This window comes from Enterobacter sp. FB, assembly GCF_000805795.1.
GTDB lineage: Bacteria > Pseudomonadota > Gammaproteobacteria > Enterobacterales > Enterobacteriaceae > Enterobacter > Enterobacter roggenkampii.
On the sequence record NZ_JSZC01000006.1, the window covers coordinates 345101 to 401601 of the forward strand.

Annotated in this window: 56 protein-coding genes, 1 tRNA gene, 1 other RNA gene and 2 pseudogenes (2 of these 60 running past the window's edge); 38 read left to right on the forward strand and 22 right to left on the reverse strand. The window is 55.7% G+C overall.

Going from position 1 to position 56501, the window contains the following annotated elements; translation table 11 throughout:
- The 3 genes from PI91_RS04075 to PI91_RS04085 form a co-directional block, all read left to right on the forward strand.
- A protein-coding gene (locus PI91_RS04075) for a small-conductance mechanosensitive channel MscS (RefSeq protein WP_039265487.1) crosses the window boundary here: on the forward strand, nucleotides 1–545 show its 3' portion. It extends 310 nt beyond the left edge of the window; 545 of the gene's 855 nt are visible here — the last part of the coding sequence; its start codon lies beyond the left edge, outside the window; its stop codon occupies nucleotides 543–545.
- A gap of 145 nt (nucleotides 546–690) precedes the next feature.
- Nucleotides 691–1326, forward strand: a complete 636-nt coding sequence (argO, locus tag PI91_RS04080) for an arginine exporter ArgO (protein ID WP_039265488.1) — start codon at nucleotides 691–693, stop codon at nucleotides 1324–1326.
- 92 nt (nucleotides 1327–1418) lie between these two features.
- Nucleotides 1419–2150, forward strand: coding sequence for an oxidative stress defense protein (locus tag PI91_RS04085; protein ID WP_008499728.1), 732 nt, complete (start codon nucleotides 1419–1421; stop codon nucleotides 2148–2150).
- Between the two features lie 43 nt (nucleotides 2151–2193).
- Here PI91_RS04085 and argP read toward each other — a convergent pair whose 3' ends face one another.
- Nucleotides 2194–3087 carry a DNA-binding transcriptional regulator ArgP gene (gene argP / locus PI91_RS04090; protein WP_008499727.1) on the reverse strand — a complete coding sequence of 298 codons (894 nt, stop codon included), beginning with the start codon at nucleotides 3085–3087 and terminating at the stop codon, nucleotides 2194–2196.
- A gap of 127 nt (nucleotides 3088–3214) precedes the next feature.
- Here argP and rpiA point away from each other — a divergent pair, with 127 nt between their 5' ends.
- Nucleotides 3215–3874, forward strand: a complete 660-nt coding sequence (gene rpiA / locus PI91_RS04095) for a ribose-5-phosphate isomerase RpiA (RefSeq protein ID WP_003860091.1) — start codon at nucleotides 3215–3217, stop codon at nucleotides 3872–3874.
- A gap of 267 nt (nucleotides 3875–4141) precedes the next feature.
- Entirely contained in the window at nucleotides 4142–5374 is a 1233-nt protein-coding gene (gene serA / locus PI91_RS04100) for a phosphoglycerate dehydrogenase (protein ID WP_021242062.1), read from the forward strand.
- Between the two features lie 102 nt (nucleotides 5375–5476).
- Here the strand turns inward: serA and PI91_RS04105 are convergent, their stop codons facing one another.
- The 3 genes from PI91_RS04105 to zapA form a co-directional block, all read right to left on the reverse strand.
- Nucleotides 5477–6073 carry a 5-formyltetrahydrofolate cyclo-ligase gene (locus tag PI91_RS04105; RefSeq protein WP_039265489.1) on the reverse strand — a complete coding sequence of 199 codons (597 nt, stop codon included), beginning with the start codon at nucleotides 6071–6073 and terminating at the stop codon, nucleotides 5477–5479.
- 24 nt (nucleotides 6074–6097) lie between these two features.
- A non-coding RNA gene (ssrS, locus tag PI91_RS24475) (6S RNA) lies at nucleotides 6098–6281 on the reverse strand.
- Between the two features lie 41 nt (nucleotides 6282–6322).
- Nucleotides 6323–6652, reverse strand: a complete 330-nt coding sequence (gene zapA / locus PI91_RS04110) for a cell division protein ZapA (protein WP_006811891.1) — start codon at nucleotides 6650–6652, stop codon at nucleotides 6323–6325.
- Nucleotides 6653–6820: 168 nt separating this feature from the next.
- On the opposite strand from zapA, the gene PI91_RS04115 reads away from it, so the two are divergent.
- The 8 genes from PI91_RS04115 to PI91_RS04150 all read left to right on the forward strand — a co-directional run bounded on the left by PI91_RS04115 (nucleotide 6821) and on the right by PI91_RS04150 (nucleotide 16854).
- Nucleotides 6821–7399, forward strand: coding sequence for a YecA family protein (locus PI91_RS04115; RefSeq protein ID WP_025912457.1), 579 nt, complete (start codon nucleotides 6821–6823; stop codon nucleotides 7397–7399).
- A 31-nt stretch (nucleotides 7400–7430) separates the two neighbouring features.
- Nucleotides 7431–8744: a Xaa-Pro aminopeptidase gene (gene pepP / locus PI91_RS04120; protein ID WP_086538466.1), complete on the forward strand. Its 1314-nt coding sequence runs from the start codon at nucleotides 7431–7433 to the stop codon at nucleotides 8742–8744.
- Nucleotides 8741–9919 (forward strand): 2-octaprenyl-6-methoxyphenyl hydroxylase, encoded by a 1179-nt coding sequence (gene ubiH, locus PI91_RS04125; RefSeq protein ID WP_039265490.1) that lies wholly within the window; start codon nucleotides 8741–8743, stop codon nucleotides 9917–9919. Before pepP ends, ubiH begins: the two co-directional genes overlap by 4 nt.
- A 12-nt stretch (nucleotides 9920–9931) precedes the next feature.
- Nucleotides 9932–11134: an FAD-dependent 2-octaprenylphenol hydroxylase gene (gene ubiI, locus PI91_RS04130; protein ID WP_039265491.1), complete on the forward strand. Its 1203-nt coding sequence runs from the start codon at nucleotides 9932–9934 to the stop codon at nucleotides 11132–11134.
- 397 nt (nucleotides 11135–11531) lie between these two features.
- Entirely contained in the window at nucleotides 11532–12626 is a 1095-nt protein-coding gene (gene gcvT / locus PI91_RS04135; protein ID WP_025757745.1) for a glycine cleavage system aminomethyltransferase GcvT, read from the forward strand.
- Nucleotides 12627–12649: 23 nt separating this feature from the next.
- The gene (gene gcvH, locus PI91_RS04140; RefSeq protein WP_008499718.1) at nucleotides 12650–13039 is read left to right on the forward strand and encodes a glycine cleavage system protein GcvH; all 390 of its coding nucleotides are present in this window, start codon (nucleotides 12650–12652) and stop codon (nucleotides 13037–13039) included.
- 127 nt (nucleotides 13040–13166) lie between these two features.
- Nucleotides 13167–16040: an aminomethyl-transferring glycine dehydrogenase gene (gene gcvP / locus PI91_RS04145; protein ID WP_032664330.1), complete on the forward strand. Its 2874-nt coding sequence runs from the start codon at nucleotides 13167–13169 to the stop codon at nucleotides 16038–16040.
- A 70-nt stretch (nucleotides 16041–16110) separates the two neighbouring features.
- Nucleotides 16111–16854, forward strand: coding sequence for an SDR family oxidoreductase (locus PI91_RS04150; protein ID WP_032675464.1), 744 nt, complete (start codon nucleotides 16111–16113; stop codon nucleotides 16852–16854).
- Nucleotides 16855–16919: 65 nt separating this feature from the next.
- On the opposite strand, the gene PI91_RS04155 is transcribed toward PI91_RS04150, so the two are convergent.
- Complete coding sequence (locus PI91_RS04155; RefSeq protein ID WP_039265492.1) at nucleotides 16920–18353, reverse strand: 6-phospho-beta-glucosidase; 1434 nt, start codon at nucleotides 18351–18353, stop codon at nucleotides 16920–16922.
- A gap of 116 nt (nucleotides 18354–18469) precedes the next feature.
- Nucleotides 18470–19201 (reverse strand): MurR/RpiR family transcriptional regulator, encoded by a 732-nt coding sequence (locus PI91_RS04160; RefSeq protein ID WP_008499714.1) that lies wholly within the window; start codon nucleotides 19199–19201, stop codon nucleotides 18470–18472.
- 265 nt (nucleotides 19202–19466) lie between these two features.
- On the opposite strand from PI91_RS04160, the gene PI91_RS04165 reads away from it, so the two are divergent.
- Complete coding sequence (locus tag PI91_RS04165; protein ID WP_021242052.1) at nucleotides 19467–20126, forward strand: hemolysin III family protein; 660 nt, start codon at nucleotides 19467–19469, stop codon at nucleotides 20124–20126.
- A gap of 84 nt (nucleotides 20127–20210) precedes the next feature.
- On the opposite strand, the gene ygfZ is transcribed toward PI91_RS04165, so the two are convergent.
- The gene (gene ygfZ, locus PI91_RS04170) at nucleotides 20211–21191 is read right to left on the reverse strand and encodes a tRNA-modifying protein YgfZ (protein WP_039265493.1); all 981 of its coding nucleotides are present in this window, start codon (nucleotides 21189–21191) and stop codon (nucleotides 20211–20213) included.
- A 294-nt stretch (nucleotides 21192–21485) separates the two neighbouring features.
- Between ygfZ and sdhE the strand changes: the two genes are divergently transcribed.
- Entirely contained in the window at nucleotides 21486–21752 is a 267-nt protein-coding gene (gene sdhE / locus PI91_RS04175; protein ID WP_006178375.1) for an FAD assembly factor SdhE, read from the forward strand.
- Nucleotides 21733–22143 carry a protein YgfX gene (locus PI91_RS04180; RefSeq protein WP_021242050.1) on the forward strand — a complete coding sequence of 137 codons (411 nt, stop codon included), beginning with the start codon at nucleotides 21733–21735 and terminating at the stop codon, nucleotides 22141–22143. Before sdhE ends, PI91_RS04180 begins: the two co-directional genes overlap by 20 nt.
- A 6-nt stretch (nucleotides 22144–22149) precedes the next feature.
- Here PI91_RS04180 and fldB read toward each other — a convergent pair whose 3' ends face one another.
- Nucleotides 22150–22671 (reverse strand): flavodoxin FldB, encoded by a 522-nt coding sequence (gene fldB / locus PI91_RS04185; protein ID WP_008499710.1) that lies wholly within the window; start codon nucleotides 22669–22671, stop codon nucleotides 22150–22152.
- Between the two features lie 101 nt (nucleotides 22672–22772).
- Here fldB and xerD point away from each other — a divergent pair, with 101 nt between their 5' ends.
- The 5 genes from xerD (at nucleotide 22773) to lysS (ending at nucleotide 28866) form a co-directional block, all read left to right on the forward strand.
- Nucleotides 22773–23669, forward strand: coding sequence for a site-specific tyrosine recombinase XerD (gene xerD / locus PI91_RS04190; protein WP_008499709.1), 897 nt, complete (start codon nucleotides 22773–22775; stop codon nucleotides 23667–23669).
- Between the two features lie 28 nt (nucleotides 23670–23697).
- On the forward strand, nucleotides 23698–24411 hold the full coding sequence (gene dsbC, locus PI91_RS04195) for a bifunctional protein-disulfide isomerase/oxidoreductase DsbC (protein WP_008499708.1): 714 nt from the start codon (nucleotides 23698–23700) through the stop codon (nucleotides 24409–24411).
- Nucleotides 24412–24416: 5 nt separating this feature from the next.
- A complete protein-coding gene (gene recJ, locus PI91_RS04200; RefSeq protein ID WP_039265494.1) occupies nucleotides 24417–26150 on the forward strand; it encodes a single-stranded-DNA-specific exonuclease RecJ in 1734 nt (577 codons plus the stop codon).
- A 90-nt stretch (nucleotides 26151–26240) separates the two neighbouring features.
- Nucleotides 26241–27339, forward strand: a protein-coding gene (gene prfB / locus PI91_RS04210; protein ID WP_095908218.1) for a peptide chain release factor 2 whose coding sequence is annotated in 2 segments (ribosomal slippage) — nucleotides 26241–26315 and nucleotides 26317–27339 — 1098 coding nt in all. Because the reading frame shifts where the segments join, the coding sequence is not laid out codon by codon here.
- A gap of 9 nt (nucleotides 27340–27348) precedes the next feature.
- Complete coding sequence (gene lysS, locus PI91_RS04215) at nucleotides 27349–28866, forward strand: lysine--tRNA ligase (protein ID WP_021242046.1); 1518 nt, start codon at nucleotides 27349–27351, stop codon at nucleotides 28864–28866.
- A gap of 38 nt (nucleotides 28867–28904) precedes the next feature.
- Here lysS and idi read toward each other — a convergent pair whose 3' ends face one another.
- Nucleotides 28905–29447, reverse strand: a complete 543-nt coding sequence (idi, locus tag PI91_RS04220; RefSeq protein WP_039265495.1) for an isopentenyl-diphosphate Delta-isomerase — start codon at nucleotides 29445–29447, stop codon at nucleotides 28905–28907.
- A gap of 163 nt (nucleotides 29448–29610) precedes the next feature.
- Here idi and actS point away from each other — a divergent pair, with 163 nt between their 5' ends.
- The 3 genes and pseudogenes from actS to PI91_RS26365 all read left to right on the forward strand — a co-directional run.
- Nucleotides 29611–30354: an amidase activator ActS gene (gene actS / locus PI91_RS04225; RefSeq protein ID WP_039265496.1), complete on the forward strand. Its 744-nt coding sequence runs from the start codon at nucleotides 29611–29613 to the stop codon at nucleotides 30352–30354.
- An 80-nt stretch (nucleotides 30355–30434) separates the two neighbouring features.
- Nucleotides 30435–30508 (forward strand) — tRNA-Gly (locus PI91_RS04230).
- A gap of 89 nt (nucleotides 30509–30597) precedes the next feature.
- A pseudogene (locus PI91_RS26365) lies at nucleotides 30598–30735 on the forward strand (hypothetical protein); the annotation flags it as partial.
- Between the two features lie 124 nt (nucleotides 30736–30859).
- Here the strand turns inward: PI91_RS26365 and PI91_RS26370 are convergent.
- Nucleotides 30860–31143: pseudogene (locus tag PI91_RS26370) on the reverse strand (NIPSNAP family protein).
- 90 nt (nucleotides 31144–31233) lie between these two features.
- Here PI91_RS26370 and PI91_RS04235 point away from each other — a divergent pair.
- Complete coding sequence (locus tag PI91_RS04235; RefSeq protein ID WP_023344857.1) at nucleotides 31234–31764, forward strand: hypothetical protein; 531 nt, start codon at nucleotides 31234–31236, stop codon at nucleotides 31762–31764.
- 257 nt (nucleotides 31765–32021) lie between these two features.
- Here the strand turns inward: PI91_RS04235 and PI91_RS04240 are convergent, their stop codons facing one another.
- The 3 genes from PI91_RS04240 to PI91_RS04250 form a co-directional block, all read right to left on the reverse strand.
- Nucleotides 32022–32573, reverse strand: a complete 552-nt coding sequence (locus PI91_RS04240) for a DUF4468 domain-containing protein (protein WP_052232707.1) — start codon at nucleotides 32571–32573, stop codon at nucleotides 32022–32024.
- Nucleotides 32574–32675: 102 nt separating this feature from the next.
- A complete protein-coding gene (locus PI91_RS04245; protein ID WP_023344855.1) occupies nucleotides 32676–33248 on the reverse strand; it encodes a hypothetical protein in 573 nt (190 codons plus the stop codon).
- A 78-nt stretch (nucleotides 33249–33326) separates the two neighbouring features.
- Nucleotides 33327–33824 (reverse strand): hypothetical protein, encoded by a 498-nt coding sequence (locus PI91_RS04250; RefSeq protein WP_157841579.1) that lies wholly within the window; start codon nucleotides 33822–33824, stop codon nucleotides 33327–33329.
- Between the two features lie 360 nt (nucleotides 33825–34184).
- Here PI91_RS04250 and PI91_RS04260 point away from each other — a divergent pair.
- From PI91_RS04260 to PI91_RS04275, 3 genes are all read left to right on the forward strand, one after another.
- Nucleotides 34185–35305, forward strand: a protein-coding gene (locus PI91_RS04260) for an IS3-like element ISSen4 family transposase (RefSeq protein ID WP_085950818.1) whose coding sequence is annotated in 2 segments (ribosomal slippage) — nucleotides 34185–34443 and nucleotides 34443–35305 — 1122 coding nt in all. Because the reading frame shifts where the segments join, the coding sequence is not laid out codon by codon here.
- A gap of 909 nt (nucleotides 35306–36214) precedes the next feature.
- Entirely contained in the window at nucleotides 36215–36757 is a 543-nt protein-coding gene (locus PI91_RS04270; protein ID WP_039265499.1) for a type IV secretion protein Rhs, read from the forward strand.
- 2 nt (nucleotides 36758–36759) lie between these two features.
- On the forward strand, nucleotides 36760–37116 hold the full coding sequence (locus PI91_RS04275) for a putative T6SS immunity periplasmic lipoprotein (RefSeq protein WP_025912428.1): 357 nt from the start codon (nucleotides 36760–36762) through the stop codon (nucleotides 37114–37116).
- A gap of 174 nt (nucleotides 37117–37290) precedes the next feature.
- Here the strand turns inward: PI91_RS04275 and PI91_RS04280 are convergent, their stop codons facing one another.
- From PI91_RS04280 to PI91_RS04300, 5 genes are all read right to left on the reverse strand, one after another.
- The gene (locus tag PI91_RS04280; RefSeq protein ID WP_039265500.1) at nucleotides 37291–38361 is read right to left on the reverse strand and encodes an ABC transporter ATP-binding protein; all 1071 of its coding nucleotides are present in this window, start codon (nucleotides 38359–38361) and stop codon (nucleotides 37291–37293) included.
- Nucleotides 38354–40123, reverse strand: coding sequence for an iron ABC transporter permease (locus tag PI91_RS04285; protein WP_039265501.1), 1770 nt, complete (start codon nucleotides 40121–40123; stop codon nucleotides 38354–38356). Before PI91_RS04285 ends, PI91_RS04280 begins: the two co-directional genes overlap by 8 nt.
- A gap of 80 nt (nucleotides 40124–40203) precedes the next feature.
- Nucleotides 40204–41292 carry an ABC transporter substrate-binding protein gene (locus tag PI91_RS04290; protein ID WP_039265502.1) on the reverse strand — a complete coding sequence of 363 codons (1089 nt, stop codon included), beginning with the start codon at nucleotides 41290–41292 and terminating at the stop codon, nucleotides 40204–40206.
- 168 nt (nucleotides 41293–41460) lie between these two features.
- Nucleotides 41461–42156, reverse strand: a complete 696-nt coding sequence (locus PI91_RS04295) for a response regulator (protein ID WP_023326016.1) — start codon at nucleotides 42154–42156, stop codon at nucleotides 41461–41463.
- Nucleotides 42140–43780, reverse strand: coding sequence for a sensor histidine kinase (locus PI91_RS04300; RefSeq protein ID WP_039265503.1), 1641 nt, complete (start codon nucleotides 43778–43780; stop codon nucleotides 42140–42142). The genes PI91_RS04295 and PI91_RS04300 overlap by 17 nt, the downstream gene beginning before the upstream one ends.
- A gap of 176 nt (nucleotides 43781–43956) precedes the next feature.
- Between PI91_RS04300 and yjdI the strand changes: the two genes are divergently transcribed.
- Nucleotides 43957–44187 carry a 4Fe-4S mono-cluster protein YjdI gene (gene yjdI / locus PI91_RS04305; protein WP_008499689.1) on the forward strand — a complete coding sequence of 77 codons (231 nt, stop codon included), beginning with the start codon at nucleotides 43957–43959 and terminating at the stop codon, nucleotides 44185–44187.
- Between the two features lie 10 nt (nucleotides 44188–44197).
- Entirely contained in the window at nucleotides 44198–44470 is a 273-nt protein-coding gene (locus PI91_RS04310) for a GNAT family N-acetyltransferase (RefSeq protein WP_008499687.1), read from the forward strand.
- 169 nt (nucleotides 44471–44639) lie between these two features.
- Here the strand turns inward: PI91_RS04310 and PI91_RS04315 are convergent, their stop codons facing one another.
- Entirely contained in the window at nucleotides 44640–45251 is a 612-nt protein-coding gene (locus PI91_RS04315) for a LysE family translocator (protein ID WP_039265601.1), read from the reverse strand.
- A 116-nt stretch (nucleotides 45252–45367) separates the two neighbouring features.
- Here PI91_RS04315 and PI91_RS04320 point away from each other — a divergent pair, with 116 nt between their 5' ends.
- The gene (locus tag PI91_RS04320) at nucleotides 45368–45820 is read left to right on the forward strand and encodes an Lrp/AsnC family transcriptional regulator (protein ID WP_021242030.1); all 453 of its coding nucleotides are present in this window, start codon (nucleotides 45368–45370) and stop codon (nucleotides 45818–45820) included.
- A 55-nt stretch (nucleotides 45821–45875) separates the two neighbouring features.
- Here PI91_RS04320 and PI91_RS04325 read toward each other — a convergent pair whose 3' ends face one another.
- The gene (locus tag PI91_RS04325; protein ID WP_021242029.1) at nucleotides 45876–47105 is read right to left on the reverse strand and encodes an amino acid permease; all 1230 of its coding nucleotides are present in this window, start codon (nucleotides 47103–47105) and stop codon (nucleotides 45876–45878) included.
- Nucleotides 47106–47224: 119 nt separating this feature from the next.
- On the reverse strand, nucleotides 47225–47686 hold the full coding sequence (locus PI91_RS04330; protein WP_008499683.1) for a multidrug/biocide efflux PACE transporter: 462 nt from the start codon (nucleotides 47684–47686) through the stop codon (nucleotides 47225–47227).
- 105 nt (nucleotides 47687–47791) lie between these two features.
- Here PI91_RS04330 and PI91_RS04335 point away from each other — a divergent pair, with 105 nt between their 5' ends.
- The 6 genes from PI91_RS04335 to PI91_RS04360 all read left to right on the forward strand — a co-directional run bounded on the left by PI91_RS04335 (nucleotide 47792) and on the right by PI91_RS04360 (nucleotide 54385).
- On the forward strand, nucleotides 47792–48658 hold the full coding sequence (locus PI91_RS04335) for a LysR family transcriptional regulator (protein ID WP_021242027.1): 867 nt from the start codon (nucleotides 47792–47794) through the stop codon (nucleotides 48656–48658).
- A gap of 93 nt (nucleotides 48659–48751) precedes the next feature.
- Nucleotides 48752–49930 carry an acetyl-CoA C-acetyltransferase gene (locus tag PI91_RS04340; protein ID WP_008499681.1) on the forward strand — a complete coding sequence of 393 codons (1179 nt, stop codon included), beginning with the start codon at nucleotides 48752–48754 and terminating at the stop codon, nucleotides 49928–49930.
- A gap of 240 nt (nucleotides 49931–50170) precedes the next feature.
- Complete coding sequence (kduI, locus tag PI91_RS04345) at nucleotides 50171–51007, forward strand: 5-dehydro-4-deoxy-D-glucuronate isomerase (protein WP_039265504.1); 837 nt, start codon at nucleotides 50171–50173, stop codon at nucleotides 51005–51007.
- Between the two features lie 63 nt (nucleotides 51008–51070).
- The gene (gene kduD, locus PI91_RS04350; protein WP_039265505.1) at nucleotides 51071–51832 is read left to right on the forward strand and encodes a 2-dehydro-3-deoxy-D-gluconate 5-dehydrogenase KduD; all 762 of its coding nucleotides are present in this window, start codon (nucleotides 51071–51073) and stop codon (nucleotides 51830–51832) included.
- 293 nt (nucleotides 51833–52125) lie between these two features.
- A complete protein-coding gene (locus PI91_RS04355; RefSeq protein WP_255355275.1) occupies nucleotides 52126–53559 on the forward strand; it encodes a sugar porter family MFS transporter in 1434 nt (477 codons plus the stop codon).
- Nucleotides 53560–53692: 133 nt separating this feature from the next.
- Nucleotides 53693–54385 (forward strand): aspartate/glutamate racemase, encoded by a 693-nt coding sequence (locus PI91_RS04360; RefSeq protein WP_039265507.1) that lies wholly within the window; start codon nucleotides 53693–53695, stop codon nucleotides 54383–54385.
- Here PI91_RS04360 and PI91_RS04365 read toward each other — a convergent pair.
- Nucleotides 54380–55306, reverse strand: coding sequence for a LysR family transcriptional regulator (locus PI91_RS04365; protein ID WP_039265508.1), 927 nt, complete (start codon nucleotides 55304–55306; stop codon nucleotides 54380–54382). The genes PI91_RS04360 and PI91_RS04365 overlap by 6 nt on opposite strands.
- Before the next feature lie 121 nt (nucleotides 55307–55427).
- Here PI91_RS04365 and lysA point away from each other — a divergent pair, with 121 nt between their 5' ends.
- Nucleotides 55428–56501 carry the 5' portion of a diaminopimelate decarboxylase gene (lysA, locus tag PI91_RS04370; RefSeq protein ID WP_008499675.1) on the forward strand. 189 nt of this gene lie beyond the right edge of the window, so 1074 of the gene's 1263 nt are visible here — the first part of the coding sequence; the start codon lies at nucleotides 55428–55430; its stop codon lies beyond the right edge, outside the window.

Sequence of the window (56501 nt, forward strand, 5' to 3'; positions counted from 1 at the left end):
GTCTGGCTATTGGTCTGGCGCTGCAGGGCTCGCTTTCAAACCTGGCGGCAGGCGTTCTGCTGGTGACCTTCCGTCCGTTCCGCTCCGGCGAGTACGTTGACCTTGGCGGCATTGCCGGAACCGTGCTGCAGGTACAAATTTTCTCAACGACCATGCGCACCGTCGATGGCCGCATCGTGGTCGTGCCGAACGGGAAAATTATCGCGGGCAACATCATCAACTTCTCCCGTGAGCCGGTGCGTCGTAACGAACTGATTATCAGCGTGGCATACGACTCCGACATCGATCAGGTGAAGTCGCTGATTACCAACATCATTGCTTCTGACGATCGCATTCTGAAAGACAAAGAACAGACGGTTCGCCTGAATGAACTCGGCGCTTCCTCCATTAACTTTGTGGTGCGTATCTGGAGCAAAAGCAGCGATCTGCAAAACGTGTACTGGGACGTGCTGGAACGCATTAAGCGCGACTTCGACGCCAACGGCATCAGCTTCCCGTACCCGCAGATGGACGTGAACGTCAAAAAAGTCAAAGAAGCAGAATAACGTCTCCCGTAGGCCCGGTAAGCGCTAGCGCCACCGGGCTTTACTTTCATAAGCTCCGCTAATACCCAATTAATATTATCCATTTCCTCTTATGTAATTCGCGCAGTATAGTCGGCTTCCAGAACAACACTGCGAGAAAATCGTCATGCTATCTTATTATTTTCAAGGGCTTGCCTTAGGTGCAGCCATGATCCTTCCGCTAGGACCGCAAAATGCGTTCGTGATGAATCAGGGCATTCGCCGCCAGTACCATCTGATGATTGCCCTGCTGTGCGCGGTGAGCGATTTGCTGCTGATCTGTGCCGGGATTTTTGGCGGCAGCGCGCTGCTGATGCAGTCTCCGTGGCTGCTGGCGCTGGTCACCTGGGGCGGCGTGGCGTTTCTGCTCTGGTACGGATTCGGCGCCCTGAAAACGGCGATGAGCAGCAACCTCGAGCTGGCGAGCGCGGAGGTCATGAAGCAGGGCCGCTGGAAGATTATCGTCACCATGCTGGCGGTGACCTGGCTAAACCCTCATGTCTATCTCGACACCTTCGTCGTGCTGGGCAGTCTGGGCGGTCAACTGGACGTTGAACCGAAACGCTGGTTTGCGCTCGGCACGGTCAGCGCCTCGTTCCTCTGGTTCTTCGGTCTCGCCATTCTGGCGGCATGGCTGGCGCCCCGCCTGCGTACGGCCAAAGCCCAGCGCATCATTAATACCCTTGTGGGGCTGGTGATGTGGTCTATTGCCTTTCAGCTGGCAAAAGAGGGGATTCATCATGTCCAGGAATTGTTCAACTAATCCTTGTCTTATGGACAACTGAACAAGACCCGCTAAGCTTGCTGGCATGCGCCCTGTTATTGGGGCACTCTTCGCAACATGGAGGAATGACAGTGAAGTTTAAAGTGATGGCCCTGGCGGCATTAGTAAGTTTCGGTGCGGTGTCGGTGCAGGCAAGCGAATTGCCGGATGGCCCGCACATCGTCACGTCAGGCACCGCAAGCGTGGACGCGGTACCCGATGTTGCAACCCTGGCAATTGAGGTGAATGTGGCGGCGAAAGATGCGGCGACGGCCAAGAAGCAGGCTGACGATCGCGTTGCGCAATACCTCTCTTTCCTCGAGCAGAACGGTGTCGGTAAAAAAGATATCAACTCTGCGAACCTGCGTACTCAACCCGATTACGACTACCAGAATGGCAAAAGCATCCTGAAAGGCTACCGTGCCGTGCGTACCGTTGAAGTGACCGTGCGTCAGCTGGATAAGCTTAACTCGCTGCTGGACGGTGCGCTGAAGGCGGGCCTGAACGAGATCCGTTCCGTGTCGCTGGGCGTTGCGCAACCGGAGAAATACAAAGACGAAGCGCGTAAAGCGGCGATTGATGATGCCATTCACCAGGCGGAACAGCTGGCTTCTGGCTTTAAGAGCAAGCTCGGTCCGGTTTACAGCGTGCGTTACCACGTCTCTAACTACCAGCCAAGCCCGATGGTTCGTATGATGAAGGCTGATGCCGCCCCGGTGTCCGCTCAGGAAACTTACGAGCAGCCAACCATTCAGTTCGACGATCAGGTGGATGTGGTGTTCCAGCTGGAACCTGTTGCAGCACAGCCGAAGCCTGCTCAGTAATCTGTAGGCCGGGTAAGGCGTAGCCGCCACCCGGCTTTTCTTTTTAATCCTGTCTCAATACCTTATGCCCGTACGCCAGCAGCGCGTCAGTGACGTTGCGCATCATGCGGCTTTCCGGCGCAAAACGGTGCCAGTAGAGCATCCGACGCTGATACAGCCCCGGCGTTAAGTCAATCAGCTCACCGCTTTTCAACTCTTTCTCAATCTGCAGGTGCGGGATCATACAGCAGGTCGTGCCCTGGCGTGCAAGCTGCACGAAGGCTTCTGACGAGTTCACGATATGGCACGGCACGCTGCCCGGCGGCAGGTCGAAGTTTTGCTGCAGGAACGCCTGATGCATATCGTCCAGATGGTCGAAGGCCACGGCAGGGGCTTTCAGCAGCGCCGCGCGGGTGACGCCGTTGGGGAAGTAGCGTTCCGCAAAGGCTTTTGAACCCACAAACAGGTAGTCCAGGGCGCCTAACTGATCGACAAGGCAGCTTGGCAGCGCCTGAGGCTGAATACTGACCGCTCCAACCACTTCACCGCGACGCAGGCGCTCCTGGGTGCGGGTTTCGTCTTCAACCTGCAAATTCAGGCGGATAGGGGAGTCCGCGAGGACCGGTGCCAGGGCCGGCAGCAGCCAGGTTGCCAGACTGTCGGCGTTGACCGCCAGAGAGAGCAGCAGCGGCGTAGAGCCCGTTTGTTCGTCACCCAGCCACTCGTCTTCCAGCAGTTCAACCTGACGCAGCAGAGCGAGGAGCTTTTGCCCTTGCTCTGTTGGACGTGGCGGCACGGTACGCACCAGCAGCGGCTGGCCGAACATGTTTTCAAGCTGTTTGATACGCTGAGAGACGGCGGACTGCGTGATGCAAAGCTTTTGCGCCGCGCGCTCAAAGCCTCGTTCACGAATAACTGCATCAAGTGCCTGTAGTGTTCTGTAGTCCGGACGTTTCATTGCTCTGGCTGGCTCCTTAATTTTGCTTATTCTGCACTATGACACAATTTTCCCTTTGTGGCAGACGAATTCCATTCGACGTGTTCTATAATGCGCCCTGAGTTTTCACACCACAGGCAAAACGATCATGACGCAGGATGAACTGAAAAAAGCAGTAGGATGGGCCGCTCTCCAGTACGTACAGCCGGGTACCATTGTCGGTGTCGGTACGGGATCAACCGCGGCACACTTTATCGATGCGCTGGGCACGATGAAGGGGCAGATCGAGGGCGCGGTTTCCAGCTCTGATGCTTCCACGGAAAAGCTGAAAAGCCTCGGCATTACCGTTTTCGATCTTAACGAAGTGGATCGTCTGGGGATTTACGTTGATGGCGCGGATGAAATCAACGGCCACATGCAGATGATCAAAGGCGGCGGCGCGGCGCTGACGCGCGAAAAAATCATCGCCTCCGTTGCGGACAAGTTTATCTGCATCGCCGACGCCTCCAAGCAGGTGGACATTCTGGGTAATTTCCCGCTGCCGGTTGAAGTGATCCCGATGGCCCGCAGCGCGGTTGCCCGTCAGCTGGTCAAGCTGGGCGGTCGTCCGGAATATCGTCAGGGCGTAGTGACCGACAACGGCAACGTGATCCTCGACGTTCACGGTCTGGAAATTCTTGACGCGATTGCGCTGGAAAACGCCATCAACGGCATTCCAGGCGTAGTGACCGTAGGGCTATTCGCCAACCGTGGCGCGGATGTGGCGCTGATCGGCACCGCTGACGGCGTGAAAACCATCGTAAAATGATCTGACGGGGGGGAGTCCTCCCCCCGCTAAAAAATTTTTGAAACGCTAAATTCGGTGACTTGTGTCACGTTTTTATGCCTCTTTTGCCGATCCTTCCGCGTTTGTAAATTTCTATAGCATTTTCCTCTGCCATTTTGCGCTGTATGACTTTCCTTCAGCGTACTGACGCAAACGTTCATATTGCTGCAATAGTTTTTTTTGATATGTTGGCTACAGCGGATTTATATCCAGCACAACATCAGTTCAGACAAAAACAGGGTCGGGTAAATGGCAAAGGTATCACTGGAGAAAGACAAGATTAAATTCCTGCTGGTCGAGGGCGTGCATCAAAAAGCAATCGATAGCCTTCGTGCGGCAGGTTACACCAACATCGAATTTCACAAAGGCGCGCTCGATACCGAAGAGCTGAAAGCGTCCATCCGTGATGCCCACTTCATTGGCCTGCGATCCCGTACTCACCTGACTGAAGATGTGATTGCCGCGGCGGAAAAGCTGGTGGCTATCGGCTGCTTCTGCATCGGTACCAACCAGGTTGACCTGAATGCTGCTGCGAAACGCGGTATTCCTGTCTTCAACGCCCCGTTCTCTAACACCCGTTCCGTGGCGGAGCTGGTGATTGGCGAACTGCTGCTGCTCCTGCGCGGCATTCCGGAGGCTAACGCTAAAGCACACCGCGGCGTCTGGAACAAACTGGCTGCGGGCTCCTACGAAGCCCGTGGGAAAAAACTGGGTATCATCGGCTATGGCCACATCGGTACCCAGCTGGGGATTCTGGCGGAATCTCTCGGTATGCATGTCTATTTTTACGATATCGAAAGCAAGCTGCCGCTGGGCAATGCCACCCAGGTTCAACACCTGTCTGACCTTCTGAACATGAGTGACGTGGTAAGCCTGCACGTGCCGGAAAATGCGTCCACCAAAAACATGATGGGCGCAGAAGAGCTGGCGTTGATGAAGCCGGGCTCACTGCTGATTAACGCCGCGCGCGGTACGGTGGTCGATATCCCTGCGCTGTGCGATGCGCTGAAGCGTAAGCATCTGGCAGGGGCGGCCATCGACGTTTTCCCAACGGAGCCCGCCACCAACAGCGATCCGTTCACCTCTCCGCTGTGCGAGTTCGACAACGTGATCCTGACGCCACACATCGGCGGGTCTACGCAGGAAGCGCAGGAGAATATCGGTCTGGAAGTGGCAGGTAAGCTGAGCAAATACTCCGACAACGGTTCTACGCTCTCTGCGGTGAACTTCCCGGAAGTGTCTCTGCCGCTGCACGGCGGTCGTCGTCTGCTGCACATCCACGAAAACCGTCCAGGCGTGCTCACCGCGATCAACCAGATCTTTGCCGAGCAGGGCGTCAACATTGCCGCGCAGTATCTGCAGACCAACTCGCAGATGGGCTATGTGGTCATTGATATCGAAGCGGATGACGATGTGGCCGAGAAAGCGTTGCTGAGCATGAAGGCCATTCCAGGGACGATTCGCGCGCGTCTGCTTTACTGATGGTGCGGTCTGTGGTGTCGGGTGGCGCTGACGCTTACCCGACCTACAATGTTTGAGGATTTATGTAGGCCGGGTAAGGCGCAGCCGCCACCCGGCTTTATCCTACCAGACCCAGATTTTGCTGGGCGTCACCACCGCCGGTAACGGCACATCCCATTTCTCCACCGGCAACGCCTCCACGCCCTGGCAATCATGCGCGTAGCCTACCGGCTGCAACCCATACTGCTGCCAGTTTTGTAGCGTTCTGTCGTAAAAACCACCGCCCATTCCCAGGCGCTGTCCCTGCTCATCAAACGCCACCAGCGGCGTAATCAGCACATCCAGCTGTGACAGCGGCAGCACGTCGCGCACATCGAGTTTCGGCTCGGTGATTTTCAGACGATTCACCACCAGCTCGCTGTGCGGGTGATAGTGCAAAAAAAGCAGATTGCCTTCGCTGAACGGGTGCAGCACCGGCAGGTATACCTTCTTCCCGGCGCGCCAGAGCTGCTCTATCAGCGGTTGGGTGTCCAGTTCGCCGTCAAACGACAGAAACAGGGCAACCGTGCGCGCCATCACGACAGGGGGATACGCCATCATACGGGCGGCGGCCTGATGGGCAAAATGCGCTTGCTGTTCTGGGGTTAACGCACGACGGCGCTGGCGAATGAGCTGACGAATGTCCTGGCGTGAAGCTGAAACTTCAGGGAATTGAGTCATGGTAGTCGGTAGAAGAAAAGAGAGGGAATCTCCGAGATGCCGCCGCAGGCTGTAACCCTTGAACCCTTGGTTCAAGGTGAATGTGTCGTCATAGTTTTAAGGCTTCTCGGACGGACCGAGCATGCTCACCAACCATGGAGCGCCACATTCTTGTGGTATGAAATATCGGCTCAGGGGACTGGCCCGCTTGCGAACATCTCAGAGAAATTTTGTCTTCACAGTTACTCTACCATAGTCAACTGAGAAGTGTTATTCAAACTTGGGTCCCGGTCTTTCGGGATTGCGACCTTGATCAAGCAATGCTTGTTCTATGGTCTGCTGGAGCATTTTTATGCGCTGCTCCATGCTTGCCGCGTAGTCGCGGGTCTTCGCTTTTTCCTGAGTCAGTTCATAGCTGATGTTCAACGCGGCGATGAAAACCAGCTGCTCAGTATTTGTGACTCTAGTGCGTTCTTTTAGATCTTGCAACCGCTGATTCAAATCGTCCGCAGCCTGATTCAAAGCATCCCTTTGTTCAGGCGGACAATTCACTCGCAGTGAACGGCCAAAAATCTGGAGATCGACGGGTTGTGCAGACATGCCACCTTCCTGCTGATTGACTGCGCTGCCTTCGCTTACTGCCCCGGGGGCTGCGAAGGGGCGACACTATAGCTACCCTGATGTGAAGATACAAGCCCTTTTCTGGTATCACCAGGGTCCAAAGTGGTAGCATATCATGAAACTTCCCCCCAATGATGACGAATGCGCATGTCTATACAGAACGAAATGCCTGGTTACAAGGATTTAAACCAGTTACTGAACCAGCAGGGAGTCGGTTTAACCCCTGCCGAAATGCACGGTCTGATCAGTGGCATGCTGTGCGGCGGAAACAGCGACAGCTCCTGGCAGCCGCTGATCCACGACCTCACGAATGAAGGGCTGGCGTTTGGTCACGAGCTGGCGGAAGCGCTGCGTAAAATGCACGCCGCTATCAGCGATTCGCTGGAAGACGATGGCTTCCTTTTTCAGCTTTATCTGCCTGACGGCGACGACGTCAGCGTGTTCGATCGCGCCGATGCGCTGGCCGGCTGGGTAAACCACTATCTGCTGGGGCTGGGCGTCACGCAGCCTAAACTGGATAAAGTGACCGGCGAAGCGGGTGAAGCGATCGACGACCTGCGCAACATTGCCCAGCTTGGCTACGATGAAGACGAAGACCAGGAAGAGCTGGAAATGTCTCTCGAAGAGATCATCGAGTACGTGCGCGTGGCGGCACTGCTGTGCCACGACAACTTTACGCGCTCACAGCCGACCGCACCGGAAGTTCGTAAGCCAACCTTACATTAAGAAAAATAACGCACAGGAGGGTGTCATGGTTATCTCGAGTCAAGAGTATTCGCGCCGCCGTCAGGCGCTGCTGGCGAAAATGCAGCCGGGCAGCGCCGCGCTGATTTTTGCCGCGCCCGAAGTGACGCGCAGCGCCGACAGCGAATATCCCTATCGCCAGAGCAGCGATTTCTGGTACTTCACCGGCTTTAACGAGCCGGAAGCGGTACTGGTGCTGATTAAAAGCAATGACACCCACAACCACAGCGTGATTTTCAACCGCGTGCGCGACCTGACGGCCGAAATCTGGTTTGGCCGCCGCCTGGGCCAGGAGGCCGCGCCGGCGAAGCTGGGCGTTGACCGTGCGCTGGCGTTTAGCGAAATCAACCAGCAGCTCTATCAGTTGCTTAACGGCCTCGACGTGCTCTATCACGCGCAGGGCGAATATGCCTACGCCGATGAGATTGTCTTCACCGCGCTGGATAAGCTGCGCAAAGGCTCGCGCCAGAACCTGTCCGCACCGGCCACGCTGACGGACTGGCGTCCGGTGGTGCATGAGATGCGCCTGTTCAAGTCTGAGGAAGAGCTAAATGTGATGCGCCGCGCGGGCGAAATCAGCGCGCTGGCACACACCCGCGCCATGGAGAAATGCCGTCCCGGGATGTTCGAATACCAGCTGGAAGGCGAAATTCACCACGAATTTAACCGCCACGGCGCGCGCTATCCCTCCTACAACACCATTGTCGGCGGCGGCGAAAACGGCTGCATTCTGCACTACACCGAAAACGAAAGTGCGCTGCGCGACGGCGATCTGGTGCTGATTGACGCCGGTTGCGAATATCAGGGTTATGCGGGGGACATCACCCGTACCTTCCCGGTGAACGGTAAATTCTCGCCAGCACAGCGCGCGATTTACGACATTGTTCTCGAATCCCTTGAGACAGCGCTCAAACTGTATCGTCCGGGGACTTCCATGCAGGAAGTGACCGGCGAAGTGGTGCGCATCATGATTACCGGTCTGGTCAGGCTCGGGATCCTGAAAGGGGATGTCGACACCCTGATTGCTGAAAATGCGCACCGACCGTATTTCATGCACGGCCTGAGCCACTGGCTGGGGCTGGACGTGCACGACGTTGGCGCATACGGCACCGACCGTTCGCGCGTGCTGGAGCCGGGCATGGTATTAACCGTGGAGCCGGGTCTCTACATCGCTCCGGATGCCGACGTGCCAGAAGAATACCGCGGGATTGGCATTCGTATTGAAGACGATATCGTGATTACCGAAACCGGTAACGAAAACCTGACCGCCAGCGTCGTGAAAAACGCTGACGATATCGAGGCGCTGATGGCAGCGGCACGCGCATGAGCGTGATTATCGTGGGCGGCGGCATGACCGGGGCCACGCTGGCGCTGGCCATTTCGCATATGACGCAGGGCCAGCTTCCGGTGCACCTGGTAGAAGCCGTTGCGCCAGAGGCGTCGAACCACCCCGGTTTTGATGCCCGCGCCATTGCGCTGGCGCAGGGCACCTGCCAGCAGCTTTCCCGCATTGGGATCTGGCAGGCGATTGCCGACCGTGCTACGGCGATCGGGACCGTTCACGTCAGCGATCGCGGACATGCAGGCTTTGTCACGCTGGACGCGCAGGATTACCGGATTGATGCCCTGGGTCAGGTTGTTGAGCTGCACGACGTCGGATTACGTCTGTTCCGCCTGCTCCAGGACGCGCCGGGCGTCACGCTGCATTGCCCCGCGCGCGTGGCCAGCGTGAGCCGAAGCGAAGCGTCGGTCAGCGTGACGCTGGAAAACGGCACCGTCCTTGAAGGTCAACTTCTGGTCGCTGCGGACGGTTCGCGCTCGTCGCTCGGTACCCAGTGCGGCGTGGAGTGGCGCCAGCAGCCTTACGGCCAGGTGGCGGTCATTGCGAACGTCGCTACCGCAGCTGACCACAACGGCAGGGCGTTTGAGCGCTTTACGCAGCATGGCCCACTGGCGATGCTGCCGATGTCGGACGGGCGCTGTTCCCTTGTCTGGTGCCATCCGCAGGATAAGGCTGAAGAGGTGAAGGCCTGGTCCGACGAACGTTTTTGTACCGAGCTGCAGAAAGCCTTTGGCTGGCGGCTGGGGCGTATTACCCATGCCGGCAAGCGGACGGTCTACCCGCTTTCGCTTACTACGGCGTCTCAGTCCATCTCCCATCGTCTGGCGCTCGTCGGTAATGCCGCGCAGACGCTGCACCCCATCGCGGGGCAAGGTTTCAACCTTGGCTTACGCGATGTCATGAGCCTGGCCGAATCTCTGGCGCAGGCGTGGGGCGAGCAAAAAGACTGTGGGGCCTATTCGGTGCTGAGTCATTACCAGAAGCGCCGACAGGCGGATAAAGAGGCCACCATCGGTGTGACCGATGGTCTGGTTCATCTTTTTGCCAATCGCTGGGCACCGCTGGTTGCGGGTCGCAACCTTGGGCTGATGGCGATGGAATTATTCATTCCGGCACGTGACGTGCTGGCGCAGCGGACCCTGGGTTGGGTCGCGCGTTAAGGAGTTATCACCGTGCAAAATGTTGATGTCGCCATCGTTGGCGGCGGAATGGTTGGACTGGCATTGGCCTGCGGGTTACAGGGCAGCGGCCTGCGCGTGGCGGTGCTGGAGCAAAAGCAGCCTCAGCCCGTTGCACCGGATGCGCCGCCGGAACTCCGCGTCTCGGCGATCAATGCGGCCAGCGAAAAGCTGCTGACGCACCTTGGCGTCTGGGCAGATATTGTGGCGCACCGCGCCAGCTGCTATCACGGCATGGAAGTGTGGGATAAAGACAGCTTTGGTCATATTGCTTTTGACGATGAAAGCATGGGCTATAGCCATCTGGGGCACATCGTTGAAAACGCGGTGATCCACCACGCGCTCTGGCAGAAAGCACAGCAGTGCGGCGACGTGACGCTGATTGCGCCTGCGCAGATCCAGCAGGTGGCGTGGGGCGAAAACGAGGCGTTTATCACCCTGCAGAGTGGCGACATGCTGACCGCGCGTCTGGTGGTCGGTGCTGACGGTGCCAACTCCTGGCTGCGTAATAAAGCCGATATCCCGCTGACATACTGGGATTACCGCCATCATGCTCTGGTCGCGACGATCCGTACCGAAGAGCCGCACGGCGGCGTGGCGCGCCAGATTTTCCACAACGACGGCATACTGGCGTTCCTGCCGCTTGCCGATCCGCACCTGTGCTCAATTGTCTGGTCCCTGGTGCCGGAAAAAGCCCAGCAGATGCATGAGGCGACGCCGGAGGCCTTTAACCAGGCGCTGTGCGTGGCCTTTGATAACCGCCTTGGCCTGTGCACGCTTGAAAGCGAGCGTCAGGTGTTCCCGTTAACCGGCCGCTACGCGCGCCAGTTTGCGGCGCACCGTCTGGCGCTGGTGGGCGATGCGGCGCATACCATCCATCCGCTGGCCGGGCAGGGCGTCAACCTTGGTTTTATGGACGCGGCGGAGCTGGTAGATGAGCTGCGTCGCCTGCATCGTGAAGGCAAAGATATCGGCCAGCATCTCTACCTGCGTCGCTACGAGCGCAGCCGCAAGCACAGCGCGGCCATGATGCTGGCGGGCATGCAGGGCTTCCGCGAGCTGTTTGCCGGATCAAATCCGGCGAAGAAATTGCTGCGCGACATCGGCCTTAAGCTTGCTGACACTCTTCCGGGTGTTAAACCCCAACTCCTCCGTCAGGCGATGGGTCTGAACGACCTCCCGGACTGGCTGCGTTAATGTAGACCCCTGTCACACTTTCTTTTCCCGGCCTCTGCGCCGGGGAAATTCCCTCGTTTGAAATATTCTAATTTCACGTCATTTTTCGCATTAGATAATCTAATGTCGTGTTTTTCTCGTTACGGAAATTCGGCCCGTTTTACCGCACGAAATATCACCATGTGCTAAATCCTGTTAGATCATTGTTAATTTTGTGCGGGGTTAATCGCATTTTTCCAGTGGATAACTCTGTAGGCTTTTCAGCGTTTTTTGGTCATAAGCTAATGTGATGACCTGTTTTGCCTTATGGTTAACCGCCGTTTTCGGTGGTAAGTTCAGGTAAAAGAGAACGTTTGCGTCGGTGCCCGAACGCGGGGCCGATACCGGGTTTCACGGTGAATTTTTCAACGAGGACAAGATGGCTCAACAGACTCCTTTGTACGAACAACACGTGTTGTGCGGCGCCCGCATGGTGGACTTCCACGGCTGGATGATGCCGCTGCACTACGGCTCGCAGATTGATGAGCACCACGCGGTGCGCACCGATGCCGGTATGTTCGACGTGTCCCATATGACGATTGTCGATCTGCACGGTAGCCGCACCCGGGAGTTTTTGCGTTATCTGCTGGCAAACGACGTCGCCAAACTGAAGACGCCGGGTAAAGCGCTCTATACCGGCATGCTGAATGCCTCGGGCGGCGTGATTGATGACCTTATCGTCTACTACTTCACCGAAGATTTCTTCCGCCTCGTTGTAAACTCCGCCACCCGCGAAAAAGACCTCTCCTGGATCACCCAACACGCCGAACCGTATGCCATCGACATCACCGTCCGTGATGACCTGTCGCTGATCGCCGTGCAGGGGCCTAACGCGCAGGCGAAAGCCGCGTCTCTGTTCAACGATGAGCAACGTAAAGCCACCGAAGGCATGAAGCCGTTCTTCGGCGTGCAGGCGGGCGATCTGTTTATCGCCACCACCGGCTACACCGGTGAAGCGGGCTACGAAATTGCGATGCCGAACGAAAAGGCCGCTGATTTCTGGCGTGCGCTGGTGGAGGCGGGCGTGAAGCCTGCGGGCCTGGGCGCGCGCGATACGCTGCGTCTGGAAGCGGGCATGAACCTCTACGGTCAGGAGATGGACGAAGGCGTCTCTCCGCTGGCCGCCAACATGGGCTGGACCATCGCGTGGGAACCGGCTGACCGTGACTTTATTGGCCGTGAAGCGCTGGAGATGCAGCGCGAGAAGGGCACCGAACAGCTGGTTGGCCTGGTGATGAAGGAAAAAGGCGTACTGCGCGGCGAACTGCCTGTACGTTTTACCGATGCTGACGGCAATCCTCGCGAAGGCGTGATCACCAGCGGAACCTTCTCACCGACGCTGGGCTACAGTATTGCACTGGCACGCGTGCCGGCGGGCATTGGCGAAACGGCGGTGGTGCAAATCCGCAACCGCGAAATGCCGGTCAACGTGACCAAACCGATTTTTGTTCGCGCCGGTAAGCCGGTCGCCTAACTATTTTTATCAGGAGAACTTCAATGAGCAATGTGCCAGCAGAACTGAAATACAGCAAAGAACACGAGTGGCTGCGTAAAGAGGCGGACGGCACTTACACCGTCGGGATCACCGAGCACGCGCAAGAGCTGCTGGGCGACATGGTGTTTGTTGACCTGCCTGACGTGGGCACGACCGTGAGCGCGGGCGACGACTGCGCCGTGGCGGAGTCCGTAAAAGCGGCATCAGACATCTACGCACCGGTAAGCGGTGAGATTGTTGCGGTCAACGACGCGCTGAGCGACTCCCCGGAGCTGGTCAACAGCGAGCCTTATGAAGGCGGCTGGATCTTCAAGATCAAAGCCAGCGACGAATCCCAGGTTGCCGCGCTGCTGGATGCGACCGCATACGAAGCACTACTGGAAGACGAATAACGTTGTGCCGGATGGCGCTGCGCTTATCCGGCCTGGAGATCAACGTAGGCCCGGTAAGCGTTAGCGCCACCGGGCAACAGCGTTACAGATAACTACGATTCACTGCACGTTTCAGGAACCATCGCTCATGACACAGACTTTAAGCCAGCTTGAAAACCGTGGCGCCTTCATTGAACGTCACATTGGGCCGGATGCTCAGCAACAGCAGGAGATGCTGAAGACGGTTGGCGCGGATTCATTAAACGCACTGATCGGCCAGATTGTGCCAAAAGACATCCAGCTTGCCACGCCGCCTCAGGTGGGGGAAGCCACCACGGAGTTCGCCGCGCTGGCGGAGCTGAAGGCTATCGCCGGCCTGAACAAGCGCTATAAGTCTTACATTGGCATGGGCTACACCAACGTGCAGCTGCCGCCGGTGATCCTGCGCAACATGCTGGAAAACCCGGGCTGGTACACCGCCTATACGCCGTATCAGCCAGAAGTGTCCCAGGGTCGTCTGGAAGCGCTGCTGAACTTCCAGCAGGTAACGCTGGATCTGACCGGGATGGATATCGCCTCCGCGTCTCTGCTGGATGAAGCGACCGCCGCCGCCGAAGCGATGGCGATGGCGAAGCGCGTGAGCAAGCTGAAAAATGCCAACCGCTTCTTCGTGGCGGCGGACGTGCATCCGCAGACGCTGGACGTGGTGCGCACCCGTGCGGAAACCTTCGGCTTTGACGTGATCGTCGATGACGCTGACAAAGTGCTGGATCACCAGGACGTCTTCGGCGTGCTGCTGCAGCAGGTGGGCACCACCGGCGAAGTGCACGACTACGGCGCGCTGATTGCCGAGCTGAAATCCCGCAAGGTGGTTGTCAGCGTTGCCGCCGATTTTATGGCGCTGGTGCTGCTGACGGCACCGGGCAAACAGGGCGCGGATATCGTATTCGGCTCAGCACAGCGCTTCGGCGTACCGATGGGCTACGGCGGCCCGCACGCGGCGTTCTTCGGCGCGAAAGATGAATTTAAACGTTCCATGCCTGGCCGTATTATCGGCGTCTCCAAAGACGCTGCCGGTAATACCGCGCTGCGCATGGCGATGCAGACCCGCGAGCAGCATATCCGCCGCGAGAAAGCGAACTCCAACATCTGTACCTCGCAGGTTCTGCTGGCAAACATCGCCAGCCTGTACGCCGTGTTCCACGGCCCGGCAGGCCTGAAACGCATTGCCAGCCGCATTCACCGCCTGGCCGATATCCTGGCCTGCGGCCTGCAGCAAAAAGGTCTTAAGCTGCGCCATACCCACTATTTCGACACGCTGTGCGTGGACGTGGCGGACAAAGCCGCCGTGCTGGCACGCGCGGACGCGGCAAAGATCAACCTGCGCAGCGACATCCACAACGCCGTCGGCATTACGCTGGATGAAAGCACCACCCGTGACGATATCCTGAACCTGTTCAGCGTGCTGCTGGGTGACGCGCACGGTCTGGACATTGACGCACTCGACAAAGAAGTTGCGCTCGACAGCCGCTCCATTCAGGACAGCATGCTGCGTAACGACGCCATCCTGACGCACCCGGTCTTCAATCGCTACCACAGCGAGACCGAGATGATGCGTTACATGCACTCTCTGGAGCGCAAGGATCTGGCGCTGAACCAGGCGATGATCCCGCTGGGATCCTGCACCATGAAGCTGAACGCCGCGGCAGAGATGATCCCGATCACCTGGCCTGAATTCTCCGAGCTGCACCCGTTCTGCCCGCCGGAGCAGGCGGAAGGTTATCACGTGATGATTAACCAGCTTTCCGACTGGCTGGTGAAGCTGACCGGTTACGACGCGCTCTGCATGCAGCCGAACTCCGGCGCGCAGGGTGAATATGCCGGCCTGCTGGCGATCCGTCACTATCACGAAAGCCGTAACGAAGGCCATCGCGATATCTGCCTGATCCCAAGCTCCGCCCACGGCACCAACCCGGCCTCAGCCCAGATGGCGGGCATGGAAGTCGTGGTGGTCGCGTGCGATAAGAACGGCAACATCGACCTGGCTGACCTGCGCGCGAAAGCCGAACAGGCGGGCGACAAGCTCTCCTGCATCATGGTGACCTATCCGTCCACCCACGGCGTGTACGAAGAGACCATCCGTGAAGTGTGCGAAGTGGTGCACCAGTTCGGCGGTCAGGTATACCTCGATGGCGCGAACATGAACGCGCAGGTGGGCATTACCTCTCCGGGCTTTATCGGCGCGGACGTGTCGCACCTTAACCTGCACAAAACCTTCTGCATCCCGCACGGCGGTGGCGGCCCGGGCATGGGCCCAATCGGCGTGAAGGCGCACCTGGCACCGTTTGTCCCAGGCCACAGCGTTGTGCAGATCGAAGGCATGCTGACCCGTCAGGGCGCGGTCTCTGCGGCACCGTTCGGTAGCGCCTCTATCCTGCCAATCAGCTGGATGTACATCCGCATGATGGGCGCGGAAGGGCTGAAGCAGGCGAGCCAGGTGGCCATTCTGAACGCCAACTACATTGCGACGCGCCTGAAGTCTGCCTTCCCGGTGCTCTATACCGGCCGCGACGGTCGCGTGGCGCACGAGTGCATCCTCGATATTCGTCCACTGAAAGAGCAGACCGGCATTAGCGAGCTGGATATTGCCAAGCGTCTGATCGACTACGGCTTCCACGCGCCTACCATGTCGTTCCCGGTTGCGGGCACGCTGATGGTGGAGCCAACGGAGTCCGAAAGTAAAGCCGAGCTGGACCGCTTTATCGACGCGATGCTGGCCATCCGCATGGAAATTGACCGCGTGCAGGACGGCGAGTGGACGCTGGAAGATAACCCGCTGGTCAACGCTCCCCACACCCAGCACGAGCTGGTGGCCGAGTGGAACCACGGCTATTCCCGCGAGCTGGCCGTCTTCCCGGCGGGCGTGGCGAACAAATACTGGCCGACCGTGAAGCGTCTTGATGATGTCTACGGCGACCGTAACCTGTTCTGCTCCTGCGTGCCGATGAGCGAATACCAGTAACATTGCTGATGTCGTAACGTAGGCCGGGTAAGGCGAAGCCGCCACCCGGCTTTTTTATTGGGAGAAGAAAATGGGCATTGCACTTGTGACCGGCGCCAGCCGGGGCATTGGGAAGGCCACTGCGCTGCAGCTGGCCCGCGAAGGCTACACCGTGGCGGTGAACTATCATCACAACATTAAGGCCGCAACGGATGTGATCAACCAGATTGTTGAGGCGGGCGGTAAAGCCTTTGCCGTTCGGGCAGACATCAGTGATGAAGCTCAGGTGCTGGCGATGTTTGAAAGCCTCGATCGTGAAGGCGAGCCGCTGACCGCGCTGGTCAATAATGCGGGGATTCTGTTTGAGCAATCCACCATCGAGAATCTCTCCGCCGAGCGTATTAACCGCGTCCTGGCGACCAACGTTACGGGCTACTTCCTCTGCTGCCGGGAAGCGGTAAAACGCATGTCCTTCAAACATGGCGGCAAGGGCGGGGCGATAGTGAATGTCTCTTCCGCGGCGTCCCGCCTGGGCGCACCGGGTGAATATGTGGATTACGCCGCGTCCAAGGGGGCGGTGGATTCGCTGACAACGGGGCTGTCGCTGGAGGTGGCGGCGCAGGGCATTCGCGTCAACTGCGTCCGTCCGGGCCTGATCTATACCGATATTCATGCTTCGGGCGGAGAACCGGGGCGAGTGGACCGCGTGAAAGCGTTACTGCCGATGCAGCGCGGCGGCCAGCCGGAAGAGGTCGCCCAGGCGATTGTCTGGCTGCTGAGCGAAAAGGCGTCGTACGTGACGGGGAGTTTTATTGAGTTAGCGGGCGGGAAATAAGCCGGGTGGCGGCCCGGCCTCCTATTCGTGTAGGCCCGGTAAGCGCAGTGCCACCGGGCAAAAAATCACAGCGCCTCGCCGTTGCTGGCAATCACGCCTTTATACCACTCGAAGCTCTTCTTGCGGGAACGCGACATGTCGCCCGTGCCGTCGTCGTGCTTGTTCACGTAGATAAAGCCGTAGCGCTTGCTGTACTGGCCGGTGGTGAACGACACGCAGTCGATGCAGCCCCATGGCGTATAGCCCATCAGATCGACGCCATCGTGGGTGACGGCTTTGATCATCTCCTCCACGTGGGCACGCAGGTAGTCGATGCGGTAGTCATCGTTGATGCTGCCGTCTTCTTCCACCTTGTCGTAGGCACCGAAGCCGTTTTCAACGATAAACAGCGGCTTCTGGTAACGCTCGTACAGTTCGCACAGAGAATAGCGCAGGCCCACCGGGTCAATCTGCCAGCCCCAGTCGGACGCCTTCACGTGCGGGTTCGGCACGCTGCCTTCGAAACCGGAAATGGCATCGCCGGTGCCGCCTTCCGCCTTCACCGCGTTGGTCATGTAGTAGCTGAAGCCCAGGTAGTCGCAGGTGCCTTCGCGCAGGATCTGCTCGTCACCCGCTTCCATTTTGATGGAGAAGCCACGACGCTCCCATTCGTTCAGCACGTAGGACGGGTAGTAGCCGCGCAGCTGGACGTCGGTAAAGACGTAGCGCTCGCGCATCGATTCCTGGGCGAACATCACGTCTTCCGGTTTGCAGGAGAACGGATAGAGCGCCACCATCGCCAGCATGCAGCCGACTTTCATCTCCGGGTTGATGCGGCGCGCGGCCTTCACCGCCAGGGCGCTGGCCACAAACTGATGATGCAGGACCTGGTACATGGTCTCTTCCGGATTTTCATGTTCCATATAGACCACGCCCGAGCAGCAGTAGCCGAAGAGCGGGGCGCGCCAGTTACGCTGGTTGTTGATTTCGTTGAAGGTCATCCAGTATTTGACCTTGTTTTTGTAGCGCTCGAAGACCACTTCCGCGAAGCGTACAAAGAAATCGACCACTTTACGGTTGGTCCAGCTGCCGTACTCCTTCACCAGGTGCAGCGGCATTTCAAAGTGGGAGAGGGTGATCACCGGTTCGATGTTGTATTTCAGCAGCTCATCGAACATGTCGTCGTAAAACTTCAGCCCTTCTTCGTTTGGCTGCGTTTCGTCACCGTTCGGGAAGATACGCGTCCAGGCAATCGAGGTGCGGAAACACTTGAAGCCCATCTCGGCAAACAGCTTGATGTCTTCTTTGTAATGGCCGTGGAAATCAATCGCTTCATGGTTGGGATAGTATTTTCCCGGCACCACGTCCTGCGTGATTTCGCGCGGCACGCCGTGTGCGCCGCCGGTTAATACGTCGCAAATGCTTGGCCCTTTGCCGCCTTTGTTCCAGCCGCCTTCAACCTGGTGAGCGGCAACCGCGCCACCCCATAAAAAATCTTTTGGTAAGGTCAATTTTTTCATCGCTGCTATTCTCAATAAATGGCTTATTGGCATCGAGTCTAGCAAAGCGAAATTAAATGTCACGATATAACAAATTGGGCATAATGTGATTTGTCACATCAAAAAAACAGGATGTTTTATTCTGCAAGTTTCTTCGCCAGCTTACGGCCGAGAGATTCCAGAATATAGATGACGGGAATTTGCGTGGTGATATCGTAGACGCCTGCAATACGCGTCTGGGGAACGTGCCAGGAGAGATTAAAGTCCGCCAGTTTTGCGAGACGCGAGTGCTCGTGGCTGGTAATGGAGAGCACCTTGCAGTGATGCAGGCTAAACTGGCTGGCGAAGCGCAGGATCTCCTCGGTCTCACCCGAGACGGAGAGCACAATCGCCAGCGCATTTTTCGCCATGTCATTGGTGACCGGGAAATAAGGGTCATCAATATGGTTACTGAATTTTCCGATATTAGAAAAGAAACGTGCGCCATATTTTGCCAGCGAGCCTGATGTCCCTGCGCCGACAAATATAATGCGTTCCGACGATAAAATAATATCGACCGCATTATCTAATAACGCGTCGAACTCTTCATTATTTACGCTTTTAAAGAAGCTGATTATTTCGCTGGCGCCGAAATTCGCCTGCTGGGGCTCGTTTTGTTCAAGATAAAGCTTAAAGCGAACGCGAAACTCCGAGTAGCCTTCGCAGTTAAGCTTGCGGCAAAAGCGCAGGATAGTGGTCGTCGAGACACCCGCCGCATCCGCCAGCTCGCGGATGGTCATGTACATGACTTTGTCACGGTTTTTAATGACATAGTTGTAGACCATCATCTCCAGGTTATTGAGACTGGCAATGGCGGAGTGGGTGAACATACTCACAATGGCATAACTCTTATTCAGACCTCATGTATCCATCATAACATGGGGCCTGACGACAGGATCCATTTTTATGCTCTTGATTCTTAATGGTTAAATTTTAATGTGAACAAATGTTAGGTGAAAAATTTATTTATGCCTATGATTTATAGTCATAAATTCTGATGTGAAATTATTTTAGCTAACAGGTGTTCACTGGAATCATTCTCAGTTAGCATAGTGATGCGATGAATAATCATCTTTTGTTTTCCCGGAGTTTTGTATGGTGAGTAGACCATTAATCGCACAGGGATATTCGCTGGCTGAGGAAATAGCCAACAGCATCAGCCACGGCATTGGCCTGGTGTTTGGGATTGTCGGTTTAGTGTTATTGCTGGTGCAGGCGGTAGACGCCAATGCCAGCGCGATGGCGATTACCAGCTACAGCCTCTATGGCGGGAGCATGATCCTGCTGTTTCTGGCCTCGACGCTGTATCACGCGATCCCGCATCAGCGGGCCAAGATGTGGCTCAAGAAATTTGACCACTGCGCTATCTATCTTCTCATTGCAGGTACCTATACGCCGTTTCTGCTGGTGGGGCTCAACTCACCGCTGTCGCGCGGGCTGATGATCGTTATCTGGAGTCTGGCGCTGCTCGGGATCCTGTTTAAGCTCACCATCGCGCACCGGTTTAAGGTGCTGTCGCTGGTCACCTATCTGACCATGGGCTGGCTGTCGCTGATCGTGGTGTACCAGCTGGCAATCAAACTGTCGATAGGGGGCGTAACGCTTCTGGCCTTAGGCGGCGTGGTGTATTCGCTCGGCGTCATTTTCTACGTCTGCAAGCGGATTCCGTACAACCATGCCATCTGGCACGGCTTTGTGCTGGGCGGCAGCGTGTGCCACTTTTTGGCGATTTATTTGTACGTGGGGCAGGTGTAGTTTTTTGTCGGGTGGCGGCTTCGCCTTACCCGAGCTACGGGATTAGTAGGCCCGGTAAGCGCAGTGCCACCGGGCGATACAGCATCACTCTTCCAGTGAATAGGGCAGAGGCTCGATGCTCAGTGTGTTCACATCGTCACGCACGCGGAACACGCTGTCCGCTTCCATGTCGTTGTTCATAACGGCCTGCACCAGAAGACGTCCATCATCCAGCTGTACGGCGGCTAATACGGTGCCGGTACGGCGCCAGTTTTCACCCATCTTCAGCTCTAAATCTTCCCCTGCTTCAGGTACCCGGCTGGCATGGCCCGCGAGTGTCCATAGCGCGCGTTTGTTTGCCCCGCGGAATTTTGCTCGTGCGACCATCTCCTGGCCGGTGTAGCAGCCTTTTTTAAAGCTGATGCCGCCCAGCGCCTGCAGGTTCGTTGCCTGAGGAATAAACTGCGCGCTGTTTGCGGCGTCAATGATCGGCAGACCCGCTTCGATGTTCAGCGCCAGCCACTGCTGACTGTTGTTAAGCTGCGCTTCGCCGCGCAGCGCCTCGGTGACGCGCTCGGCGGTTTCAGCATCGGTGACTAACAGAAAACGCTCTGCCGGGTGTTCAAACCACAGGATAGAGGTAGCGCCTTCGCTGACGAGCTGCTTTTCGGCATCCGGCAGTTCGCTGAACAGGTTTTTCAGCGCCGCACGCGCCTGGAAGCCGGCCACACCCAGCAGGACATGTTCGTCGTCTGCGGCAATGGTGACTTTGGAAAAGACCGCGTATTTTTTCAGCTCTTTGAGCTGGGCGTCTCGCAGGCTGCGGCGCTCAATAAAGGCAAAGCCGTCCTGACGGCGGAACAGACGCAGGTTGCTCCACATTTTGCCTTTTGGGTCGCAATGGGCGGCCAGCAGGTGCTGGTGTTCGGTCATCTGGCTGACGTCGGCGGTCACCTGGCCCTGCAGATATTTTTCGGCGTCGGCACCGGTGAGCGTTGCCAGCGCCCAGTCATCAAGAGAAATAAGCGTCAGCGGCAGACGCGCAGAGGCGGCGGGCTGGCGAGGAGAAAATGGTGTAAAGGCCATAACGATATCCTGAATTGCTTAACGCTTTGATAATGCCTAATGGTAAAAGAGCCTGCAGGCAATGCAAGCGCTTTCAACAGGCCATTTGTGCCATAAACCGGTTCTGCGTAGCGCCACGCAAAATAGTGTAATCCGCTGTGTTTGTAGGGATTATTCTGGAAGCCTGCTCGTTGATCGCAATATTCCAGTAATGAAACGGTCAAAAACACGTTACACTAGCTGGTGTCCCCGTAGAGAAATAAAGAACACCGAATGGGGTACCGACTGTGCCAAACGTAATGCAGGAAACTGAACATGGATATTAACAACAAGGCCCGTATTCACTGGGCGTGCCGTCGCGGCATGCGTGAACTTGATATTTCCATCATGCCTTTCTTCGAATATGAGTATGACACCTTAAGCGACGACGATAAGCGTCTGTTTGTCCGCCTGCTTGAGTCTGACGATCCGGATTTATTCAACTGGCTGATGAACCACGGCAAACCCGCCGACACCGAGTTGCAACGGATGGTGCAATTAATTCAAACACGGAATCGGGAACGTGGTCCTGTGGCAATCTGATCTTCGCGTCTCGTGGCGCTCGCAGTGGATGTCTTTATTGCTCCACGGCCTGGTTGCGGCCTTTGTTTTACTGATGCCGTGGCCGCTGAGCTACACGCCGCTGTGGCTGCTGCTACTTTCGTTTGTCGTTTTTGACAGCGTACGCAGCCAGCGTCGCATTAATGCCCGTCAGGGAGAGATCAAGTTACTGATGGATTCCCGCCTGCGCTGGCAGGGAAAAGAGTGGGATATTCTCGGTATGCCCTGGATGCTCAACTGCGGCATGATGTTACGGCTACGCAAGGTGGACGGCGGGCGTTGCCAGCATCTTTGGCTGGCGGCTGACAGTATGGATGCTGCCGAGTGGCGAGACCTGCGCCGGATGCTATTGCAACAGACGACGCAGGGGTAATGCGCGTTAGCTAAACTTTTCTGCCATTTCGCCGAGAATCTGCTCGCACCAGGTCTGCAGACGTTCATCGCTAAGATCGTACTGGTTGGTTTCATCCAGCGCGAGCCCAACAAACAGCTCGCCGTCGGCAATAATCGGTTTTTTACTGGTGAACTCGTAACCTTCGGTTGGCCAGTAGCCGATGAACGACACCCCTTTCGGCGCGAGCTTGTCGTGCAGCATGCCGAGTGCGTCCAGGAACCATTCCCCGTAACCCAGCTGATCTCCCATGCCGTACATGGCAATGATCTTGCCGTCGAGATTGACTGAATCGAGTTGATCCCAGATGGCTTCCCAGTCTTCCTGTATCTCACCAAAATCCCAGGTTGGGATGCCCAGGATCAGCACATCGTACTGTTCCATCAGCGCGACCGCGTCATCTTTCAGGTTATGCAACGTCACCAGTTCCGGGCCAATGATGTCGCGAATTTTCTCTGCCGCCATTTCGGTGTAGCAGGTGCTGGAACCATAGAACAGACCAATATTCATCGCGTAACTATCTCAATTCATGCTTTGACTTTGCGCGTAGTGTACCAGAAACCGGTCACAATCAGGCATAATGGCCTGACTGCAGAATCAAAGGGGCTGATGTGGAAAAGGATCTCGCACTCGTTGAACAGTTTCTCGACGCGCTGTGGCTGGAAAAAAATCTGGCCGAGAATACGCTCAGCGCCTACCGGCGCGATCTTACCATGCTGGTGGAGTGGCTGGCCCGTCGGCAGCTCTCGCTGGCGAGCGCGCAAAGCGACGACCTGCAGGCGCTGCTCGGTGAACGTGTAGAAGGGGGCTACAAAGCCACCAGTTCCGCACGCTTGCTCAGCGCCATGCGTCGGCTTTTCCAGCATCTCTACCGTGAGAAGATCCGCGAAGACGATCCCAGCGCGCTGCTGGCATCCCCTAAGCTCCCGCAGCGGCTGCCGAAAGATCTCAGCGAAGCACAAGTTGAGAGATTATTACAGTCACCGGCTGTTGACCTGCCGCTGGAGTTACGCGATAAAGCCATGCTTGAGCTATTGTATGCTACCGGCCTGCGCGTTTCGGAGCTGGTTGGCCTGACGATGAGCGACATCAGCCTGCGTCAGGGCGTGGTGCGCGTCATCGGTAAAGGAAACAAGGAAAGGCTGGTTCCGCTGGGCGAAGAGGCGGTTTACTGGCTGGAAACGTATCTGGAGCACGGTCGCCCGTGGCTGCTCAACGGCGCGTCTATTGACGTTCTGTTTCCGAGCCAGCGCGCACAGCAGATGACGCGGCAAACGTTCTGGCATCGCATCAAGCATTACGCCACACTGGCCGGCATCGACAGTGAAAAGCTTTCGCCGCACGTATTGCGTCATGCCTTCGCGACGCATCTGCTCAACCACGGCGCGGATTTACGCGTGGTGCAGATGCTGCTGGGACATAGCGATCTTTCCACGACGCAAATTTACACCCATGTCGCGACGGAACGCCTGCGGCAGCTACACCAACAGCACCACCCTCGTGCGTGAGTGCCGACGAATTGTAACAGGATCAACTATGAAAAAGAGTTTCGCGCTGTTCACCCTGCTGGCAGCCTCCTTCACCGGTTTCGCCCATGCTGACGACGCCGCTATCAAACAGTCGCTCGCTAAGCTTGGCGTCACCGGCAGCGATATTCAGCCAGCACCGGTCGCCGGGATGAAAACGGTACTGACCAACAGCGGCGTGCTGTACGTCACCGAAGACGGCAAACACATTATTCAGGGGCCAATGTACGACGTGAGCGGCGCGCAGCCGGTCAACGTGACCAACCAGCTGCTGATGAAAAACCTGAACGCGCTCGAAAAAGAGATGATCGTCTATAAGGCGGCGCAGGAAAAACACGTGATTACCGTCTTCACCGATATCACCTGCGGCTACTGCCACAAGCTGCATGAAGAAATGAAAGACTACAACGCGCTGGGTATTACCGTGCGTTACCTGGCCTTCCCGCGCGCGGGCGTGCAGAGCCAGCCGGAGCAGGACATGAAGGCCATCTGGTGTGCAAAAGACCGTAACAAAGCGTTTGACGACGCGATGAACGGCAAAGGCGTTAAGCCGGCCTCCTGCGACATTGATATCGCTAACCACTACGCGCTGGGCGTGCAGTTTGGCGTGAGCGGTACGCCAGCGATTGTCCTGAGCAACGGGTACGTCGTTCCGGGCTATCAGGGACCAAAAGAGATGAAAGAGTTCCTCGACGCGCACCAGAAACAGGTTAGTGGTAAATAATCCGCGTGAAAGCCCCGATAAAATTGCGCCGCCGCGAGGCGGTTGAACCGGTTGATTTGCCGGACGATCTCCCGCCGCTGCTGAAGCGCCTCTACGCCAGCCGCGGCGTGCGTCGTGCTGAGGATCTTGAACGTAGCGTAAAAGGGATGCTGCCCTGGCAGCAGCTGAACGGCATCGAAAAAGCCACTGAAATGCTCTACAACGCCCTGCGTGAGAACACGCGTATTGTGGTAGTAGGGGATTTCGATGCCGACGGCGCAACCAGCACCGCGCTGAGCGTGCTCAGCCTGCGCGCGCTGGGCTGCGATAACGTCACGTATCTGGTGCCGAACCGTTTTGAAGACGGCTACGGACTCAGCCCGGAAGTGGTCGATCAGGCCCACGCCCGCGGTGCGCAGATGATCATGACCGTCGATAACGGGATCTCTTCCCATGCGGGGGTCGATCATGCCCACGCGTTGGGGATCCCGGTGCTGGTTACCGATCACCATCTCCCCGGTGAAACGCTGCCTGCCGCCGACGCGATTATTAACCCCAACCTGCGCGACTGTGATTTTCCGTCGAAATCCCTCGCGGGCGTAGGCGTGGCGTTTTATCTGATGCTGGCGCTGCGTACCCTGTTACGCGACAAGGGCTGGTTCGAATCCCGCGGTATTGCCGCACCGAACCTGGCCGAATATCTCGACCTGGTGGCGCTGGGTACCGTCGCGGACGTGGTCCCGCTCGATACCAATAACCGTATTTTGACCTGGCAGGGCTTAAGCCGTATCCGGGCGGGCAAGTGCCGTCCGGGGATCAAGGCGCTGCTGGAAATTGCCAACCGCGACCCGCTCAAGCTGGCGGCAAGCGATTTGGGCTTTGCGCTCGGGCCGCGCCTGAATGCGGCCGGAAGACTGGACGATATGTCCGTTGGCGTCGCGCTGCTGCTGTGCGACAACATCGGTGAGGCGCGCGTGCTGGCCAACGAGCTGGACGCCCTGAACCAGACACGTAAAGAGATTGAGCAGGGAATGCAGGCCGAAGCGCTGACCCTGTGTGAAAAGCTTGAACGCAGCGGCGATACGCTGCCGGGCGGCCTGGCAATGTACCATCCCGAGTGGCATCAGGGCGTGGTCGGCATTCTGGCGTCGCGCATCAAAGAGCGCTTCCACCGCCCGGTGATCGCCTTCGCCCCCGCGGGCGACGGCACGCTGAAAGGCTCTGGCCGCTCGATTCAGGGTCTGCACATGCGCGACGCGCTGGAGCGTCTCGATACGCTGTATCCGGGCCTGATGAACAAGTTCGGCGGCCATGCGATGGCGGCAGGCCTGTCGCTGGAAGAGGCGAAATTCGACGAGTTTCAGCGCCTGTTCGGCGAGCTGGTCACCGACTGGATTGACCCGGCCCTGCTGCAGGGGGAAGTGGTGTCCGATGGCGAGCTTTCACCGCTTGAGATGACGATGGACGTGGCGCAAATGCTCCGCGATGCCGGTCCATGGGGGCAGATGTTCCCGGAACCGCTGTTCGATGGCCGTTTCCGCCTGCTGCAGCAGCGCATCGTCGGCGAGCGTCATCTGAAGGTGATGGTTGAACCGGTCGGCGGCGGCCCGCTGCTGGACGGCATTGCCTTTAACGTTGACACGGCGGTATGGCCGGACAACGGCGTGCGCGAGGTCGAGCTGGCGTACAAACTGGACATCAACGAGTTTCGCGGCAACCGCACCCTTCAGATCATCATCGACAATATCTGGCCAATTTAGCGGCAGTAATCTCTATAAAAAAGGGCGTGGATTCGGTACAATCCCGCTCTTATCACCGCATTTTGACAAGTCCATAAAAGAAAACAGACCATGTTTGAAATTAATCCGGTAAAAAACCGTATTCAGGACCTCACGGAGCGCTCTGACGTTCTTAGGGGGTATCTTTGACTACGATGCCAAGAAAGAGCGTCTTGAAGAAGTAAACGCCGAGCTGGAACAGCCGGACGTCTGGAACGAACCTGAACGCGCACAGGCGCTGGGTAAAGAGCGTTCCTCTCTCGAAGCTATCGTAGATACGCTGGATCAAATGGCCCAGGGGCTGGAAGATGTTTCCGGTTTGCTGGAGCTGGCCGTCGAAGCCGACGACGAAGAAACCTTTAACGAAGCCGTAGCAGAACTCGACGTGCTGGAAGAGAAGCTGGCGCAGCTTGAATTCCGTCGCATGTTCTCCGGCGAATACGACAGCGCTGACTGCTATCTCGATATTCAGGCAGGTTCCGGCGGTACCGAAGCGCAGGACTGGGCCAGCATGCTGATGCGCATGTACCTGCGCTGGGCCGAAGCGCGCGGTTTCAAAACCGAAATTATCGAAGAGTCTGAAGGTGAAGTGGCCGGAATTAAATCCGTCACCATCAAGATCATCGGTGATTACGCCTACGGCTGGCTGCGTACCGAAACGGGCGTTCACCGCCTGGTGCGTAAGAGCCCGTTCGACTCCGGCGGCCGTCGTCATACCTCCTTCAGCTCCGCGTTTGTTTACCCAGAAGTTGATGAAGATATTGATATCGAAATTAACCCGGCGGACCTGCGTATCGACGTTTACCGCGCATCCGGCGCGGGTGGTCAGCACGTTAACCGTACGGAATCTGCGGTGCGTATTACCCACATTCCAACCGGGCTGGTAACGCAATGCCAGAACGACCGTTCCCAGCATAAGAACAAAGACCAGGCCATGAAGCAGATGAAAGCGAAGCTTTATGAGCTGGAGATGCAGAAGAAAAATGCTGAGAAACAGGCGATGGAAGACAACAAGTCTGACATCGGCTGGGGCAGCCAGATCCGTTCTTACGTCCTTGATGACTCCCGCATCAAAGACCTGCGTACCGGGGTTGAAACCCGCAACACGCAGGCGGTGCTGGACGGCAGCCTGGACCAATTTATCGAAGCAAGTTTGAAAGCAGGGTTATGAGGAACCAACATGTCTGAACAACAAGCACAGGGCGCTGACGCGGTAGTCGATCTTAACAACGAACTGAAAACCCGCCGCGAGAAGCTGGCAGCGCTGCGCGAGCAGGGCGTGCCGTTCCCGAACGATTTTCGTCGTGACCACACCTCAGACCAACTGCACGCTGACTTCGACGCGAAAGAGAACGAAGAGCTGGAAGCGCTGAACGTTGAAGTGGCCGTTGCGGGCCGCATGATGACCCGTCGTATCATGGGTAAAGCCTCCTTCGTGACCCTGCAGGACGTTGGCGGCCGTATCCAGCTGTACGTGTCCCGTGACGATCTGCCGGAAGGCATCTACAACGAGCAGTTCAAGAAGTGGGATTTGGGCGATATCCTGGGCGCAAAAGGTAAACTGTTCAAAACCAAAACCGGTGAACTGTCTATCCACTGCACCGAGCTGCGTCTGCTGACCAAAGCCCTGCGCCCGCTGCCGGACAAATTCCACGGCCTGCAGGATCAGGAAGCGCGCTATCGTCAGCGTTATCTGGATCTCATCTCTAACGATGAATCCCGCAAGACCTTCAAAATTCGCTCCCAGATCATGGCCGGTATCCGCCAGTTCATGGTGAACCGCGACTTTATGGAAGTGGAAACCCCGATGATGCAGGTGATCCCTGGCGGCGCGTCTGCGCGTCCGTTCATCACCCATCACAACGCCCTGGACCTGGACATGTACCTGCGTATCGCGCCGGAACTGTACCTGAAGCGTCTGGTGGTTGGTGGTTTTGACCGCGTGTTCGAGATCAACCGTAACTTCCGTAACGAAGGGATCTCCGTTCGTCATAACCCAGAGTTCACCATGATGGAACTCTATATGGCGTACGCGGATTACAAAGATCTGATCGAGCTGACCGAATCCCTGTTCCGTACGCTGGCGCAGGATATTCTGGGCACCACGCAGGTTCCTTACGGTGAAGAAGTCTTCGACTTCGGCAAGCCGTTCGAAAAACTGACCATGCGCGAAGCGATCAAGAAGTACCGTCCGGAAACCAATATGGCCGATCTGGATAACTTCGATTCTGCGAAAGCGATCGCCGAAAGCATCGGTATCAAGGTTGAGAAGAGCTGGGGTCTGGGCCGTATCGTGACCGAGATCTTCGAAGAAGTGGCCGAAGCGCACCTGATTCAGCCGACCTTCATCACCGAATACCCGGCGGAAGTCTCTCCGCTGGCGCGTCGTAATGACCAGAACCCGGAGATCACTGACCGCTTCGAATTCTTCATCGGCGGCCGTGAAATCGGCAACGGCTTTAGCGAGCTGAACGATGCGGAAGACCAGGCTCAGCGCTTCCAGGATCAGGTTGACGCGAAGGCGGCAGGCGACGACGAAGCGATGTTCTTCGACGAAGACTACGTGACCGCGCTGGAGCACGGCCTGCCACCAACGGCGGGTCTGGGTATTGGTATCGACCGTATGGTGATGCTGTTCACCAACAGCCACACCATCCGCGACGTGATCCTGTTCCCGGCGATGCGCCCGGTCAAGTAAGACGTTAAGATGTAAAAAAAGCCCCGAAAGGGGCTTTTTTATTGCGCCGCGAAGGCTTTAAGTTTTTCGCGGGCGGTTGTCGCTTCCATGACCATCCACGGGCTAAAGGCCCAGGGCGTCGCGTCCAGCGCGCGGAATAGCGCATCAAGCTCAACCCACTGATAGTCCATCACTTCATCTTCGTTTATCGTCACGTCATTGGTGATGCGGGCGGCGAATACCGGGCAAATTTCATTTTCCACGATCCCGGACGGGTCGGTTTCCCGATAGCGAAATTCAGGGGCGACGGCGGTGATATCGGTCAGTTCTGCGCCCACTTCGAAGCGGCAGCGGCGGATTATCGCCTGGACTGTCTCTTCGCCCGACTGCGGGTGGCCGCAGACGGAGTTGGTCCAGACGCCGGGCCAGGCTTTTTTGCTTAAGGCGCGTCGGGTGATCAGACATTCCCCTTTTGCGTTAAAAAGCCAGGAAGAGAACGCCAGATGCAGCGGGGTATGTAACGTGTGCGCGGCATATTTTTCCTGAGTGCCAATCACCATTCCCTGGTCGTTTACCAAAATAACGTGTTCTTGAATACTCATTGATGCTCCAGTGCCAAATTGCCGAGTGGTTCAGCACCATCAGCCGAAGCATTATACTGCATTCTTATACGAACGGTTTGGCTCGTAGAGCGGAAAAGGGCATGACCCCTGTTCGTTTTGGCTGTTATCATAGTACGCCATTCACGCTGACCGAGGATCTGTTTTGTTTGCAGGAAGCCTGACGAGAAAACCCCTTACCGCTATTTTTTGCCTGACGCTGACGCTATTACTGGCGGGCTGTTCAGGGAGCAAATCTTCGGATACGGGAAGCTATTCCGGTTCGGTCTACACCGTCAAACGCGGGGACACCCTGTACCGGATTTCGCGCGCAACGGGAACCAGCGTGAAGGATCTGGCGCGGCTGAATAACCTTTCTCCGCCCTACACCATCGAGGTGGGGCAGCAGCTGAAGGTTAGCGGCGGATCGTCCTCCGGTAAAAAATCCTCTTCGAAAGGCAAAACCGCCAAAGTGACGCCGTCCTATCAGGTGCCGCAATCGTCATGGCCGCCGGTTGGACAGCGCTGCTGGATTTGGCCTGCCAGCGGTAAAGTGGTCGCCCCTTACTCACTCTCTGAAGGTGGCAACAAGGGTATTGATATCGCCGCTGCGCGCGGTACGCCGGTTTATGCCTCCGGGGCCGGGAAGGTGGTTTACGTGGGTAACCAGCTGCGCGGCTACGGTAACCTGATCATGATTAAGCATGGGGAAGACTACATCACGGCCTATGCGCACAACGACACGATGATGGTCAACAACGGGCAGAACGTCAAAGCCGGGCAGAAGATTGCCACCATGGGCAGCACCGGTACGGATTCAGTGAAGCTGCATTTCCAGATTCGCTACAAGGCGACGGCCATCGATCCGCAGCGTTATCTTCCTGCGCCCGGCAGCAAACCGAAGTGCTAAGTGATTATTTAATCGCCGGTTAGTTGTGAAGAGGCTTGTATGAAGGTGCGTAAGGTCTATAATGCCTTACGCACCTCAAAGCGGGCGTAGTTCAATGGTAGAACGAGAGCTTCCCAAGCTCTATACGAGGGTTCGATTCCCTTCGCCCGCTCCAGAATTCCCCTAACGTATTCATTCCACTATCTTTTTCTAAACCATACGTGACGGCGCTCGTGATCCTCCTACAAAGGTGTCATACAGCCGATGGCGCAGCGTGATAATCTATATCGACGTCCAAGTGGTATTTATGTTCTGCGGATCACCGTTCCGGTTCGTTATCGCGCCCTGATAGGGCAGCGTGAAATTCATGCATCTATCAAGGCGTCATCGACGCGCGGCGCAGACATAAATCGTAAGATGTGCCAAACGCACCAGGAAGCTATGTGGCGCTTTTTTTATTAAGGGTAGTATTTTCATAGTGCCAAATTTTGAGGCGCTTAAAATGCGTCTGGTGAATCCATATAACCTACGATTGCACCCGCAGCCCTTCCACGTTTTTAGTTGGTAGATTCATCACTGTTTTAATGCTGGTCTCTATGCTGCCAACGATGTTTTCGCGTGGACCGCTGTGCCAGTCATCGCTTGCGTAAAAAGCATTGAGAGCCGCAGCCATTTTTCAGCGCTGTCAAAGGTGCGAATGAGGTAGTAGCAATCCGGGTCATGAAGCGAGTTGCCAAACGAAACAACATCGATCCCATGGCGGCGGTATAAAGTGTCTGCTGAACTGACCGATAAACTAGTTACACGGATTGTTACGACCTGACATTGTAACCTTTCATGCATGGTGCTCGGGTCAATAAAACACATCTTACTGGGTTCGCTTGATCAGGATTTTTTGCCATGAATAAAAAGTTTATTTTTTTGTTGCTGTCCATTATCTCCTCTCCAGGTTTCGCCGTTAGCATACCTGACCCGGTTCCTTCAGATGCTTGCCATTTTCTTTCAGGAATGCCATTCATTAAAACTCCGTCAACCTATAAACCATATGCTGAAGGCAGCGAAGACTATACGTGCGGAACACCCTATTTTGAGATAGAAACGCCGAATAGTAGCGATACTATGAACAATAACATCGCTTACTACGTATCAGGTAATCAGGACAAAACAAAGAAATTGATGCTCATCCTTAATATGAATAATCAAGAGCCAAATGCCATCAAAATTGCCCGAGGTTATTTTATAAACGGTTCATTTGAAATAATGAAAAAGATGTTTCCTCATTCTCCCGGAAAAATTGCCGACATTGTTGGTTTACTCAGTGATGGGAAAGAAGGTGAATGGAGCGTCGATGGGTGGAAAGTATCTTCAGTAAAAAAAGTCTGGCCTACTGGTAGAGGTTATGAACTTCGTTTCATCGTGACATTTGGCTGATTGTATAGGTGATGACATGCGCATTTAACCCGCCAGGAAGCTCTCTGGCGAGTTTTTTAAAGAAGGTAGTGGAAATCATGGCGCGGAATTTGCGGCGCTCTCATAGAGTTGCTAGCGTAGCCAAGTGAAACAGGTTGCTTTCGAATGCAATAAAAATGCCGTGTGATAACTTGTCATAACTATCATTATGCGGCCACACATAATCCCAGATATAAAAGCTCAAAAACTTATCCGGTAAGTTTTTGAGCTGATGGCTGTTACCAGTCTTTTGCAGCAGAGCTACTTTCAGTCACGATCTCGCGTTTGTATTGTTCCACAATATCATTCAACGCTTTTTTAGCTTTTGCTTGTCCACCAACAGTCATATTTGGCGAATCTATGGCAGGGAACGCAATCCCGCTGTTTACATGGGCTGGACGATAAATGTGGATATCATCAAAGGTGATGCGAGCTTTATCATCCTTTGTGTCGATTTTCATAGTGAATTTATATCGAACATCTTCATTAGCTAAGCAATCATTAAAACCGTCACATGGGTATTTAACATTCCCCTTGCCAACAATCGAACCTTCTTCTTTATCGGCATATTGGATTACGCTGTTAGAATCAGTGAAGGCCTTTGCAACCCAAATTTTGGAACTACTGTAAAGTGCATCCTTTTTAACCCCGGGAACGTTAACAACACTGACTATACTACCCAGCGGTTGTTTAGCTGCTTCCATATCTGGTGAGGTTACACAACCTGTCAACACAGTAATACTGGATACAACCAAACTGGCTAAAACAGTTTTCATCATTACTTTTTTCATTCGATTTGTCCTTATCGCATTTTTATTAAGTGCAGTATGTAAATATGGTGCGGAATGAAGTTGGTTTCTCAAAACCGCAGGACAGGTCTCGCTTTTCTATTATCAGCCGTAGTGGATATAGGCAAAAACAGCGACAGCAACGAGCGCGCCAAAACGTAATAACCCTTCACGATGCTTGGTTAACCATTTCCGCTCGTAACGCAACGGCGTGTAGAAAGGTGTTACCCATTTAAGAAACTCTGCATTGAGGTTGTCCAAAGACTCTTTGGGCTCTTTAAGATTGCTGCCGACAATGTATTGGCGTCTTATCAAATCGACACGGCAGTTACCGATGTGTTCCCTTTCAGTTGTAAGCTCCGATTCATCAACGAAATCAAAGGACTCTACGAGAACTTGGTGTGCTGCCTGCAGATCTTTATGGGTGACAAAAGCATCACAGGTGATCAGGTCGCCTTGAGAGGTGAATGTCTGGAGATCAATCCCGTGAGTTGCTTGCAAATTATCGATTAGTTGTTGTCTGATGACTCTATCAAATGGTCGGATGTATCCCCATTTTGGATCGATATCTCGGCCACACTCCTCATAGCTGAAAAACTCGCCTTCTATGGAATTGCCACGCCAATCAAAGCGCACATAACTATCCGGTTGGGCTTGGTAATAACTGGATACGGGCATACATCACCTTGAAAATTGAATGCTTTCGATTCCGCTGGCATGTTGTGTTGATGCCAGATGCAAAATTATATGCTTAAGTCAATTGATTAAGTTGTTATTAAGTTGGCTTATATTGTTGTTCAGTTGTTGTAATTGATAATTGTTTTGTGTCGCTTGCATATTGGCATCGAAGGCCGCTTGTTGCTGTATTTGCATCTGTTGTTGCTGGGCTAAGGTATTTGAAAGGTTCTGCATTCCGGCGGCAAAGCGAGCTTGTGCTAATTGATTCTCTTGGGCATCTTGTTGAGCCTGAAATGCTCCCAGATTGCTCATCGTGCCGCATTCAGGTCCGGTAATACCTATTGTATGATTTGCATCCCTTTTCTTTCCTTCAGCTACAGCAGCGTAAAAACGTTCAGAATTACCTGTGGCGTAAGCATAGCCAGCAGCCCGACAAAGCTCATTCGAAGTCAAAAGGGATACATCTCCTTTTGGAGAACGGTCGACGTGTTTTACACATCCTGTAAGCATAACGCTAACAGAAAACATTATTACCAAGCGTGTGTTCATATCACCCTTTAAGCTGTTTTTAGTCATGAGAAAAAATACCATTAAGAATATTCTTACTCTGCCATGTCAAAAATGCAATCATGACTGACTGTTAAGTATAAGGAATGCCTTGCCGTCGCGGAAATTTTCGGACGCTATGCCTGCAAGAGTCGCTTCCAAATCTAGGAGATCCACTTTCTCTCGCCCAGCTTATCCGGCTGCATTTATACCGCGAACATGAAGAAGGTAAAAAACGTTCCGTTCGTGTTTGATTGAAGGGAACAGCAAACGACAAACACCGATAGCTAAGGTGTGTAAGCTGATAGTCAAGTTGTTATGACCTGCTCCCCGTTGATTAGTACACCCCGATGTTAGTAATGTCTTCATAAGCCACATGAGGACATCCCCATGAAGAAGCGTTTTTCCGACGAACAGATCATCAGTATTCTCCGCGAAGCCGAAGCTGGGGTACCCGCCCGTGAACTCTGCCGCAAGCATGCCATTTCCGATGCCACGTTTTACACCTGGCGTAAGAAGTATGGCGGTATGGAGGTGCCTGAAGTTAAGCGCCTGAAGTCGCTTGAGGAAGAGAACACCAGACTCAAGAAGCTGCTTGCCGAAGCCATGCTGGATAAAGAGGCGCTTCAGGTGGCTCTTGGGCGAAAGTACTGACGACAGACCAGAAGCGGGAAGCCGTGATGTTGATGTGTGATGCGACCGGTCTGTCGCAACGTCGTGCCTGCAGGCTTACAGGTTTATCCCTGTCGACCTGCCGCTATGAGGCTCACCGTCCGGCTGCTGATGCGCATTTATCAGGGCGCATCACTGAGCTGGCACTGGAGCGCAGGCGTTTTGGCTACCGTCGTATTTGGCAGTTGCTGCGCCGTGAAGGGCTTCATGTTAATCATAAGCGCGTGTACCGGCTTTATCACCTCAGTGGCCTGGGCGTAAAACGCAGAAGACGTCGTAAAGGGCTGGCAACAGAACGTCTGCCGCTGCTCCGTCCGGCGGCGCCCAATCTGACCTGGTCGATGGATTTCGTCATGGACGCACTTTCCACCGGTCGCAGGATCAAGTGTCTTACCTGCGTCGATGATTTCACAAAGGAATGCCTGACGGTCACTGTTGCCTTTGGGATTTCAGGCGTTCAGGTCACGCGTATTCTGGACAGCATTGCACTGTTTCGAGGCTATCCGGCGACGATAAGAACTGACCAGGGGCCGGAGTTCACTTGCCGTGCACTGGATCAATGGGCCTTTGAGCATGGTGTTGAGTTGCGCTTAATCCAGCCGGGCAAGCCAACGCAGAACGGATTTATTGAGAGCTTTAACGGACGATTTCGCGATGAATGTTTGAATGAGCACTGGTTCAGCGATATCGTTCATGCCAGGAAAATTATTAATGACTGGCGGCAGGATTATAACGAATGCCGCCCGCACTCCACGCTGAATTATCAGACACCGTCTGAATTTGCAGCGGGCTGGAGAAAGGGTCATTCTGAGAATGAAGATTCCGACGTTACTAACTGAGTGTTGTATCTAATCGTGGGGGCAGGTCACTACTACCATCATTTTGCCGATTTAAATTTACCAAGCGCTTATATCATTGAGCAAATGCACTCAAGTGAGGGTTATACAGAGAAAAGTTGCCGGGGCCGTCTCAGTAAAGCGCGAAAAGTGATCAGGGATGGTTTAAGTATTGAGGCTTTGGCGTTGATCGCTGACTCTGAGCGAATGCAAGATTCTGTCAGAAATGACGCGCTAAAACTTATCAGCGTTCTGGAGTGAAGCGGTTTGCAAAACGTTGTAGTTCCTCCTACAAAACCCTCCTACAATGCATCACGTTTTTGTTAATAAATCCATGGGATTACGAGAACTTTGGAGCGGGGGTGATTTCCCTTCGCCCGCTCCAGAATTTCCACTTGTAAACAAGTCTTTGAAGCCTTCTCTATCAGGAACTTAAATAGTTACCTATTTTTTGTTGCCTATGGGTTCTACCATTTTGATCCGCCCTTGGTAACTGTCACGCTAAGTTACATGGTGAGATGACAGTATAACTCAGCGTTGGCGGCAGTAGCATCCTCACACCGCGATAGCAAAACGTGAAGATAAAGCCCATCCAGGCATCGTTATGCCATCAACAGATTGATCACGCATTAAAGCCCGATGTGCGGCCTTATGAGGCACGTAAACAGGTGTATAGTGGTAAACGTACCTGCACACGATATGCAGGCTCTGCCAGCGCTTCGCTCACGCTCCTGACGGTACACGAGCACCCTGATAAGGTGTGATCCCTCTGACAATCTGATGAAGTCGCTACGCTCCGCTTGTTGCTGCATCATCAACGGGGCTTTATGTCTTCTATTGTCCTAAATCTGTTAGTTGCGCGTTTTATGCTCCCTGGATACCCTGATATAAATCATACAAGGAGGACAGTTTATGAGCGCACAGGCAGAGGAAGGAAAATTACGCCGGATGACATTAGGCGAGATTGCAATGGCTCGTAGGGTGTTCGGTGATTCGATAGTTTATAGCCGTGTCTGGATTCATTGCGACAGTTATTTACCATTCGGACTACAAAAACAAAACTACGCGATGACTCCAAACGGAGAGTTATGGTACAGAAAGTCGATGTACAGAGAAGACTTTTCCGCAAACTCGGTCTTTATCGAAGATAAATATGTTTTCATCCATGAACTGGGGCATGTCTGGCAACACCAACACGGGCAATGGGTGAGAATGCGGGGAGCTTTTAGCTGGGCTGCTGAATATACCTACAGGCTGGATAAAGAAAAACTCACTGATTACTCTCTTGAACAGCAAGCCTCTATTTTAGCTGATTACTGGTTGCTACTGGTTTATGGGATCAGTAAGTGGTCTTACTATCAGAGACCAGGGCGCATGGGGATGTACAGGGGCGTAGATTTGTTGCAGGATGTCCCTTCGCTTTACCAAAAAATCGTAACAGGGAAGGGGCGTTAAACATGAAGAACAAAATGTTGCTGGGTGTTGTATTCATCTTAACGGGATGCCCTGGGCCGGGTGATCGAATGGTAGATCGTGAATCTACAACGGCATTAATCAAAGATAATCAAGTTTGTGTGGTGTCACCACTGGAGCCACAGGAACGGATCACTGCTATCCAAATCAACAGTGATAATAGCGACTCTCTCCACAAGATTTTTGATGACAAGCCCGTGTATGTTCAAAAGGGCGGGTGTCTTCCTGTGTTCGGATTTAAGTTTGCACCTGGAGAGCGGTATAACTTCGCGTATGACGTCCAATCAGGTAAATCAGAATCGCATTTAGTCACTGCTGAATTTTCTTATCCCAAAGAATAAGGGGGCAAACCGCCCCTGAATCACCACGGGTTTAACAGAGACCTCAAAGTCATTTATAGATTTACTCCGCCCCGGCAGACGATTCTGCCCTATCTAAAAAATGAGGATCTTTGGTACGCTGTTCCTGTTTTCTAACGTAAAAAGGCCGCATCCCGCAGCCTTTTCCTCTTAAATTCACCCTTTCGGAAACACCCACACATGCTTCTCCGGCAGCGAAAGATGGCAGTGCTGCGGATCCCGAACCTCATGCCCATACGCGCGGATCACAAAATCATCCCCCACCGTGCGGAACAGGTACTCCCAGCGGTCGCCGAGATACATGCTGGTGAGCAGCGGTAGCTCAAGCTGATTTTCCCCTGGTCCCTCGACCACCGCGACGCGCTCGACGCGGATCACCGCCGTGGCGTCATTACCGCTCTGTACCCCTTCGCCCGCCTGGCCCCACAGCACCCAGCCTTTCCCTTCGATGCGCGCTCTCCCGTCGCGCACTTCGGTGACCTTGCCGTGCAGGCGATTGTTGCTGCCCATAAATTCGGCGGTAAACAGCGTTTTCGGTGAGCCGTACATCTCCTGCGGCGTACCCTGTTGCTCAATTTTGCCGTTGTTCAGCAGCAGGATGCGGTCGGAAATGGACATCGCTTCGTTCTGGTCGTGCGTCACCATCAGCGCCGATAGCCCGAGCTTGATAATCAGCTCGCGCAGGAACACGCGGGCCTCTTCGCGCAGCTTGGCGTCGAGGTTGGAAAGCGGCTCGTCCAGCAAAATCACCGGCGGGTTGTACACCAGCGCCCGGCCAATCGCCACGCGCTGCTGCTGCCCACCGGAGAGCTGATGCGGGTGACGTTTGCCAAGATGGCCCAGACCAAGCTGGTCCAGCACGTCCTGCACGCGCTGCTGGATCTCTTTGGCCGGGACTTTGCGCAGCTTGAGCGGATAGGCCACGTTCTCAAACACGGTTTTGTGCGGCCACAGGGCGTATGACTGGAATACCAGCCCCAGGTTACGCTCTTCCGCCGGGACCTCGCTGCGCGGCGTACCGTCGTAAACTTTATTGTTGCCAATCACAATCGACCCCTGGGTCGGTTTTTCCAGACCCGCGACGGCGCGGAGAAGGGTGGTTTTACCGCTGCCGGAGGGGCCTAACAGGGAGACCACTTCGCCGCGCTTCAGGTTCATGGAGACACCTTTTAAAACAGGATTGTCGCCGTAGGTTAAGTGCAGATCGTCAACCGCTAATTCAATCATGTATTTTCACTCCGAAACGAAGGGCAATGCCCAGACCTACCACGACCAGCAGGATGTTAATGAAAGAGAGCGCCGCCACGATATCAATGGCACCCGCGGCCCAGAGGGAAACCAGCATCGAGCCGATGGTCTCCGTGCCGGGTGAAAGCAGGTACACACCCGTTGAATATTCGCGTTCAAAGATCAGGAACATCAGCAGCCACGAACCGATCAGACCGTAGCGGGAGAGCGGGATGGTGACGTGGCGGGTGATCTGCCCGCGCGTCGCCCCGGTGCTACGCGCGGCTTCTTCAAGCTCCGGCCCCACCTGCAGCAGCGTGGAAGAGATGAGCCTCAGCCCGTAAGCCATCCACACCACGGTATAGGCCAGCCAGACGCTGAAAATGGTGCTGCGCAGCGAGCGCAGCCAGACGATGACGTTTTCACGCATCCAGTCGGTCCAGGCAAACCCGGAAAGCCAGCCGGATTTCAGCGAGTTATCCAGCCACATCGGCAGGAACAGGAACACCCACAGGAAGGCCAGACCCGCCAGCAGGCCAGGCACGGCGCGCGGCACCAGCACGCTGTAGTCCAGGAAACGCGTGGTGTTATCCGGCTTGCGGTGCATGGCGATGCCGACAAACAGGTAGCACACCACGGCCAGCGCGCCGCCAATCACGCCAATCGCCATGGAGTTGACGATGGCGCGCAGCAGGTTGGGCTGCGCCCAGATGGTACGGAAGGTGTTCAGAGAAAGCTCGTCCCACAGCGAAACGCCCACGCCCCAGTTGGAGATAAACGCGCGCAGCACCACGCCGAGCAACGGAACGCCAATGGTGACGGTGAGCCAGAAGGCAATCACCGCGCCAGCCACCCAGCGCCATTTACCCAGCGGCAGAGCCCGGGCCTGCGAGGCCTTGCCCTTCATGGTGACGAAGCGGTTGGCGGTGCGCATCAGGCGACGCTGGAGCATCACCAGCGGGATGGTGATGCAGATGAGCACTACGGCAACCGCCGCCATCAGGTTATAGGACGGGGTACCCATCTTGTTCGTCAGCTTATAAAGATAGGTCGCCAGCACCATGTTGCCTTCCGGGTCGCCGAGGACCAGCATCAGGCCGAACACTTCCAGCCCGAGGAAGAACAGCAGCACGGTGGCGTACAGAATAGACGGGCGCACCATCGGCAGGCTGACGGAGGTCATCACCTGCCAGGGCGACGCGCCCGCGGTGCGCGCGGCTTCTTCCACGTCGGAGCCCACGCTGCGCAGCGCTGACGAGATATACAGATAGGCGTGCGGGACGTGCGTCAGGCCGGCAATGACCACAATGCTCGACATGTCGTAGATATTCCACGGCACAAAGCCAATCAGCGCCTCCGCCCACTGGGAGAGAAAGCCCACCGGACCGGCGGCCACCACGTAGCCGAAGCCCAGCACCATCGGTGAAACGAAAATCGGGACCAGGATCAGCGGCTCAATCAGCCGGCGACCGGGCAGGTCGGTACGCACCATCAGAAACGCCAGCACGCCGCCCAGCGGGATAGAGATAAAGACCAGCCCGAAAGCCAGAATAAAGCCGCTTTTCAGGGCCTTATAAAAATCGGGGTCGGTGAAAATAAAATCAAATGATTCAAAGCTCCACTCTTTTGACGGCGAAAAGAACGGCGCGGACAGGAAGCTCTGGAGCACGATAAACGACAGCGGCGTGTAGATAACCAGGGCGGTTATCAGCACGACGATGCCTCGCGGCAGGCTTTGCCACTTTCTGCGTAATGTATTCATGGGGTATCCCTGGTGTTGCAGCCCAGAAAAACGAACTCAGTCGATAAGGGCGCGCGGCGGCCAGCGCCGCGCTCAGACGCTTATTTACCGGCGGCGGTACGCCACTCTTTGATGTACTCGAGGCGTTTTTTCGGCTGCAGGTATTCCAGCAGCGTTTCATCAACCGGGATCGGCTTCAGCGCGTTGCCGAGGATTTTGGTCAGGCCGTCGATATCATTTTTCCCTTCGATATCGTTACGAATGGAGGGAATGTCCGCCTGGTTGGCCAGAATGCCTTGCCCTTGTTCAGAGAGCACGTAGTCCAGCCAAAGCTTCGCGGCATTGCCGTTTTGCGCCTGCTGGCTGATGAACGACACGCGCGACAGCACCAGGGTGTAATCCTTCGGATAGGCAATGCCGAGTGACGGATCGTTCTTCGCACGCGCTTCCGCGTAGGAACCGAGGATGTTGAAGCCGATCAGGTTTTCACCGGAGGAGACGCGCTCCATCATGGTGCCGGTAGACGACTGCACCGACAGGCCCCCTTTGGCGACGTCGGCCAGGGTCTTAAAGTAGTTCGGATCGGCGTTGTGATCCTGCACCGAGAGCATAAAGCCCAGACCCGATTTTTCGATATCGTAGGTGGTGACTTTGTTCTTGAATTTGTCCGTCTGGCTGGCAATCAGCTTCGCCAGCGCGGCGTGAGAATCCGGCACGTCACCGGCCGGGATCAGGCGCTTGTTGTAGATGAAGACCACCGGCTCATAGGTGGTGCCGTAGGCCTTATCTTTCCAGACCGCCCATTTCGGCAGCTGGCTTTGCTCCGGAGATTTGTACTCCATGGCGTAGTCGGTGGCGAGCTTCAGGCCCGTGTCCATCGAAGAGCTCCAGACCACGTCGCCGCTCACGCCGCCGGAAGCCTGTTCGCTGATGAAACGGTTGTACAGCTCGGTGCTGTTCATGTCGTTGTATTCGACTTTAATGCCCGGGTAGGTTTTTTCGAAGCCCTGGATCAGCGGGCCGGCAGCTTTGATGTCGGTGGTGGAATAGATGACAACCTTGCCCTCTTTCGTGGCGGCATCAACCACTTTTTGATACTCAGCAGGATAACCCTGCGGCAGGGCAGACAGTGCAGAAGCAGAGAACAGTACGGTAGCGGTAAGCAGAGAAATTCGGAACGTGTTCGACATTATAGTTAACCTTTTAGTTACATTTGAGGAACTAATTGTCAACATAGCGTAAAGCGCGCCTCCGACAATAGGGAGGCGAGGGCAATGATTCCGAAGTGTGATTGTCGCCGTCGTTTCAGCAATTAACACCATAAAATCCGCGAACGTTAGCCAACGAACGGTTGCGGATTACGGTTTATCGGGGGCTTTGCGGTATAACCGGCGAGGATGACCAATATTGCCGTACAGCATTTCAACGCTGATTAACCCACTCTCCACGCAGTATTCGAGGTAGCGACGCCCCGTGGTTTTGCTGATCCCCACGTTTTCCACCACCTCTTCAACCGACATCGCGCTGTCGGGATGCTCGGCGAACAGGCGTTTTATCCGCTCCAGCGTCTGGGGTTCAATGCCCTTTGTGGATGGCGTTACGGAGGCTTCCGCGGCAGGCAGATGAAACAGGCGATCCAGCGCATGCTGGTCGACCACCTTCACCTGCTGTACGGTGTGGATGAAGCGCATAAAACGCTCCAGCGAGGCGTGCAGGCGCTGGAAAAAGACGGGCTTGATGAGGTAGTCAAACGCGCCGCTGCGCATGGCGTGGCTGCAGGTCTGCATATCGCTGGCGGCGGTGATGAAGATCACCGAGCATTCGTAGCTTTTCAGCAGCGGGTTATCGATGAGCTCCACGCCTTTACCGTCCGGGAGATAGTTGTCCAGCAGGATAAGCCGCGGCTGATGCTGACGAATCAGGCTGCATGCCTGCTCAATCGACGCGGCGATGCCCACCACGCGCAAATGAAAATTCTGCTCGATATACTCGCGATGCAGCTCTGCCAGGTGCGGCTCATCTTCAACGATCACAACATCAAGTGCTCGGGTCATGCTTTAGCCCATTCGGAATAAACACAGAAAAAATGGTCCCTTGTGGCGTGTTGTCGGCAATCTCAATGCTGCCGCCAGCCTTGTCGATATATCCTGCCACCAGATACAGGCCAATACCGTGCTCGGTACCCACAATGTCGTTTTCACGTTCCGGCTTGCTGCTGAATCCCTGGCGGAAAATATGCGGCTTCATTGCATCCTCCACCCCGCAGCCCCGGTCGGCCACCTCGATCAGCAGCTCCTGGTTTCGGTCAGAAATGTAGAGTTCCACCGGCGCGGGGACCGGAGCCTTAAGGGTCGCGTCCACCGCGTTATCCAGCAGGTTACCAATAATGGACATCAGCTCCGTTTCGTTGAGCGTGGCGGGCATGCGGGTGAGCTGGCAGGCGGGATCAAACAGCAGTTCGATGCCTTTTTCGCGCGCGCTGACGTATTTTCCGAGCAGCAGCCCGCACAGCGCGGGAGAGGAAAAACGGGCGGAGACAAAGTCCAGCACGCGCTGCGCGCCTTCGGACTGCACCTGAATGTAGCGAATCGCCTCGTCATAGTGTTTCATCTGCAGCAAGCCCACCAGCGTGGCGGTCCAGTTCAGCTGCTCGTGGCGCATAATGCGCAGGTTATCCGCATAGCGCTTGATCTGACTGAGCTGGCTGCTGAGGGTGTTGATGTCATTTTTGTCGCGAAAGCTGTAGACCCAGCCGCTTTCAACGCCCGGTTCGACCTCAATCGCGACGCGGTTGACGATCACCTCCCGCTGGTTCAGCACCGCAATCTGGTCGTGGCTACCGCTGCTCACCGAGGCGTAGCGCTGGGATAAAAAGCCCGGCGACGTCTGCAGAACGTCTTCCAGCGGTTTACCGATAAGTTCTTTCTCACTTTGCCGGATATCCAGCATTTCTCGTGCGGCGCGGTTAATTAAAATCAGCTGCTTCTCATCATTGACGGCAAATACCCCCTCATACATGGCTTCTAATAGCGCGCGCTGCTGCAACACCAGCTGAGCGATATCTTTCGGCTCCAGTCGGAACATCTGTTTTTTGAGATTGCGGGTAAACAGCCAGGAGAACATAAACAGCAGCAGCAGAAGAGCCGCGCCGTACAGCCCGGACTGCCAGAGAATGCGGGCATTAATATTGGCAATATAGGAGGTCAGATAGCCGACCGAGACAATACCAATCACCTGGTGCTGCGCGTTAAAGATCGGCGCTTTGCTGCGCAGTGAAACCTCAATCCCGCCCTGGCGCACGGAAATAATGGTTTTGCCCTTTAATACCTCCGCATTATCCCCGCCGATCATCGGTAAATTAATCCGCTCCGGGGATTCCGAATGATAGAGGTGCTGTTCCTCTGTATCGCCAATCACAATGTAGCTGGCATCGCTTTCGGCGCGCAGCGGCTGGATTAACCGGGCGATGCCGGGGATATCTCTGGCCGCAACCATTGCCGCCAGACCCGGCATCAGCGCGATCTGGCTGGCCTGCACCCGGGCGCGCTGGCCGAGATCGTGATGGAGCTGCCGGTCAATAAAATGAAACAGGATCGTTCCCAGCAGAACTAACAGCAGGCAGGAAAAGCACACCAGCGCTAAAAATAGCTTTACCTGAAAAGAGAGTCTGCGTTTCATTCAACCTGCGGATGTTATGTAAAAGTGACATTTGCCGAGCCTGACATGGGCAAATAGCGGACGCAATCTGGCAAGAAAAGAGTTGTGACCTGGCTTTTCGTTTTCGGCGTTATAGCCATCAGGATCCCGTAAGGCTATGCTTCATTCAGCACGATAATAATTACAGAGGCAATGTCATGGATAAAGAGCTACTGGATGCGGGTTACCGGGCCTATACCGGCGAGAAAATTGACGTCTACTTCAACACCGGGATCTGCAAACACTCCGGTAACTGCGTGCGTGGGAGCGCAAAGCTGTTTAATCTGAAACGTAAACCGTGGATTATTCCCGATGAAGTGGACGTTGAAACGGTTGTACGCGTGATTGATACCTGCCCGAGCGGTGCGCTGAAGTATCGCCAAAAATAAGCGAGGAACCATGGATATTCTGGAAGGCCATAACAAGTTTTACGTGAATGATGCGAACGGCAATCAGGTCGCGGAGATTGTCTTCGTGCCGACCGGCGAGCACCTGAGCATCATTGAGCATACCGATGTGGATGAGAGCCTGAAAGGGCAGGGGGTCGGTAAACAGCTGGTGGCGAAAGTGGTGGAGAAGATGCGCGGTGAGAACCGCAAAATTATCCCGCTGTGCCCGTTTGCGAAACATGAGTTTGATAAAACGCGGGAATATGACGACATTCGGGCGTAACTCACACCGGCGATGGCCGGTGTTTTTTCAGACTGCTGACAACGTGCGATTTGTGAGTTTCGCCCGGCGGCGCTACGCTTGCATGGGCCTACAATGAATTGTGCAATTAATTGATATCGTTGTGAAATGTAGGCCGGGTAAGCGCAGCGCCACCCGGCAAAAAAGACAGTTATCTCACCTGCTCAAGCAGCAATACCATCGCGATCAGCACCATCAACCCTCCCGATGCCCTGCTCACCAGACGGGCCGCCTGTGGCCGAGTCGCCAGCACCGCTTTCGAACCATACCCCACCAGCAGATAGACCAGCGTACAGGTGATAAGGTGCATCATCCCAAGCGTGGACATTTGCATTGCTAACGACCAGCTCCCGGTTGGGTCTGTGAATTGCGGAAGCAGGGCCAGGAACAGCAAAAAAACCTTCGGGTTAAGGCCGCTAATGCAGAGTCCTTTCACCGCCCACTGCGTCCAGTTACCCGCATGCTGGATGGCCTTTTCCGGTGCGGCCGGGTGACGCAATAACGTTATGCCAAGCCACAGGAGATACAGGGCTCCCGCCACGGTCAGCCCGGCTAACGCCAGCGGATGTTGAGCAATCAATACCCCCACGCCTGCCACCACAATCAATGTGGCTAGCAGATGCCCGGACATCAGCCCCATCACCGCCGGGACCACGCGGCGTCCATTAATTCCGGCGCTAATGGCGTAGGCCCAGTCGGCCCCCGGGGTCATGATGAGCAGAAACGAAACCACCCAAAAGCCGGCCACAATACTCATTTCCATCGTCCTGAAATACTCCCGCAGTGCGTTATACGTTGCGAAAAAGAATATCGCTAACACTGCGAAATAGGCTTTCAATGTTATGCTCATAACACGGTGAAAATGAGAAAATCTTCCACATGGATAGCATCGATAGAAAAATTCTTGCTGAGCTGCAGTCTGACGGCCGCCTGTCGCTTACCGAGCTGGCTGAGCGGGTGAATCTGAGCCTTTCGCCGTGCCATCGTCGCGTGCGGGCGCTGGAGCAAAGCGGGGCCATAACGGGATATCGTGCCAGCCTCGACCCCGCCAAAATGGGATTTAATTTCCTGGCGATAGTGTTCGCGACGCTGAAAGAGGGGGACCGCAAGGCGGTCAGCGCGTTTGAAGAGGCGGTGGAAGAGATCCCGCAGATCGTGCTGGCCCAGCGCCTGTTTGGCGATCCTGATTATCTGATGCACGTCGTGACCCGCGACCTTTCCGCTTTCCAGAAGCTTTACGACGAGAAGCTCTCCGCTATGCCCGGCGTGCAGCATCTTCGCTCAACGCTTGTCATGAAAACGGTGGTGCAGGACAGGCCTTTTCCGCTGTAAGCAGGAGGCCGGGGTTGAATGGCCTGCCCGGCAGCGCGCCGGGCAGGAAAGGGAATTAGCCGACAAACATCACCGACACGCACAGCACCCCGACAATCAGCGTCAGCAGGTTGCCAATGGAACGGTACGGTTTCAGGGAGGGGATCAGATACGTCGACAGCGTCGGCATGATAAACAGGATCATGGCGATAAGCGGGCCGCTGATGGCGTAAATCATCGAAATGGCGTTCGGGTTAATGCAGCAGACGGCAAAGGTGATTAACGACACCCCCATGATGGAAATCGCGCGGTTAAAGGCGCGGCTCTTTTTCACGCCCACCTGGTTCAGCGACGACTTCACGATCTCCGTCGCCCCTTCAATCACCCCAAAATAGGTGCCGAGAAACGATTTCGACATCGCAATAATCGCCACGACAATCCCGGAAATCCCCAGCCACGCCGGTGAGGAGGGCATCATCGACAGCGCAGACAGGATTGTCACCCCTTCCTCTTTGGCGGCCACAATATACGACGGCGGAATAGAGAGCAGGCAGCTGAAGACGAAGAACAGCACGCTAAGGCAGATAATCAGGTATGCCACCTTCATGATTTTCTTGCATTTAGCCATGGCCTCGTCCCCGAACTTCTCGCGGCGGTCAACGGCAAACGTCGAGATAATCGGCGTGTGGCTGAACGCAAACACCATCACCGGAATCGAAATCCAGACCTGGTGCAGCGTATGGCGATCGACGGCCATCTGGCTGGTCAGCAGCGAGGGTTGCCAGCTGCCGATCAGGTAGAGCGAGACAAACAGGAAATAGGCGATCAGCGGAAACACCAGGAAGCCCATCACTTTTATCGTGATATGCCGTCCCATCAGGAAGATCAGATTCAGGACCAGCACCACGCCCAGGCTAACCAGCACGCGAACGGTGGTGTCTACCGTCAGGTGTTTTGCCAGCTGCTCGGTTAACGAGTTGGTGATGGCCACCGCATAAATCTGCACCACCACAAAGAAGGCGATGAAATAGAGCGTGGTGATCAGGTTGCCGATCTTCCTGCCGTAATAGTGCGAAACGGCGCCGGTGATCCCTTCGTTGCCTTTTGTTTTCGACGACAGGATAAATTGCGCCAGCGCTTTGTGCGGCCAGTAGGTTAAGGGGTAGGCCACGAGGGCGGTAATAAACAGGACGATTGCGCCTGCGGAGCCCAGCTGAATGGGCAGGAAGAGCGTTCCTGCGCCCACGGCCGTGCCGTAGAGAGCGAAACTCCAGAGAGTCTCATCTTTTGACCAAATTTTCGACATTAGAGCAACGTATCAACTATCAAACCATCAGAATGGCGTGCAATTTACCATAGTTATGCCTTAAGAGCGCAGTTGCTTCGAAGACGTCGGGCCGGAACGGGCGTCCGGCCAGAGGCGGTTCAGCCTGCCAGGGCGCGTCGTTGCTGGCGGCGCTTAAGAAATTTCTCACGCAGATTATCGTACGCCCAGTTATAGAACATGGTGTACGGCAGGAAGAACAGGAAGAAACCTATTTCCAGTGTGAATGCCTGCAGCAGGGTGACGCCCAGCACGGCGGCAACAATCGACACGCCTATCACAATAAAGCCGCATTCGAACCCCAGCGCATGCAGCGCACGCACTTTTGCCGTACGTTTGACGCGCTGAACAGGCCAGAAACGGTCGAAGCCGACGTTATAAATAATGTTCCACAGCATGGCGGTGGTGGCCAGAATAATGGTCAACCCACCCATTTCCACCACGGAACGCTGCATAAGCCACGCCGCGGTAGGGGCGAGGATCGCCGTCGCAATCCCTTCAAAACAGACAGCATGAAAGATCCGCTCCGGCAGTTTACGTTGGAGTGCATCCTGATGTTGCATAGCGATAGACCTCGTTAATTCGCCAGTATGGGCGTTGATGTGGCCTATTTTTATCGCTAAAGCTGATATATTAAAGATAGTATCCATCGTAAAAGTAGATAGGTTATGCGCTATTCACCCGAAGCCCTGACCGCGTTTGTCGAGACCGTTGCAGCAGGCTCTTTCTCTGCGGCCGCACGCCGGCTGCGTAAAAGCCAGTCGACGGTCAGCACGTCCATTGCCAACCTTGAAGCCGATCTGGGATTTGAGCTGTTTGACCGTTCGGCCCGCCAGCCGGTGTTAACGGCCCAGGGGGAACAGGTGCTGGGCTACGTGCAGGCTATTCTCGCCGCCAGCACGCGGCTGGATGAGCTGGCGGTGTCGCTCACGGCGCAAACGGAGGCGCGTCTGACGTTTGTCCTTTCCGATACCCTCAACCCGGATGTGCTGGAAGAGATGATGAAGCAGTTTGACGCGCGCTTTCCCCATACGGAATTCGAATGTCTGATTGGCGAGGAGGAGGACGTGATCGATCTGCTGCAAAAGGAGCGCGCGCAGATTGGCCTCACCGAAGCGCGAGACGGTTATCCTACGGATATTGGCGCCATCCGGCTGCCGATGCAGACCCGCATGGCGATCTATGTCGCGACCACGCATCCGCTGGCCGGGCAGGATGACGTTCAGCGTGACGAGCTGCACGGCTGGCGAGAGCTGCGGCTGAGCACCTATCTTGAGCGTGAGGCGGAGATCGCGCGCGGGCCCGTCTGGTCAGCCCCGAATTACCTGTTACTCTTGAGTATGGCGGTACAGGGATTTGGCTGGTGCGTCTTGCCGTGCGCGCTGGTGGAGGAATTTGCCGCCGCGAAATCCCTGGTACAGCTCAATGTTCCCGGCTGGCCGCGGGCGATCGGCATCGATCTGCTGTGGAATAAACGATCCCCTCCCGGCGTTGCCGGAAGCTGGCTGCGGCAGTATCTGCAGGATGCACGCTGATCCTTGTGATTAAACTCACTATTTTTAAACAATTAAGATAATTGCCAGTAACAATCCTCTACTATCGTCATGTCATTTAACACAGAGGTCGTGATGAAAGATGTCGTAATAGTGGGTGCGTTGCGTACAGCTATCGGCTGTTTTCAGGGAGCGCTCGCGCGTCACTCGGCGGTTGACCTGGGCAGCGTGGTAGTGAAAGCGCTGGTGGAACGTAGCGGGATCGCTGCACATGAAGTTGATGAGGTGATTCTGGGACAGGTCCTCACGGCCGGTGCCGGGCAAAACCCAGCGCGACAGGCGGCGCTGAAGGGCGGACTGCCCAATACCGTCTCCGCTATCACTATCAACGACGTCTGTGGTTCAGGATTAAAAGCGCTGCATCTCGCGACGCAGGCCATTCAGTGTGGTGAGGCGGACGTGATCATTGCGGGCGGGCAGGAGAATATGAGCCGCGCGCCGCACGTCCTGACCGACAGCCGTACCGGCGCGCAGTTGGGTAACAGTCAGCTGCTCGACAGCCTGGTGCATGACGGGCTGTGGGATGCCTTCAACGATTATCATATGGGCGTAACGGCGGAAAACCTGGCGCGCGAGTACGGCATCAGCCGTGAGGTCCAGGATGCCTATGCGTTAAGCTCGCAGCAAAAAGCGCGTGCGGCGATTGATTCCGGCCGTTTTCGCGACGAAATTGTCCCGGTCAGCACGCAGCGTCAGGGGGGCGAGGTTATCGTTGTGGATACCGATGAGCAGCCGCGCACCGACGCCAGCGCTGAAGGGCTGGCGAGGCTGAATCCTGCGTTTGAAATGCAGGGCTCGGTCACGGCGGGAAATGCCTCTTCCATTAACGACGGCGCTGCTGCCGTGATGATGATGAGCGAAAGCAAAGCCCTCGAACTCGATCTTCCCGTGCTGGCCCGCATTAAGGCATTCGCCAGCGTGGGCGTGGATCCTGCGTTAATGGGGATCGCGCCGGTCTATGCGACCCGTCGCTGTCTGGAGCGTGCGGGGTGGCAGCTTTCTGATGTGGATCTGATCGAAGTGAACGAAGCCTATGCCGCGCAGGCGATCTCCGTCGGAAAAATGCTGGAGTGGGATCCGCTGCGGGTCAACGTAAACGGTGGGGCGATCGCGCTGGGGCACCCGATCGGGGCGTCCGGCTGCCGGATCCTGGTTTCGCTGGTCCACGAAATGAAGAAGCGCAACGCCCGCAAAGGGATTGCCACGCTCTGTATAGGCGGCGGACAAGGGGTGGCGCTGGCCATTGAACGCTAATTTTTCCTCATTAAAAAAAGACCTCCTCCGGGAGGTTTTTTTTATCGTGATCTTTATCTCCCGACGGTTTTAGCGTGATCCGGGCATCAATTCCGCGATAAACAAAAATAAAAATGAAACGTTGTTTTAAATATAATTGAAAAGCCCACTTTATGCCGATAGTATGTGCTCATTATGTAAAACGGAACGCTGTTTCGTTTTACTTCCCGCCTTCGGGCATGACCACATCTGGAGGTTACCGTGGACGTCAGAGAAAGCATCCACAGCGCGCACGCCAAAACGCTGGATACGCAGGGGCTGCGCAAGGCATTTTTAGTCGAGCAGATATTCGAGGGTGACAGGTACACCATGGTTTACAGCCATATCGACCGCATTGTTGTGGGCGGAATAATGCCCGTCACGAAAAGCGTCTCCGTGGGCGGTGAGGTCGGTAAACAGCTGGGCGTAAATTATTTCCTCGAACGTCGCGAGCTGGGGGTGATTAACATCGGCGGGCCGGGCACCATCACCGTAGACGGACGGTGCTATGAGATTGGCCATCGCGAGGCGCTGTATGTGGGTAAAGGGGCGAAGGACGTGGTTTTTGCCAGCATCGACGCCAGCAGGCCTGCGAAATTCTACTACAACTGCGCGCCGGCCCACGCCACCTGTCCAACCAAAAAAGTGACCCCGGCAGACGTCGCGCCCGTGACGCTGGGCGACAACCTCACCAGCAACCGCCGCACCATCAATAAATACTTCGTGCCGGACGTGCTGGAGACCTGCCAGCTCAGCATGGGGTTGACCGAACTTGCGCCGGGCAACCTGTGGAACACCATGCCGTGCCATACCCACGAGCGCCGCATGGAAGTCTACTTCTACTTCAACATGGATGAGGACGCCTGCGTGTTCCACATGATGGGACAGCCGCAGGAAACGCGCCATATCGTGATGCATAACGAGCAGGCGGTGATTTCGCCGAGCTGGTCTATTCACTCCGGCGTAGGGACAAAAGCCTACACCTTTATCTGGGGAATGGTGGGTGAAAACCAGGTCTTTGATGATATGGACCATGTTGCGGTCAGCGATCTGCGCTAGTCGCGGGCAGTGACGCATAAACCTGCCTGTGAGTGACAGGCTCTGAAAGAGTAAGGAATAAACATGATTCTGGATGCATTCTCTCTGCAGGGGAAAGTGGCGGTGGTTTCCGGGTGTGACACCGGGCTGGGTCAGGGGATGGCGTTAGGCCTGGCGGAAGCGGGCTGCGATATCGTCGGAATTAATATCGTTGAACCGACGGAAACCCTCGAGCGCGTGACGGCCCTGGGCCGCCGCTTCCTGAGCCTGACCGCCGACCTGCGTAAAATCGATGCCATTCCTGAACTGCTGGATCGCGCGGTGGCGGAATTCGGTCACATCGACATTCTGGTCAACAACGCCGGGCTGATTCGCCGTGAAGATGCGATCAATTTCAGCGAGCGCGACTGGGACGACGTGATGGATCTGAACATCAAGAGCGTATTTTTCATGTCCCAGGCGGCGGCAAAGCACTTTATTGCGCAGGGGAACGGCGGCAAGATCGTGAATATTGCCTCCATGCTCTCGTTCCAGGGGGGGATCCGCGTGCCGTCTTACACCGCCTCCAAAAGCGCCGTGATGGGCGTGACCCGCCTGCTGGCAAACGAGTGGGCGAAACACAACATCAATGTGAATGCGATTGCGCCGGGTTACATGGCGACCAACAACACGCAGCAGCTGCGTGCGGACGAGCAGCGTAGCGCGGAAATCCTCGACCGCATTCCGGCGGGGCGCTGGGGGCTTCCGGGCGATCTGATGGGGCCGGTGGTCTTTCTGGCCTCGTCGGCATCGGACTACATCAACGGCTACACCCTGGCGGTCGATGGCGGCTGGCTGGCGCGATAGCCCGCATCGGGTCTGGACCTCTGCTTTTGGGCAGAGGTTTTTTTTGCTTAAAAATTGTCAAAATCCATATGGATAAACACGGAAAATCCATACTAAAAAATCATGAACGACAGCCATCACACTTTTAATCTTTAAAAATTAGATGATTAGTAAAAGCATGTGATTATTCAGCGTTAGTTGAAATTGTAATGTCCATCACAGAACGCTATGTCGCAGCGAAATAATCCATATCTTCACCTTTTCCCGCCTGACACTTTTTCTCGCTATCTCGTAATTTCACTTAACGAATTTCACTGTTCAGGCAGGAAAATATGACATCTATAAATGACTCTACCCTAATGCCCGCTGCGCTGCGTGATACTCGCCGCATGAACCAGTTTGTCTCTATTGCCGCCGCCGTGGCGGGCCTGTTATTTGGACTGGATATTGGCGTCATTGCCGGTGCATTGCCCTTTATTACCGATCACTTTACCCTGAGCAGCCGCCTGCAGGAGTGGGTGGTGAGCAGCATGATGCTCGGCGCGGCCATCGGCGCGCTGTTCAACGGTTGGCTCTCGTTTCGCCTGGGGCGCAAATACAGCCTGATGGCCGGGGCGATTCTTTTTGTCGCCGGCTCCATTGGCTCCGCCTTTGCCGCAAACGTTGAGGTTCTGCTGCTTTCCCGCGTGCTGCTGGGCGTGGCGGTGGGGATTGCCTCCTACACGGCGCCGCTTTATCTCTCCGAAATGGCGAGCGAGAACGTGCGCGGGAAGATGATCAGCATGTATCAGCTGATGGTCACGCTCGGTATCGTGCTGGCGTTCCTGTCTGACACCTACTTCAGCTACAGCGGCAACTGGCGCGCAATGCTCGGCGTGCTGGCGCTGCCAGCGGTGGTGCTGATTGTCTTAGTGATTTTCCTGCCGAACAGCCCGCGCTGGCTGGCGCAAAAAGGGCGCCACGTGGAGGCGGAAGAGGTGCTGCGCATGCTGCGCGATACCTCTGAAAAAGCCCGCGAGGAGCTGAACGAGATCCGCGAAAGCCTGAAGCTCAAGCAGGGGGGCTGGGGGCTGTTTAAAATCAACCGCAACGTGCGCCGGGCGGTCTTCCTCGGCATGCTGCTGCAGGCGATGCAGCAGTTCACCGGCATGAACATCATCATGTACTACGCGCCGCGCATTTTCAAAATGGCGGGGTTCACCACCACCGAACAGCAGATGATCGCCACCCTGGTGGTCGGGCTGACCTTCATGTTTGCCACCTTTATTGCCGTATTCACCGTGGACAAGGCGGGCCGCAAACCGGCGCTGAAAATTGGCTTCAGCGTGATGGCGCTCGGCACGCTGATCCTCGGCTACTGCCTGATGCAGTTTGATAACGGCACGGCTTCCAGCGGACTCTCCTGGCTTTCTGTCGGGATGACCATGATGTGTATCGCAGGTTACGCGATGAGCGCCGCGCCGGTGGTGTGGATCCTGTGCTCCGAAATTCAGCCGCTCAAATGCCGCGACTTTGGCATCACCTGTTCCACGACCACCAACTGGGTATCGAACATGATCATCGGCGCGACCTTCCTGACGCTGCTGGACGCGATTGGTGCAGCGGGAACGTTCTGGCTCTATACGGTGCTGAACGTGGCATTTATTGGCGTCACGTTCTGGCTGATTCCAGAAACCAAAGGCGTGACGCTGGAACACATCGAGCGCAAGCTGATGGCCGGGGAGAAACTGCGGAACATCGGCGTGTGATCGTATTGCCTGTCTACGTATTCCAGCGTATGCAGGAGATAACCGATTTTTGTTTAACAAGGCGCTGAACAGAGCGCCTTTTTTTATTAGCATCGGTTGTGTTAAAAGAAGAAATCAACGAAAAGGAGGGGTGATGAAAACGATCGGCCTGTTAGGTGGAATGAGCTGGGAATCGACAATCCCTTATTATCGCCTGATTAACGAAGGGGCAAAACAGCGTCTGGGTGGACTGCACTCCGCAAGCCTGCTGCTGCACAGCGTTGATTTTCATGATATCGAAGCCTGCCAGTCGAGCGGCGAGTGGGATAAAGCCGGGGCGATCCTGGCCCAGGCGGCGCTGGGGCTGGAGCGGGCTGGCGCCGAGGGGATATTGCTTTGTACCAATACCATGCACAAGGTGGCATCGCATATTGAGAACCGCTGCTCGCTGCCGTTCCTGCATATCGCTGACGCGACCGGGCGTGCAATTGCGGCATCCGGGATGCGCCGCGTAGCGCTGCTGGGCACGCGCTACACCATGGAGCAGGATTTCTATCGCGGGCGTTTGCGCAGCGAGTTTGGGATCGAAAGCCTGATCCCTGAAGAAGAAGACCGGGTGCGCATCAATCAGATTATCTTTGACGAGCTCTGTCTCGGCACCTTCAGCGAAACCTCCCGCGCCTTCTACGTCAGCGTCATCGAAAAACTCGCGCAGCAGGGGGCTGAAGGGGTGATCTTCGGCTGCACGGAGATCGGTTTGCTGGTACCCGTTGAGCGAAGCCCTCTTCCGGTATTTGATACCACCGCTATCCATGCTGCGGATGCCGTGGCGTTTATGCTGTCATAGTGGGTCCTGCAGGTCAGGTAAGCGAAGCGCCACCTGACGCGCGTGCTCCATGACGTGTTCGGTGAAAGCGTCCACCAGCGCGGAAGCCGGACGGTGTAGCGGACGGATCAGGCTCACGGTGAACGGGACGGACACGCTAAAGCGGCGGATGACGATCCCGCTTCCCGCATAATCCAGCGCCGTGAGCGGATTGACCACCGCGACGCCGACGCCGGCACGCACCATCGCGCAAATCGAGGCCGCGCTGTGCGTTTCCACCGCCATTCGCCGTTTGACCTGATGCTCGGCAAACAGGGTATCCAGCAGCTGTCTGTAACTGTCGGTCTGCGACAGGCTGATGTAGTTTTCCCCATGGAAATCTTCCGGCGTGAGTACCGCCTTACCGGCAAGCCGATGTCCGGCGGGCAGAACGCACACTTCATCTAATGAGAGCAACTCCGTGCGCGCCGTGCCCGCTGGGGAGGAGAGGGTCTCGGTTATCCCTAAATCATGACGCTGAGCCGAAAGCCACTCTTCAAGCAGGGGAGACTCCTGCGGCACGATGGTGAGGCTGACCTCCGGATAGCGGGCCAGAAAGGGCTGGAGCAGCATCGGCAAAAAGGATTGCGAGAAGACGGGCAGGCAGACAATCGACAGCTCGCCCTGGCGAAACTCGCGCAGGCTTTCCGCGGCACTCACTATTCTGTCCAGCCCGTACCAGGAGCGCTGGACTTCCTCGAACAGGCGTAACCCCTGTACCGTCGGGTGAAGCCGGCCCCGGGTGCGTTCGAACAGCTTCAGCCCCAGCACTTTCTCGAAGCGCGCCAGCTCGCGGCTCACCGTCGGCTGCGAGGTGTGCAGCATCTGTGCGGCTTCGGTGAGATTGCCGGTGGTCATCACGGCGTGAAAAATCTCGATATGGCGTAAATTAACGGCGGGCATAGGGCACCTGAAAGCAGAGAACTGTCCATATCATTTTTGCATAGACTCGCGATAAAACGATATTTTTTATTCTCCTTGCGCTGTGGCGTAATCATCAAAACGCATTTATCCGGAGAAGACCATGCCACGCCCGCTGAACCAGACTGATACCGATTTGAACGCCGACAACCTGCTGCGCCTGCCTGCCGAGTTTGGCTGTCCGGTGTGGGTCTACGACGCGCAGATCGTCCGCGAGAAGATCGCCGCCCTGCATCAGTTCGACGTGGTGCGTTTTGCCCAGAAGGCCTGCTCCAATATTCATATTCTGCGCCTGATGCGCGAGCAGGGCGTGAAGGTTGACTCCGTTTCACTCGGCGAAATCGAGCGCGCGCTGGTAGCCGGATACGATCCGAAAGCCGACAGCGACGCGATCGTCTTTACTGCCGATGTGATCGACGATGCGACGCTGGCGCGCGTTCACGAACTGCAGATCCCGGTAAATGCCGGTTCTGTGGATATGCTCGAGCAGCTCGGTCAGGTTTCTCCCGGCCACCGCGTCTGGCTGCGCGTAAACCCGGGCTTTGGTCATGGCCACAGCCAAAAAACCAATACCGGCGGCGAAAACAGCAAGCACGGGATCTGGTATGCCGACATGCCTGCCGCGCTGGAGGTGTTACAGCGCTACAACCTGAAGCTGGTGGGTATTCATATGCACATTGGCTCTGGGGTGGATTATGGCCACCTGGAACAGGTGTGCGGCGCGATGGTGCGCCAGGTTGTCGACTTCGGTCAGGATCTGGAGGCGATCTCTGCGGGCGGTGGTCTCTCCATTCCTTATCGCGAAGGGGAAGAGGCGATCGATACCGATCACTATTACGGTTTGTGGAGCGCCGCGCGCGATCAAATTGCCGCGCATCTGGGCCACGCGGTGAAGCTGGAAATTGAGCCGGGTCGTTTCCTGGTGGCGGAAGCCGGCGTGCTGGTTTCGCAGGTCCGCAGCGTGAAAGAGATGGGGTCTCGCCACTTCGTCTTGATTGATGCAGGCTTTAACGACCTGATGCGTCCGTCCATGTACGGCAGCTATCACCACATTACCGCCCTGGCTGCCGACGGCCGCGATTTAACGCAGGCGCCGCGCGTTGAGACGGTCGTTGCGGGGCCGCTGTGCGAATCGGGTGACGTGTTTACCCAGCAGGAGGGCGGCAAAGTGGAGACC

Excerpts from the sequence above, each read along its gene's own strand:
- yjdI (WP_008499689.1), top strand. The coding sequence starts at position 43,957 with ATGGATAAAGAGCTACTGGATGCGGGTTACCGGGCCTATACCGGCGAG.
- ygfZ (WP_039265493.1), bottom strand. The coding sequence starts at position 21,191 with ATGGCCTTTACACCATTTTCTCCTCGCCAGCCCGCCGCCTCTGCGCGT.
- fldB (WP_008499710.1), bottom strand. The coding sequence starts at position 22,671 with ATGAATATTGGTCTGTTCTATGGTTCCAGCACCTGCTACACCGAAATG.
- PI91_RS04105 (WP_039265489.1), bottom strand. The coding sequence starts at position 6,073 with ATGACTCAATTCCCTGAAGTTTCAGCTTCACGCCAGGACATTCGTCAG.
- ubiH (WP_039265490.1), top strand. The coding sequence starts at position 8,741 with ATGAGCGTGATTATCGTGGGCGGCGGCATGACCGGGGCCACGCTGGCG.
- PI91_RS04320 (WP_021242030.1), top strand. The coding sequence starts at position 45,368 with ATGGATAGCATCGATAGAAAAATTCTTGCTGAGCTGCAGTCTGACGGC.
- sdhE (WP_006178375.1), top strand. The coding sequence starts at position 21,486 with ATGGATATTAACAACAAGGCCCGTATTCACTGGGCGTGCCGTCGCGGC.
- PI91_RS04275 (WP_025912428.1), top strand. The coding sequence starts at position 36,760 with ATGAAGAACAAAATGTTGCTGGGTGTTGTATTCATCTTAACGGGATGC.
- PI91_RS04325 (WP_021242029.1), bottom strand. The coding sequence starts at position 47,105 with ATGTCGAAAATTTGGTCAAAAGATGAGACTCTCTGGAGTTTCGCTCTC.
- PI91_RS04300 (WP_039265503.1), bottom strand. The coding sequence starts at position 43,780 with ATGAAACGCAGACTCTCTTTTCAGGTAAAGCTATTTTTAGCGCTGGTG.
- kduD (WP_039265505.1), top strand. The coding sequence starts at position 51,071 with ATGATTCTGGATGCATTCTCTCTGCAGGGGAAAGTGGCGGTGGTTTCC.
- PI91_RS04285 (WP_039265501.1), bottom strand. The coding sequence starts at position 40,123 with ATGAATACATTACGCAGAAAGTGGCAAAGCCTGCCGCGAGGCATCGTC.
- PI91_RS04365 (WP_039265508.1), bottom strand. The coding sequence starts at position 55,306 with ATGCCCGCCGTTAATTTACGCCATATCGAGATTTTTCACGCCGTGATG.
- PI91_RS04330 (WP_008499683.1), bottom strand. The coding sequence starts at position 47,686 with ATGCAACATCAGGATGCACTCCAACGTAAACTGCCGGAGCGGATCTTT.
- gcvH (WP_008499718.1), top strand. The coding sequence starts at position 12,650 with ATGAGCAATGTGCCAGCAGAACTGAAATACAGCAAAGAACACGAGTGG.
- PI91_RS04315 (WP_039265601.1), bottom strand. The coding sequence starts at position 45,251 with ATGGAAATGAGTATTGTGGCCGGCTTTTGGGTGGTTTCGTTTCTGCTC.
- PI91_RS04250 (WP_157841579.1), bottom strand. The coding sequence starts at position 33,824 with ATGACTAAAAACAGCTTAAAGGGTGATATGAACACACGCTTGGTAATA.
- PI91_RS04245 (WP_023344855.1), bottom strand. The coding sequence starts at position 33,248 with ATGCCCGTATCCAGTTATTACCAAGCCCAACCGGATAGTTATGTGCGC.
- PI91_RS04115 (WP_025912457.1), top strand. The coding sequence starts at position 6,821 with ATGTCTATACAGAACGAAATGCCTGGTTACAAGGATTTAAACCAGTTA.
- lysS (WP_021242046.1), top strand. The coding sequence starts at position 27,349 with ATGTCTGAACAACAAGCACAGGGCGCTGACGCGGTAGTCGATCTTAAC.
- argO (WP_039265488.1), top strand. The coding sequence starts at position 691 with ATGCTATCTTATTATTTTCAAGGGCTTGCCTTAGGTGCAGCCATGATC.
- PI91_RS04165 (WP_021242052.1), top strand. The coding sequence starts at position 19,467 with ATGGTGAGTAGACCATTAATCGCACAGGGATATTCGCTGGCTGAGGAA.
- gcvT (WP_025757745.1), top strand. The coding sequence starts at position 11,532 with ATGGCTCAACAGACTCCTTTGTACGAACAACACGTGTTGTGCGGCGCC.
- PI91_RS04160 (WP_008499714.1), bottom strand. The coding sequence starts at position 19,201 with ATGTTCACCCACTCCGCCATTGCCAGTCTCAATAACCTGGAGATGATG.
- PI91_RS04235 (WP_023344857.1), top strand. The coding sequence starts at position 31,234 with ATGAATAAAAAGTTTATTTTTTTGTTGCTGTCCATTATCTCCTCTCCA.
- PI91_RS04155 (WP_039265492.1), bottom strand. The coding sequence starts at position 18,353 with ATGAAAAAATTGACCTTACCAAAAGATTTTTTATGGGGTGGCGCGGTT.
- PI91_RS04310 (WP_008499687.1), top strand. The coding sequence starts at position 44,198 with ATGGATATTCTGGAAGGCCATAACAAGTTTTACGTGAATGATGCGAAC.
- serA (WP_021242062.1), top strand. The coding sequence starts at position 4,142 with ATGGCAAAGGTATCACTGGAGAAAGACAAGATTAAATTCCTGCTGGTC.
- PI91_RS04290 (WP_039265502.1), bottom strand. The coding sequence starts at position 41,292 with ATGTCGAACACGTTCCGAATTTCTCTGCTTACCGCTACCGTACTGTTC.
- PI91_RS04340 (WP_008499681.1), top strand. The coding sequence starts at position 48,752 with ATGAAAGATGTCGTAATAGTGGGTGCGTTGCGTACAGCTATCGGCTGT.
- argP (WP_008499727.1), bottom strand. The coding sequence starts at position 3,087 with ATGAAACGTCCGGACTACAGAACACTACAGGCACTTGATGCAGTTATT.
- PI91_RS04240 (WP_052232707.1), bottom strand. The coding sequence starts at position 32,573 with ATGAAAAAAGTAATGATGAAAACTGTTTTAGCCAGTTTGGTTGTATCC.
- rpiA (WP_003860091.1), top strand. The coding sequence starts at position 3,215 with ATGACGCAGGATGAACTGAAAAAAGCAGTAGGATGGGCCGCTCTCCAG.
- PI91_RS04150 (WP_032675464.1), top strand. The coding sequence starts at position 16,111 with ATGGGCATTGCACTTGTGACCGGCGCCAGCCGGGGCATTGGGAAGGCC.
- PI91_RS04295 (WP_023326016.1), bottom strand. The coding sequence starts at position 42,156 with ATGACCCGAGCACTTGATGTTGTGATCGTTGAAGATGAGCCGCACCTG.
- dsbC (WP_008499708.1), top strand. The coding sequence starts at position 23,698 with ATGAAAAAGAGTTTCGCGCTGTTCACCCTGCTGGCAGCCTCCTTCACC.
- zapA (WP_006811891.1), bottom strand. The coding sequence starts at position 6,652 with ATGTCTGCACAACCCGTCGATCTCCAGATTTTTGGCCGTTCACTGCGA.
- PI91_RS04335 (WP_021242027.1), top strand. The coding sequence starts at position 47,792 with ATGCGCTATTCACCCGAAGCCCTGACCGCGTTTGTCGAGACCGTTGCA.
- PI91_RS04280 (WP_039265500.1), bottom strand. The coding sequence starts at position 38,361 with ATGATTGAATTAGCGGTTGACGATCTGCACTTAACCTACGGCGACAAT.
- PI91_RS04360 (WP_039265507.1), top strand. The coding sequence starts at position 53,693 with ATGAAAACGATCGGCCTGTTAGGTGGAATGAGCTGGGAATCGACAATC.
- gcvP (WP_032664330.1), top strand. The coding sequence starts at position 13,167 with ATGACACAGACTTTAAGCCAGCTTGAAAACCGTGGCGCCTTCATTGAA.
- PI91_RS04270 (WP_039265499.1), top strand. The coding sequence starts at position 36,215 with ATGAGCGCACAGGCAGAGGAAGGAAAATTACGCCGGATGACATTAGGC.
- idi (WP_039265495.1), bottom strand. The coding sequence starts at position 29,447 with ATGAGTATTCAAGAACACGTTATTTTGGTAAACGACCAGGGAATGGTG.